Here is a 57671-nt window from a genome sequence, read left to right as displayed (position 1 = left end):
CTTTTGTCTTTTATCTTTTGTCTTTTGTCTTAATGACTTAAACAATGATTCAACAAAAAACAATCTACCTGCCCCGTTACCAAAGGGGCTTTCACCTCATCACCTCCGTCATCGAACGCGAACTTGGCGAACTGCCGGCAACAGGCATAGTCCATCTCTTGTTGCAACACACCTCGGCAGCGCTTACCCTGAACGAAAATGCCGACCCCGATGTCAGGCACGATCTTCAGCACTTCATTCATCAGCTGATTCCCGAAAACCATCCGCTGTACACCCATGTACTCGAAGGAAGCGACGACATGCCGGCCCACATCAAATCGTCCTTATTTGGAGTGAGCCTAAGCATTCCGGTCACCAATCACCAACTGAACCTGGGAACCTGGCAGGGAATCTATTTGTGTGAATTCAGAAACCACGGTGGCAGCCGGAAAATTGTTGCAAGCATCTACAGTTGATACACCACACCGACTGGCATTTTATCACAGGCATGACAAGTGTTGGTTTGAAGCTTCGGATATTTTTATATTTTTGAATCTTTCGACTAATCATAAAGAACCATCATGTCAAGAAATTTACTGCTTGGAGTCGAGGCGATAGGCCAGGGAGCTGTCGATGCAGGCATATCAGGAGTATATGCCTATCCCGGCACCCCGTCGACCGAGATTACCGAATACATACAAAACAACAGTACGGCCATCGAACGCGACATTCACCGTCGCTGGTCGGCCAATGAAAAAACAGCCATGGAATCGGCACTCGGCATGTCGTATGCCGGAAAACGTGCCCTGGTATGCATGAAGCATGTGGGCCTCAACGTGGCTGCCGATGCCTTTATCAACTCAGCCGTTACCGGCATCAACGGAGGGCTTGTACTGGTGGTGGCCGACGACCCTTCGATGCATTCATCTCAAAACGAACAGGACTCCCGCTTCTACGGTAAGTTTGCCATGATCCCCATGCTCGAACCATCGAACCAGCAGGAAGCCTATGAAATGACACAATACGCCTTTGAGCTGTCAGAACTGACCCGCGAGCCTGTATTGTTGCGCATTACCACCCGTCTGGCCCACTCACGAGCCGGAATTGTAACCCGGAATCCACGGGAGGAAAACCAGCTTAAAATGCCGGCCGATCCGCGTCAGTTTGTACTTTTGCCTGCCATCGCCCGCAAACGCTACCAAATGCTGCTGTCGATTCAGAACGAGCTAGCCCGCTTGTCTGAAGAATCGCCTTACAACCAGCTGTACGAAGGAAGAGACAAATCGCTGGGAATAATTTGCAGTGGCATTGCCTACAATTATTTAATCGAGAATTACCCCGGCAACAGCTGTCCGTACATGCACCTGAAAGTGGGCCAGTATCCCATCCCGGCCGCTAAAATCAAAGCCATAGAAAAAGAATGCGACGAGCTCCTGGTAATTGAAGAAGGCTATCCTTTAATTGAAGAACAACTCAGCGACTTCTTCGGAAAAGGAACCCGTATCAGGGGCCGGCTCGACGGAACCCTGCCACGCGACGGAGAACTGAATCCCGACCTGGTATCCGCTGCACTTCAGCTTGAAAAAAACGAAGTGGCCAAAGCATCCGACAAGATTGCTCCGCGGCCACCGGCCCTGTGCACCGGTTGCGGACACCAGGACCTCTACGCCGCCATGAACGAAGTACTGGCCGACCATGGCGACGGCCATGTGTTTTCCGACATCGGCTGTTACACGCTGGGTGCCCTGCCTCCCTACGAAACCATCAACAGTTGTGTCGACATGGGCGCATCGATTACCATGGCCAAGGGAGCTGCCGACGCAGGCCTCTTCCCTTCTCTGGCTGTAATCGGCGACTCTACCTTCACCCACTCGGGCATGACCGGCCTGCTCGACGCCGTAAACGAAAACAGCAACATCGTCGTCATTATCTCCGACAACGATTCCGTATCGATGACCGGCGGACAGGAATCGTCGGCCTCAGGAAAAATTGAAGCCATTTGTAAAGGAATCGGGGTCGAAGCAGAACACATACGCACCGTGGTGCCGCATAAAAAGAACCATGAGGAAATGGTGAAAATGATACGCGAAGAAATTGCCTACACCGGCGTTTCGGTCATTGTGCCCCGTCGTGAATGCATACAAAAAGTAATGCGCGACAAACGAAATCTACGAAAGCATACAAAAAACAATTGCAGGTGATTAAACAGGCAAGGCATTATTCATCGCTCAACCTTTCACCAATGATTTTTTGTCTTTTGTCTTTTATCTTTTATCTATTGTCTTATTGACTTTTTGACTTAATGACTTTTTGTCTTTTGTCTTTTATCTTTTATCTATTGTCTTATTGACTTTTTGACTTAATGACTTTTTGTCTTTTGTCTTTTATCTTTTATCTATTGTCTTATTGACTTTTTGACTTTTGACTATGAAAACAGACATCATATTAGCCGGAGTAGGCGGACAAGGGATTCTTTCGATTGCGGCAGTACTGGGAGCCGCGGCCCTCGAAAACGACTATTTCCTGAAACAGGCCGAGACACATGGCATGAGCCAGCGCGGAGGGGCGGTTGTTTCCCACCTTCGCATTGCCGATCATCCCATAGCCAGCGATTTAATTCCTCAGGGCAAAGCCGACATCATTCTTTCGGTCGAACCCATGGAATCGCTCCGCTACCTGCCCTTTCTGCATGAGAAAGGCTATGTGGTAAGCAATACCACGCCTTTTGTGAACATTCCCAACTACCCCGACATCGACAAGCTGCTCGAAGAAATCAGTCAACAGGCCTATTCCGTTTCCATCGATGCCGATAAAACGGCCAGGGAAATTGGCAATGGCAAGGCCTCCAACATGGTCATGCTTGGAGCCGCTTCTCCTTTTATCGACATCCCTTCGGATAAAATAGAAAGCGGCATCCGGCAGATTTTCCAAAGAAAAGGCGAAGCGGTGGTGGAGTTAAACCTGCAGGCCTATCATGCCGGTCGTAATTTTTCACTGGCTCAATAGCAATACAGCAACTCACTTCATTAAATAGTCCCCTGATAACGATCTTACTTATCAGGGGATTTCTTTTTTTTCATCATCACCATTTTACCACTTACATGCCAATTCTTACCGTTCACTCAATTTTTCCGGCCATCTGCTAAATAATATTGGACATTAAGGTATTTTTTTCAGATCTTGCAGAAAAATGTTCATGCAATTAGTTTTTGTTGTAAATTGAATCCCGAAAACGCCCAAAATGAATGGGTAACGCAGCTGGTTTATTGGACAGTATTTTTTATTTGTTTTGAACAAGGTCAGAAAACCAGATGTTATTTAGGGTATTTACAGGGTCTTTTTTCCAATTGCGATAATAAATCAAATGTTCAATATTAAAAAACTATTATGAGAAAGTTTTACTTACTAACCCTTACGGCAGTGCTTAGCTGCCTGTTAGGAATCCCCTCAATGGCCCAGATCAGTGCCGGAGACCTTGAGGTACTCAACACCCTCTACCTTGAAACAGGGGGAGTTGACGGAAAATGGAACACCAGCTGGTCATGGGATCCCAACGAAGAATCAGTGATTGTTGACGGATCATACAGTCTGCCAGGTGTTAAATTAAATGCCCTCGGCTTTGTTACCGAAATTGATGTATCGGGCTTTGGCCTGCAGGGCGCCTTGCCCAGTAATTTTACACCACCCGATGGCGTGGATGCGCTCACCAAACTAAAAGTGATCAACATCAGCAACAATCCGGGTTTATCCGGCTTCATCTCAGCCGACTTTATGAAGTACCTCGACAATGTAGAGGTGCTCAACATTTCCAATGTAAAAGTTGAAGGAGGTCTTCCCGATAATATCAACGTACTTGAGAAAGTCACTTCGATTAACATCTCGAGTACCGGGATCAATGAGCTGCCAACAACAATTGGAGATCTTCCCAACCTGACTTCACTCAATTTATCGTCGAACGGCATTACAAGTCTCCCTGCTTCGATTTACAATTTATCAAAACTAAGCTACCTTTCACTGGCTTACAACAAATTGTCGGAACTTCCGGCAGCTGCCAGCACTTCGACCACAACAGCCATGATCGACATCCGGGGTAACGCACTTGATTTTTGCGACATCGAAACATTTAAACAAGGATTTACCAACGCGGTGGTTCTGGCAGCTCCACAGTCATTGAGCCTGCCAAAAGTGGTGGCCCACAGTTCATCGATTGGCGAAACGGTAAGCTTCGAAGCCAATGTTTGTGGAGAAGGCAACAGTTACCAGTGGTACAAAGCCGACACAAAAATTGAAGGAGCCACTGCTGCACAGTTGGTTTTGAACAACATTAGCAAAGCCGATGCCGGCATTTACCGTTGCGTTGTTAGCAACAGCAATGCCATCGGACTGACCATCGAGTCGGATAAAAACGTACTGGTCGTACTCGAAGACTGGGCGCCCGATGTAACACTCACCCAGGTATATGAAGATGTAGCAAAATCTTTTTCACTCTTTAATTCCTTTTCCTCCGAGCAGCTCTCCAGACTTGCTTCAGTATGGGAAAAGAATGGAAGCATAGCACTGACTATAGAGACCCAGGCTGAAAACGGCATCGCTACGGTGATGGACCAAAATGCATTGTATATAAGGTACATGCCCGATCCGGACTTTTTCGGCAACGATGAATTTGTATACAAATTAACATCGGGTGACGAAGTCAATACAGGAAAAGTCAGCTTCAATGTTGCAGCAATGAACGACAAGCCTGTTCTGACGCTGCTGGATCAAAACGATGCGCCGCTAAGCAACCCTGTTTTCAATGTAAAATATGGCGAAACGGTAAGCTTCAAAGCCGTAATGGACGATTCAAAAGATAAGGACCTGGCTTCAGCACTTGAATTCAAAAAAGTAGCGGCCAGTATGGGCGGCGAAATCACTTATGACCCCGCTACACAGTTAGCCACCTACCAGCCAAAACAAAACGTGAACAATACCGAAATTGTGGTACTGATGAGCAGTGAAACAGGAAGCAATCCGCTCAACTCATCACAAACAATTGTACGTTTCAACATCGAAGAAGTCATACAAAACACCGCACCGGTAGCAAACGACTTTAGCACAGAAGTGGAAAGCGGTCAGGTGATTCGTTTCAATATTCCTGCCAGTGATCAGGAAAGTGCGCGCTCAGCCCTGCAGGTTAAAATTACCGCTGCACCTTCCAATGCTGCTTATTTTGGATGGTCGGGCGGTGTATTCACCTACAAACCACGTACTGATTTCACTGGTAGTGAAAGCTTTAAATTCACAGTGACGGATGATAAAGGTGCTGTATCGAACGAAGCAACGGTAAGCATTAATGTAACCGTACCGCCTGTAATTGAACTGCCGGCGGGACAACTTAGCAGCTACCTCGATTTCAGGTCAGTCAGATACTACAATTACTACAACACCTACGTTTATTACTACCGCTATGCTCGCTGGTATTACCGGGGAAGAACTTATCAATACATGGGAAATACCACCCAGCCAAGCAATGTAGGATATGCAATCATTGCAAAACGTTATGCCAATTCTTATATTACCGTACAATATAATCCATCGGTGATCAGTGCTGTCAGATTGTACAATGGATCCATCAGGGTTAACTACAACTACAACTTTTTGTACAATTTAGCACGGAGCTTTGGAAATGGTTATAATGTGGTCAGCTATCTCGACCGCTATGCCGGTAATTTCCCCATTCAGGTAAGCCATCGCGATGCTTCAACCGGACGTGTAATTGCCACACAAAGCTTAACACTCGATGCCAATGGAGGTTATACCTACTACTATAATCAAATGCGCTACGGTGGCAACCGCGTCTACTACTACTATGGTAACGAAGAGCTGAATAATCCGCAGGAAGATCTCCTGGCCATGGAGGTCGATGCCTTCGACACCCGGTTTAAATCGGGCTTCCTCGAAGATCCTACTCCACCCGAAATTCCCGACAGCATCATGGTTGAACCTACCGACAGTACCATCGTGGAGGAAACCGATCCCTTCGATAACGGAGGAGTAGCCATTGCTGTTTCGCGCGATACAGTCACAGTAAACTACGGAGAAGTTACAGCACTATCCTTCCTGGCCACCAGTACTTCAGGGCAGGTCAACATGGAAGTAGTCAATCAACCGGGCAAAGGAACCCTTTCGGATTTTGCTTTCAGCAAGTTTGAGAATGAAATCAAAACGACCTATGCCGGCAATTATGAAGCATCAGCCAATGCGGAAGCGGTCGATTCGATCGTTTACAAAGCCTTCAATGATCAGGACACGGTTACCCAAACCAAGGTAATTATGATCAGGAAGGTGAAGTCGCCGCCAACCCTGGCTGCCATTGCCGACCAGAGCATTAACGAGGACACTGAACTGAACATCGATCTGGGCATCGAAGACCTCGATACACCGTTCGACCAGCTGAGCATTGTGACCAATGTAACAGCCAGCAACAACAATTTTGATGTGAGCGTTTTGGATGGAAATCTGAAAATTGTTCCACCGGCCAATTTCAATGGTGATGCACTCGTTGAGGTCAACGTAATTGATCCCGATGAACAACAGGCTAGTGCCAGCTTTACTCTTAGCATCAATCCGGTAAACGATGCGCCGGTGATCAATGTCGATTCAAGCTATACCATCGATTACAATCAGGCCTTCAGCCTCGTTGTATCTGCATCGGACACCGATGGAGACGAGCTTACTTTCACGGCCCTCAATGTACCAGCCTGGTTAAGCTTCGATGCAGCCGGAAGTCTGGCCGGTATTCTTTCGGGAACACCGCTGGCTACCGATGCCGGTACTTACACCCTTACGCTGGAAGCCAGCGATGGTACGACCACTGCTGAACAAAACTTCAGCATTACAGTCAATGGCCCCGATGTGGATACACCCCCGGCATTAACATCACCGCTGCTTCCTGTTGAATTGGACAAAGCCGAAAGCACGAAAACCATCGACATCAGCACTGCCTTTACCGACATCGACGGCGATGAAATCAGCCTGTCAGTTACTTCCAACACCAACGAAAACTGGCTCAGCGCCCAGGTGACCGATGGTTCGCTCGTACTCAATGTAGTCGATGCCAACTACACCGGAACCGCTGCGCTCACCATTACAGCCGAATCGAACGGACTCACAACCACGGCACTGCTTTCGGTTTTCACTACCGACAATGCACCGGTGGTGGCAGGAAGCCTCGACAACCTTGATTTGTGGAAAAACTCAGAGGATATCAGCATTTCACTCGAAGGATTGGTTACCGATCCCGACGGGGATGCCATCACCTATTCTGTTGCATCCAACTCGTTGCCTTCAATGGTAAGTGCCACAGTCGAAGGCAGCACCTTAACACTCAGCTTTGCTGAAAACAAAGGTGGTTCGGCAGCCATATTCATTGCCGGTTCTGCCTTTGGAAAATCGGCCGAAGCAGGTTTCATTGTCAATGTGAAGGATGCTGCACCCCTGCTAAATACTTCGGTCGATGCCCAGGTAATGTATAAAAACGATTCCATCCTGGTAGTTGATCTCGAAAATGTATTTACCGACAGCGACGACCCACAGGTGACTGTTTCCCTGCTTGAGCTTTCAAAGGCAGGAATCATCGATGTAAGCATCATCGAAAATACAGCCTTCATCACACCTGTTGGAACAGAATACGGTACGGTTGAAGTGACCATCCAGGGTAAAACCAACGACAAGGCCGTAAGCCACACCTTCACGGTTGAAGTGAAAGACATGGCGCCGAAGGTCAATGTTCCGCTCGAAGATCAGATCATTCCTAAAAACAGCAATGCCGTTGAAATTGATATTTCCACCTTGTTTATCGATGAAGATGATCCGACTGTTATAGCTTCACTGCTTTCGCTTTCTGATGATACAAAAGCCACAGTGAGCCTTTCGGGAAATACGCTGATAGTAACTCCTGTTGCAGGCATGACCGGCGATTTCGACATTACCCTGCGGGGTACTTCGGCGGGTAAAACCATCGACTATACCTTCACCGTTACACTCGAAAACAAAGCGCCGGTAGTAAATGAAGGCCCTGCCGATCAGCAGGTATTCAAAAACAGCGATGCACTGAGCTTCGATTTGAGCAATCTGTTCAGCGACGAGGATGATGACGACCTGGTAATTTCGCTGGGCACCGTATCAAACGACGACCTGATTGATGCCAGCCTGAACGGCAACACACTCAACATCAGCGTTGCTGCAGGCCTCTCCGGATCAAGTGAAATTACCATTCTGGGTGTTTCCGGCGGAGATAACATCAGCTACACCTTTACGGTAGAGGTACAAGACCGTGCACCGGAACTGATTTCGGATATCCCTGCCGTGCAGGTGAACGAAGACGATGCACCGTTTACCATCACCCTGAGCGATTACTTTAGCGATCCCGATGGAGATGCCCTTAGTTATGAAGTGACTTCAAACACCAATACCGGCCTGATCGTCACCAGCGTTAGCGGAGGTACACTTACACTCACCTTTACCGCCGACACTTATGGTGTTGCCGAACTGGAGATCACTGCCAACGCAGCAGGTCAATCGGTTAAAACAACGGTTTCGGTCGATGTGAAACAAAAAGTGGGTATCGATGAAGCCACTTTTGGAAAACAACTGAGCATCTACCCCAACCCGGTTGTCGATCAGCTCAATATTCGCTGGAAAGGTACTAGCGAAATAAGCAATGTACATTTCATTGTTACCGACCTGGCAGGACGTTCTGTATTGAAATTTCATGTTGATTATCTGACTCCCGGACAAGTAACAAGCATCCCAATGAACGAAGTTTCATCGGGCGTTTACTTCCTTAAAGTGAGTTCGGCTCAATATGGCTATAACACACAAATTGTTAAATAAATAAGACCCCACAGGTCAGGCACCAATTGCCTGACCTGTTTTTCTACCACTAAAAAGTTTTACAGATGACTAAAAACAAAAGTTTTAGCACCCGGCTAAGAACGTTCATTGCCCTTTTTTTAGTGCTTGGCCTTTGGTCGTGTGGGCTCAAAGAGCTGACCGATTTCGATAACGTGCAGGTAAAGGGTGCTCCTGAAATGGTATTACCCCTTGCTTATGGCAACGTTGAAATGCAAAGCGTAATTAACCTGATGGGCGAAGATTCGCTCATTGGAAAAAACACAGACAACGATTTGGTCGTTTCCTATTCAGAGAACGACATCTTCAAATATGCAGTGAAAGACCTGATCGAATTTGAGTCGAGCCTCGACCTGGGTAGTTTTGACTTCGACCTGGAAGGAGTTACCCTCGACTTCGATTTTTCACACGCCATTACCCTGGGCGATTTGCTCGAGGAAATGAGCGGTGACATACAGGAACTGAAGGATGCCGACGGAAAAGAACAAAGCTTCCCGGCCTACACCTATGAACCTTCAACTCCAACAGAATTTGAGGTGGAAGCCAGCGACGAATTTGAATCGGTGACTTTCAGTGGCGGTCAGCTTCGTATCGAATTCACCAATGAACTCCCTGTATTTGGTGTATTCATGAGGGCTGAGCTATACGACATTGCCAATAATAATGTAATTTCTGCCCTCGACTTCGGATTTGCCGAACGCTATCCGGGATACGATATTTACTATAGTGAAGATTACTTCGACGGAGAAAAATTTGGCTTACCTGGTAGCATTGCTACTGCCAACGGATCGCCCGGCTCGGCCACCGAAATTCATACCATCGATCTGGCCGGCCTTACCATGAGCAACCAGCTGGGCGTTCGCCTGTCGTACTTCTACACCGATGGCTCGGGAGGAATCCAGCCCGTTATTAATTTTGAAGACGGACTCTCATTCAGCATGCAGCTGATCGATGCCGAAATTGAATCGGGTCGCTTTAAAGTGCCTGAACAAACCATCGAGGGAGAACAGCAAAAACTCGACAATATTAAAATAAGCGACGACATCAACCTGCACAAGGCCACCCTGAACAGTGGCACACTCAATGTAAGCATGAACAAAACCCTTCCTATTACTGGAAACATTGTTCTCGATTTCCCTTCCATTACAAGAAATGGAAACGTATTGAGTGCATCCAACAACTTCAGCGCAGCTGATCAAAGCAACTTTTCCATCGACCTGGCCAATACCGAAATTGATTTCTCAGAAAATGCCGGCAACATATTTAATACCCTGTTCTACGGCTACAGTGTAGTGGTGAACCCCACCGACGACTATGTCGACTTTGGGGCCAATGAATCGTTCAATTTCAGCATTTCGATCAGTAACCTCGATATCAAGTCGGCCGAAGGCGATTTTGGACAAATGGAAGTAGCACTCGATGAAGATGAATTCAACCTGTCGCTTGATTTCTTCGACTTGCTGGACGGTAACCTTACCCTTTTAAATCCAACCATCAAACTGATTATCGAAAATACGCTGAGCGTGCCAGTCGAAGCTTCACTGGATCTTACCGGCTACAATGGCGATGCAAGTGCTGCACTGGGTGCACCTGCCTTCATTGTTCCCTACCCGGACTATCCTGCTCAAACAAGTATCACAGGCGAAGTGGTGTTCGACAACAGTAACTCCAACATCGTTGACTTTTTTGCCTTGCCTCCCACCGATAAAATTACCTACGGCGGTCAGATACTGATGAACCCCGATGGACCTCCGTCAAACGACAATCTGAATTATGTGGACATGAACGGAGAGATTGGATTCAGTCTCGAGGTGGAAATCCCCCTGCAGTTCACTACCGAGTCGATTGCCGTTACCGACACGCTGTCTTTCGATGGAGGAACACTCGACATGGTTAAAAGCGGAGAATTATTGCTGCATGCCGAAAACGGTCTTCCCTTTGGTGTCGATCTGCAATTGAGCTTTGTCGATTCACTCACCTACGAAACCAAAGGTGCAGTGGTACAAACCATGCTGCTCGAAGCGGCTCAGGTTGATGCCGAAGGAAATGTAACTGCACCCTCATCGAGCAACAGCTCCATCAACCTTTCTGCAGCCAATATACCTGCCTACCGCGATGCATCAGCAATCATCTTTACTGCTACCATCGCATCGCCCGGTGATGGTAGTCAACCGGCTAAACTCAATTCAACCAACGAGATTTATCTGAATGTAGGATTAAAAGCCGGAATTGATCTCGGTGGAATATCTGGCAATAAGGAATAAAAACATGAATAAGATGAAGAAAAATAACATAAACTACTTACTCCTTGCCTTTGTACTGCTCTTTTCGATCATTGCAAAGGGCCAGGACAACAACATGTTTTACCACATGGAAAACATGCCGCAGGCCTACGATCTGAACCCTGCCAACCTGCATGATGGTTCCAAAATCATATTTTCGTTACCCGGTTTAACCCGCTACAATGTGGGGATTAACAGCACCTTCTCCATCGACAAGGTAGCCAGCAAACAGGGAAATGATCTGCTGATTGATCTGGATAAATTTTACAACAACATCCCCGATCAGAATTTTCTCAGTCAGAGTTTCAGCATGCCCCTGCTGAATTTCCAACTCAGAACCAACGACCAGGTATTCAGCTTTTCGGTTAACGAACGGGAATTGCTACGCATGGGTTTTGAAAAAAACCTGATAGGTTTTCTCAACAGCGGAAATGCCGCCTATGTTGGATCGACCTTTAGCACCAACCTTGATATGAATATGCTTCATTACCGGGAATACAATCTGGGCTATACCCGAAAAGTCATTGATAACTTAACAGCGGGAATTCGCATCAAACTACTTACAGGTTTTGCAGCAGTAAATACCGGTGTTTCAAAATTTTCAATTACCACCGACTCGAATATGGAGTACATCGAGATCGCTACCGAAGGAGATTACAACATCAGCATCCCAATGGTAGCGCCGCAAACAAATGGTAATTTATTCGACGTTGTCAGTACCGAAGGCGAACTCGATCCCATTGGCTATGCGCTCAACTTTTCAAATATGGGGGTCGGTATCGATCTGGGAGTCAATTACCAGCTCACGCCCGAAATTGAACTATCGGCCAGTGTGCTCGATCTCGGAACCATCGGTTGGAAGAGCAACCTTACGCACCTTACCCATGGCGGAAGCTTTAAATGGGAAGGCCTTGATTTCTCCAACTCAATCGATGAGAACGATCCCAACTATGTACCCTTCGATGAACAAATCACCAAGCTGGAGGAAGACATCACCAACAGCCTGAACATGAAAGCCACCGCCGATGAGTTTTCAACGACCTTGCCAACGCGCATTTATGTCGGCGGTCAGTACAAGGTAAACGAAATGTTTACGGCCGGCCTGGTCGACCAGCTCATGCTGTACGATGGCATACTCACCAACGCGGTCACCCTTTCGGGAAATGCGCTGTTTCTGAATGCAATCAGTGTGTCAGCCAGCTATTCCATCATCGGCAACTCCTATACCAATTTGGGACTGGGTGCTGCCTTTAAGGCCGGACCGGTACAGTTTTTCATCGCTACCGACAACCTGCTGGCCATTACCAGTCCGCTTTCAGCCCAACACATGAACGCAAGCTTTGGCTTTAACTTCATGCTTGGTCAGAAATAAATAAACGGAAGTACATAAAAAAAGGCCTGCATACAGCTTGCAGGCCTTTTTTATGGGATGAAATAGTCAAAATTGTTAAATGAAAGTAGGAAGCGCCGAACATTACTGACTACCATTTGTTAAACTGCTGTGTTAATTATTTGAGCCAACTGCTTAACATTTATAAATAAAACAGGCCTTTTATTTTCATTTTTAAAAAATATTGCCATATTTGCACGAAATAATTAAGAAACATGATCAGCAGCATTTACATATCATTCATTAACCTACTAGGCATTCTAATTCTCGTTCAACAACGATGAGAGTGGTATGGATATGTAAAAGCATAAAAATATTGTAAGGCCATTCTCAGACACAGGGAATGGCTTTTTTAATGTAGATAAATTAAGTAGAACATGCCGTAACAACGGCCCAAAAGACGAAATCATGAGCGACAGGTTGTACATTTTCGACACCACATTGCGCGACGGAGAACAGGTTCCCGGTTGCCAGTTAAACACTATTGAAAAAATAGAAGTGGCAAAAGCACTCGAGGAACTAGGCGTTGACGTAATCGAAGCCGGTTTCCCCATATCGAGTCCGGGCGATTTCAATTCGGTCGTCGAAATATCCAAGGCAGTTACCTGGCCAACCATTTGTGCATTAACGCGTGCAGTTGAGAAAGACATTGATGTGGCGGCCGATGCACTTAAATATGCAAAAAAAGGCAGAATCCATACCGGAATTGGTACCTCACCCTATCACATCAAATACAAACTCAACTCCAACCAGGACGAGATTGTTGAAAGGGCTGTAGCGGCTGTAAAATATGCCAGGCGCTATGTCGAAGACGTTGAGTTTTACGCCGAAGATGCCGGCCGTACCGACAATGTTTACCTTGCCAGAGTAGTTGAAGCGGTAATTAAAGCCGGAGCCACTGTGGTAAATATTCCCGATACTACCGGTTACACCATGCCCCACGAGTTTGGTGAAAAAATCAGGTTTCTGATGGAAAATGTGAAGGGAGTGCACAAGGCCATCCTCTCAACCCATTGCCACAACGACCTGGGAATGGCAACCGCCAACTCGGTAAGCGGCATTCTGAATGGTGCCCGCCAGGTGGAAGTGACCATCAACGGAATTGGCGAACGCGCCGGAAATACCTCGCTCGAAGAAGTGGTAATGACTTTTAAAAGCCGTGAAAAAGAACTGGGTATTGAAACCAACATCAACACCAAGCACATTTACAAAACAAGCCGGCTGGTATCGAGCCTGATGAACATGCCCGTGCAACCCAACAAAGCCATTGTCGGCCGCAATGCCTTTGCCCACTCATCGGGGATTCATCAGGATGGTGTGTTGAAAAACCGCGAAAATTACGAAATCATCGATCCCAACGATGTAGGCATCAACGAATCATCGATTTTGCTTACTGCCCGCAGCGGACGTGCAGCGCTCAAACACCACCTGAGCAATCTCGGCCTCAATTTATCAAAAGAAAAACTCGAAGAAGTGTACGAGGAATTTTTGAAACTGGCCGATAAGAAAAAAGACATCAAGGAAGACGACCTGCTTATGCTGGCTGGTGAGGTCCGTCACGAAAACGACCGCATCAAACTGGATTATCTGCAGGTGATTTCGGGTAAATCGCTGGAACCCATGGCCAGTGTACGCCTGCTTATTGCCGGTGAAAAATTCAGTGCCTCATCAACAGGCAACGGCCCCGTTGATGCAGCCATCAATGCAGTGAAACAAATCATTACCCGCGAAGTTTCGCTCGAGGAATTTCTGATACAGGCCATCAACAAAGGAAGTGATGATTTTGGTAAAGTGCACATGACCATCAAACACGGCGAACGGAACTACAATGGTTTTGGAGCCCATACCGACATCATTACCGCTTCGGTGGAAGCCTTTATCGATGCCATCAATAAAATCACCACAGTGAAATAAATAAAAAAGAAACATACGAATGAAAACATTATTCGATAAAGTGTGGGATGCCCACGTAGTAAAGAAAGTTGAAGGCGGCCCGAGTGTATTGTACATCGACCGTCACTTTATTCATGAAGTAACAAGCCCGGTCGCTTTTCTGGGTTTAAAAAACAGGGGTTTGAAAGTGGCACGTCCCGATCAAACCACGGCCACCCCCGACCACAATGTACCAACCACCAACCAACACCTTTCAATAGTAGATGAACTCTCGCGTAATCAGGTTGAAAAGCTGAGAAGAAATTGCGAAGAACATGGCATCACCCATCACGGTCTGGGTAGCGAAGGTCACGGCGTAGTGCACATTATCGGTCCTGAACAGGGACTCACCCAGCCGGGCATGACCATCGTTTGTGGCGACAGCCACACATCAACCCACGGTGCTTTTGGAGCCGTTGCCTTTGGTATCGGAACCAGCGAGGTCGAAATGGTACTGGCCAGTCAGTGCATCATGCAACCCAAACCCAGGAAAATGCGCATTACCGTCGACGGTGAGCTCAAAGCAGGGGTAACAGCCAAGGACATCGTACTCTACATCATTTCAAAAATTTCAACCAGCGGCGGAACCGGCCATTTTGTTGAATTTGCCGGATCGGCCATCAGCAGTCTGAGCATGGAAGGCCGTATGACCGTTTGCAACATGAGTATCGAATGCGGCGCCCGCGGTGGCTTAATTGCCCCCGACCAAACTACTTTCGACTATGTGAAAGGCCGCCAGTTTGCGCCCAAAGGTGACGAATGGGAAAAAAAGCTCGCTGAATGGAAGGAACTGAAAACCGACGATGGTGCCGTTTTCGACACCGAATACACCTTCGATGCAGCCGACATTGAGCCCATGATCACCTATGGCACCAATCCCGGCATGGGCATTAAAATCAGTGAAAACATCCCAACCAGCGAAGGACTCACAGGCAACGACAAGGTCAGCTTCAAAAAGTCGCTCGAATACATGGGCTTTACCGAAGGAGAAGCCATTGCCGGAAAGCCGGTCGATTATGTTTTCCTTGGCAGCTGCACCAATGGCCGTATCGAAGATTTCAGAACCTTTGCCGCCTTTGTAAAAGGCAAAAAGAAAGCCGACAATGTAACTGCCTGGCTGGTTCCCGGATCAGTGGCTGTTGAAAAACAGGTTCGCGCCGAAGGACTCGACAAGATTCTTGAAGAAGCAGGTTTCGAATTGCGCCAGCCCGGATGTTCAGCCTGTCTGGCCATGAACCCCGATAAAATTCCGGCAGGAAAATATGCAGTTTCGACCACCAACCGGAACTTTGAAGGACGCCAGGGCCCCAAGGCACGTACCCTGCTTGCCTCTCCGCTGGTAGCAGCAGCCTGCGCCATAACAGGAACGGTTACCAACCCGAATAATTTATAAATTATTATTGACTATTTATTATTTCTCGCTAAAAGCAGTATAATGCCTGATTAAAGTGATTGATTTAAATAGCTAATGATTTCTAAATGAAATAAGTTGAATAAACAGGAACTGAATATAAGAACTTACCAATTTGCCCGCCGATGCATAAAACTGGCAATATCACTTCCTTCTGACAAACTGGGAAGACATATTGAAGGGCAACTCATCAGATGTTCTACATCTGTTCCTGCGAACTACCGTGCAGCTTTAGTTGCACAATCTAAAGCAGCTTTTATAGCTAAATTATCGATAGTAATCGAAGGGCTATGTGGCTTAAATTGGTAATTGATGAAGGATTATTGCCAAAAGAAAAAGTTGAGCCACTATTGAAAGAGGCAAAAGAATTGACAGCCATTTTTATTAGTTCACGAAAAACCTTGAACACCGGCTCAAATAATAAATCATAATTAATAAATAATAAATAATAAATTAAAGTCATGCCAATAGATAAATTTACCACACTGAAAAGTACAGCCGTACCATTACCCATCGAGAACGTCGACACCGACCAGATCATCCCTGCCCGTTTCTTAAAAGCCGTTGAACGCAAGGGCTTTGGCGAAAACCTGTTTCGCGACTGGCGCTACCTCGATGGCGACACTCCCAATCCCGATTTTGTAATGAACCAGAACCAATACACCGGTTCAATTCTTGTGGGAGGAAAAAATTTTGGTAGCGGATCGAGCCGCGAACATGCAGCCTGGGCCATTTACGATGCAGGTTTCAAAGTAGTGGTATCGAGCTTTTTTGCCGATATCTTTAAAGGAAACGCATTGAACAACGGTCTTTTGCCTGTTCAGGTCTCACCCGAATATTTGGAAGAAATTTTCGAAACCATCGAAAAAGACAACAAGGCAAGCTTCACCGTTAACCTTGAAGAGCAAACTTTCACCAACAATTCGACGGGTTCGGTGTTTACTTTCGAAATAAACGCCTACAAAAAGGAATGTTTGCTCAATGGCTACGACGACATCGACTACCTGGTCAACATGAAAGATGAAATCGAAGCTTTTGAGAATGCCCGTTAAAAACGCTTCATCGTATTAGAGCGTAAAACACGCACAACTTGCCGGGGGCTCATTCCCGCCCCTGGCACAAGGCTAATAAATAAGGGAAGAGAAGGGAAGAAATGATGGACAACAAGCTGATAACAATCATGGACACCACCCTGCGCGATGGAGAACAAACCACCGGGGTGTCATTCAATTCAATGGAGAAACTAAGCATGGCACAAGTGCTGCTTAACGATTTGCGGGTCGACCGCATCGAGGTGGCATCAGCCAGGGTTTCCGAAGGCGAATTTAAAGGAGTACAGCGAATTACTGAATGGGCCCGCAAAAATGGACACATTGAAAAAATTGAAGTACTGGGCTTTGTCGACAACGGCGTTTCAATTGACTGGATTGTAGATTCAGGTGCCAGGGTACTCAATTTATTGCTGAAAGGATCTTACAAACATGTAACCGAACAGTTGCGTAAAACCCCCGAGGAACACCTGAAGGATGCCATCAGCAACATTGAACTGGCAACACAGAAGGGACTGAAAGTCAATGTTTATCTCGAAGACTGGTCGAATGGAATGCGCAACTCAAAAGATTATGTGCATTTTATGATTAAGGGACTTCAACACAGTGCCATTGAACGTTTTATGCTGCCCGACACCCTGGGCATACTCAATCCCGATGAAGCCTATGATTTTTGTAAGGAAATAATCGATGCTTATCCCGGGCTGAATTTCGACTTTCATGCCCACAACGATTACGACCTGGCCATTGCCAATGTTTACAATGCCCTCAAAGCAGGAATCCGCTGCGTACACACCACCATCAACGGTTTGGGCGAAAGGGCAGGCAACGCTCCCCTTTCGAGTGTAATCGCCACCATCAAAGATCATTTGCAGCTGACAACCAATGTTCAGGAGCATAAACTCAATACGGTAAGTAAACTGGTTGAAACCTTTTCGGGTGTGCGCATTCCAACCAACAAACCACTCATTGGTGAATTCGTTTTCACCCAGTGCAGCGGAGTTCATGCCGATGGCGACAATAAAAATGATCTCTACTTCAACGAGCTGCTCCCCGAACGCTTTGGACGTAAAAGAAAATATGCCCTGGGCAAAACATCGGGCAAGGCCAATATCAAGAAAAATCTTGAAGACCTGGGAATCAAACTCGATGCCGAATCGCTGAAGAAAGTAACGCAGCGGGTCATCGAACTGGGCGACAAAAAAGCTTCGGTAAGCGCCGAAGAGCTGCCTTACATCGTTTCCGACGTACTGCGCAATCAGTCGGTGGCCGAGGTTGTCACCATCGAGAACTTCACGGTGTCGATGGCCTACGGACTTAAACCGGTTTCGTCGCTGGCCATACGTTACAACAACAAGGTGTATGAAGAAACCGGCACCGGCGACGGTCAGTACGATGCCTTTATGAACGCGCTAAAAAAGATTTACAGGAAACTAAAAAAGCCCTTCCCGAAACTGATCGACTATGCGGTGACCATTCCCCCCGGCGGAAAAACCGATGCCCTGGTCGAAACGGTTATTATTTGGGAACTCGACCGGGAGTTCAGAACCCGCGGGCTTGATCCCGACCAAACCAATGCGGCCATCATTGCCACCATTAAAATGCTGAACCTGCTGGAAATGATGAAATAATGCCCGCAGCTGATTTTTAATGATTGCCGAAGCAAACAGCTCAACATAAAAAACGGCTGGCCGGATTAGCAAGCCGGTCAGCCGTTCTTGTTAAATTTAGTTTTACTTATTTCTTTAAAGCAAAGGTATACCCCAGATTAAGTCCGCCATAATGCAGATTATCTCCGTATGCATATTTCAATCCAAGATCAAAACCGCCGAAACTGAAATCGAGTGCCACACCACTTAACCAGGCACTTCTATCTACATTAATATCAATTAAATTATTGAGGGTATAATCCTCATCCACTTCAGGCATATCATTTTTCAAACTTACATACAATGAGCCTTCCGAGAGAAAAGCATAATTAGCTGAATGATACGATGTAAAAAGAGAAAGATCCAGCAGCCCAAGCTTCCTGGTGGCGAACAGTTCAAAATTATAGGCCGCTGTTTGATAAGTGAGCCCCGTCAGCTGATTGTCGATATTCAGCATTTCGTTTTCCACAGTCATTACATCGTTTAGCAAGGCATCGCTAATGCCGAAACCCAGATTCATTGAATGGTAAGCTGCGGCAACTGACAGTGAATAATTCCTGTCGCTTAAAAAAGGAAGCCAGTAAGCTACATCGTGCTTAATACCAAGCGCATAATTCATATCCTTTTCTATCGTAAAGTTTTCGTTCAACGAACCCGCAAGCGATTTGTACACGCCGGGAAGAATACCGAATGAAAATTCTGTTCCATAGCCCAAACCCAAACTGAGCCCGGGCAATAAGGCCGGGGCAGCGCCCATACCCAATCCAAGCCCTTCCATCACCGGAATAGTAAAACCAATCCGCTCACCACTAAATACATCATAAATGGGACGGCCGTCTTCATCAATGAAGAAGAACTGAAGTTCACCACCCGCTGAGCTGTTGAAGATATTCACGCCCTCGTTATAAAACGAAACATCATTGCCGACAATATCAAAATTTGGAGATGAAGAAAACCTTCCTCCCAATAGAGAAGGCACAATTGCTGCCCCACTCTTAAGTTGAAAAGCTACTTCCCACTGGTTTAAAACCGCACCTGAAAAATTCATGCCGCTTAAGTGAGCAATGCTCTGATTGCCTGTAAAATCACGTGTTGTAAAATAAAGGTATTCATTGAGTTTAACAGCCACTTCGTCCAGTTGATTTAAATATTTTGTTTGTGCAGCTACTACTTGTACTCCCAACAAGAATACTGCAAGTGCATAGATTGCTTTTCTCATATAGTTATTTTTTTTACTGTCAAAGGTGAAAAACACAACCTGGCTGGAGAAAAACTTGCTCCAGTGTGTCATTGTCCTTCGTCAAAAATGTGCTTAAAGTTTTTTTGTCAAAAAAAGATTACCCGTTTTACCACTTCCCGTGGTGAACTGTAGTTGCATTTTCTCAAAATCGGAATGCACTACCGTGAAGGTGTAGCCAAAAACCTCGGCAAAGTTGGTTTTTACCACTACCTTCCCGTCATCCTCTGCTTTTACAGTATACGATCCATAGTACTTTCCACCCTGCATCTGCCCCAGGTAATCACTTTCATCGGGGCTCATCAAACTGCCCGGCTCGATGTACATCTTATCCACTTTCTGAAAGGTAAAAACATCATCAACAAAATATTTGAAATCATCATCGTCGGTGAGGGGATTATCGTTGTGATCTAAAATCTTCTCTACGACCCATGACTTTGTCGGAATTTCATTAACCGGGTTTTCATCAATGTCATCAAGGCATAAATGCAAATGAACAGGTGGTGTATTAACCTCTATACTAAAGAAATAAACATCGTCATAATACTTACTTTTTACACGAAAACTTCCTAATATTCCTCCATCGATTACACTTTCTTCTTCACCAATGAATTCATGATCCTTATAGGTGCCGGTTGCAGCCGGAGTGCCCCAATTCGACCACCCGTCATTTCTCCTCAAATCAAAAACAAACTCAAGTTCGCTATAACCAATGTAAGCTGCATCATCAACTGCCTCAATGCTTTCATTATATTCATCACCCAAGCCTTCTATTTCAGTTTTTCCTTTTTCATGAGTATGATCTGTAAATGTTGATACGGTTCTTACAACAATTTTTCCGTCGGTATAAGTGTTGTTTGAATTTTTCAAAAAATCTTCCTGATTTTGGAAAACACCAACGACAAACTCATTGTTTTCCAATTCCATTTCTACTATCTCATTTACATAATCATAACAGGAGTAGAACAAACCCGAAATCATTAATACCAATATTCCTAACCCTAGTTTTCGTTTCATAAATCATATTTTTGAATTGACGAATAGAATATCTTTTAAGACTTTTTTGTCTTTTTACTTAACACCAACGACATAAAGAAAGTTTTGTTAACTTGAAAAAAATTAATCGTAAAGACTTTCATCATTGTACTAACAGCAGCTTTGCTTACTTTTATCAACTGTAGTTAAACCAAATCATTAGAAAATGAAGAAGCAGCTTGTTTTATTGGCCCTGGTATTTCTTGTTAGTATGGGCGGAATTGCTCAAAACAAATCATTTACCCTCGACGAGGTAATTCCCGGCGGTAAAAACTATCGTAATTTCATCCCTGATAACCTTTCGCAACTCCAATGGGCGGGTTCCGGAAATGTTTACACTTATGTAGAAAACGATGCGCTCATTGCTGTGAATGCACGAAATGGTAAAGAAAGCACTGTGCTTCATCTCGATGAGTTAAATGCGCTCTGCGAAACAACGCGCTCTTCCTTTCCACAATATGAATGGACCCAGGACCAACTGCTTTGCCTTCATTTAAAGGGGAAAAAAGTATTCATCGATGCAAAAAAGAAAAGCATCGCAAGAAGCATTTTCTTTCCTCCTGAAGCCGCGGATATCGATTTGGCCGCCAATGGAGAATATTTGGCTTACACTTTGGAGAACAACCTGTACATTGCAACTCCCGGTCTGGCGCGTGTTGCCGTTACCAACGATGTCGATAGAGACATAGTAAATGGTCAGACCTACCACCGCAACGAGTTTGGAATTTCAAAAGGCACATTCTGGTCGCCGGCTGCCAACTATCTTGCCTTTGCACGAAAGGACGAGCGCAAGGTTGGAGCTTATCCGCTGGTGAACATCGAAAGCCGTGAAGCTACCGTTGAAAACATCAAATACCCCATGGCCGGCATGGAAAGCGAGGAAGTAACCATCGGGGTATACAGTCCCTCGAAGGGAAGCGTGGTTTATTTGCAAACCGGTCAGCCAGCCGACCAGTACCTGACCAACCTGGCCTGGTCGCCCGACGAAGGTACAATTTATCTGGCGGTGCTGAATCGTGAGCAAAACCACATGCAACTGAATGCATACGAGGCAGAGACCGGCAAATTCATTGCGACTCTTTTCGATGAAAAAAGTACAAAATATGTCGAACCGCTCCATCCTCCCGTATTTGTTCCCGGTCAGGCCGATCGTTTTGTTTGGCAAAGCCAGCGCGACGGTCACCTGCACCTTTACCTGTACAATACACAGGGAGCGCTGCTAAAGCAACTCACCAGTGGTGCATGGGATGTAAGCGATTTTCAGGGTTTTACCTCCGATGGCAACTTCCTGTTTTATACCTCAACAGAGAAGAGCCCCATTGAAAGACACAGCTACCGTTTGAACCTGAATACCGGCGAAAAGCTTTGCCTCACTCCGGCTGAAGGAACGCACAGCACCTTGCCATCGCACGATGGGAGCTACCTTATTGACCAATACAGCTCACTGGAGGTACCTCGAAAAATCGAGCTTTTAACCATCAACGGCATGAAGTCACGCAATCTGCTCACCGCGGCCAATCCATACAGCGATTATGCCCTGGGAGAAACCAGTATTTTTACCATCAAGGCAGCCGACGACAGCACTGATTTATACTGCCGGATGATTACCCCACCCGCTTTTGATGCCTCAAAACAATACCCGGTGGTCGTTTATGTTTACGGTGGTCCGCATGCCCAGCTGGTGCACAAGCAATGGATGGGCGGTGCGCGCATGTGGCAGCATTACATGGCCCAGAAAGGCTACATCACATTTACGGTCGACAACCGTGGTTCGGCCGGACGTGGCCGTGATTTCGAACAAATCATTCACCGCAACCTGGGTAAGGCCGAAATGGCCGACCAGATGCGGGGCATCGACTACCTGAAAAGCCTTCCCTATGTTGATGAAAACCGCATAGGCCTGCATGGCTGGAGTTACGGGGGGTTCATGTGCATTTCGCTCATGACCCATCATCCCGGTACCTTTAAAGCCGGAGTTGCAGGTGGACCGGTTATCGACTGGAAATATTATGAAATCATGTACGGTGAACGCTACATGGACACACCGCAGGAAAATCCCGAAGGCTATGAAAACAGCAACCTGGCCAACAAGGCCAACCGCCTGCAGGACCGCCTGTTGATCATTCATGGTGCCATCGATCCGGTGGTGGTGTGGCAACACAGTCTGCAGTTTCTGCGTCAAAGTGTAAAAGCCGGTACCCAGCCCGATTATTTTGTATATCCGCGTCATGAACACAATGTGAGAGGAAGCGACCGCGTTCATCTGATGGACAAGGTGAGCCGCTATTTCGATGATTTTCTATAAGCAGAAGAAGGCAGTTGAAAGCAATAGAAAGCTGTTGAAGACAATTGAAAGCGGTTGGAGGCAGTTGGAGGCAGTTGTTTTCTACATTATTCAGAAATAATTTTTTCTGTGTTAATAAATGAAAGGGAAACAGGCTTTCTTTTTCTATTTCACTTGATATTTATTAAAATTGCACTCGTTTTAATTACAAATTAAAAGTTGTTGTTAATTATTCAATACAGATTATCAATCAAAACAGACAATAAAAATGGGCAAAACACTAAAAATAGCCGTATTGCCAGGTGACGGGATTGGTCCCGAAATAATTGAACAGGCATTGAAAGTGACCAAAGCAGTATGTGAGAAATTCGTTCATGAACTTCAATATAAAACAGCGCTCACCGGAGCAATAGCCATCGACGAGCTGGGCGACCCCTACCCCGAGGCAACCCATCAGCTTTGCATGGAAAGCGACGCCGTGCTTTTTGGAGCCATTGGTCATCCAAAATTCGACAACGATCCCACGGCGAAAGTACGCCCTGAGCAGGGTTTATTGCGTATGCGCAAACAGCTTGGTTTGTATGCCAACCTTCGTCCCGTTGAAACTTTTGAGTCACTGCTGCACAAATCACCGCTCCGAAAAGATCTGGTTGAAGGAGCTGATTTTATGTGTATCCGCGAGCTAACCGGTGGCATCTACTTCGGCGAAAAAGGACGCTCGGATGACGGGAATACCGCCTTCGACAATTGTGTTTACACACGGCCCGAGATTGAACGCATTCTGAAACTGGGTTTCGAGTATGCCATGAAACGCAATAAAAAACTGACCATCGTTGACAAGGCCAACGTATTGGAAACATCACGACTATGGCGTCAGATTGGTCAGGAAATGGCACCGCTGTACCCCGCGGTCGAAACCGAATTCATGTTTGTCGACAATGCAGCCATGAGAATCATTCAATGGCCCAAAAGCTTCGATGTGATGGTTACCGAAAACATGTTCGGCGACATTCTTACCGATGAAGCTTCGGTAATTACCGGCTCGCTCGGACTGTTGCCTTCAGCATCAATTGGTGTACACACCAGCGTGTTCGAACCCATCCATGGTTCCTATCCGCAGGCTGCCGGCAAAGACATTGCCAACCCGATTGCAACCGTACTTTCGGCTGCCATGATGTTCGAATATGCTTTCGATCTGAAAGAAGAAGGAGCACTGATTCGTGAGACCGTTAATGCCTCATTGGCCGAAGGAATTGTAACTGAAGACATTGCCGAAGGAAAAGCATATAAAACATCCGAAGTAGGCGATTGGCTGTACAATTACATTAAAAAGAAATAGTTTAAATAACAATCGCATTGTACCGCAAATTGTAGCTTTCACAGTTTGCGGTTTTTTTTTAATCCACAATTCATTTTACTTTAACTGTTTTACAGTATATTTATTTGCATTAAATAAACCCTTTAACCAAGCTATGAAATCCGACTTTCTAAAACAAAAAATGGATCAGACCAAGGATATGGCGCTGAACCGCATCCTGATAGTTCTGCTTTTTTTTATGGCCTTTGGCATCACAGTTTCCTTGTTAAGAGTACCCCAAACCGGTTTCAAATTTATTTACGGAGTACAGATTTTTTTGGCCCTGGTAATGGTCTTTCTGTATTTTCGGCGCAATCGCTTAAGCACGCTGCTAAAGGGGAGTATTTTTCTGATTGCCCTTTACGGAATGGGACTTAGCTCCTTGCTTTCATTTGGCTTGTACGGTTTTGGATATGCCTATTTTATTCCGGCTTCGGCCATCGCCTACCTTTACTTTAAGCACCGCATCGGATGGATTATTACTGCCTCCAGTCTGCTGATTCTCGTACTGACAGCAGTACTGTTTCATACCGAAATTCTATTCTTCCGTCCCGAAAATCCATTCTACATGGAATCTATCCCAATGTGGATGAATATGATCATAACGGTGCTGCTGATCGCCATTGTGATTACCATGTTCTGGAATAACCTGTACAGCCTTCTCAACAATACTTTTCTGCATATCTACCATCAGCAGAACGACATGAAAAAGATGAACGACGAGTTGATTGAAGCACGCGACAAAGCCTTGCAATCTGACCGGATGAAATCGTCTTTCTTACAAAATATCAGCCACGAAATCAGAACACCGCTCAACATCATTATTGGCTTTTCCGACATGATGGCCCAAACCAACGATCCGGATGAACATGCCGAATTCAATAAGGTCATTCGATCGAACAGCAACACCATGCTAAAAATTGTAAACGACATTGTTGACTTCTCCAAAATTGAAACCAATAATTTCAGCATCAACAAAACCAGCTTTAATGTGAAAGAGGCGCTTACTCAGCTTGAAAAGAACCTGATTATCGATGGTGACAAAAACATTCAGCTTGAAATCGGGAAACTCCCCATTGAACTTCACAACGACAAGGAAAGGTTTCAACAAATTATTGGCAATTTACTGGACAATGCCATTCGCTTTACTTCAGAAGGTAGTGTTCGGCTTCAATGTATCAAAAATGCCGGGCTGGTGCATTTCCGCATCAGCGATTCAGGAATTGGTATTAAGGAAGAAGAGCACCAAAAGATATTTGAACGTTTTTACCGGGTCGATCACTTTTCCGGCGGAGCAGGCTTGGGACTAAGTCTCAGTCAATCAATAGCCAGCTTCATGGGAGGAAAGGTCGAACTACTCAGCTCAGCCCCCGGTCAGGGATCTGTCTTTGAATTTTCTCTGCCATATGACAATTAAAATTGATCAATTCAAGGCTTGAATTGTTTATAATGTTTTGGAATCAATTCATTCAAACATGAAAAGCACGCTGATTATTTTTCTCTTTCTGTTACTTAGCGTTTTAACTTATCTGGGTTTTTACAATGCCTTTTATTCTCCAAAGATAAATACCGGAATAGATGGCGGTGAAATTATTGTTTATCAAACATCTAAGGGCCAGTATCACCTGACGGACTCACTCATGAAAATTGTTTTCAACGAAGTTTACGAAGTGAATAACATCGTTGTTAATAAAGGATTTAGTAAATTTTATAGTACACCTGATTATCGTGACAAACAGACCATCGGCTTTGATGCCGGTTGCATTGTTGAACCCGCCGACAGTTTAAAACTTTCGGCCATCGATGAAACATTCTCGATTACCAAGATAGAAAAAACACACTATCTGCTTAGTGAATTTCCGCTAAAAGGAAGAATGTCGATACTGATAGGTGCCCGGAAAGTATACCCGCAGCTTGATAAATATTGCAAAGAAAACGGCTATCGCATGGATGTACCCGTTTTTGAAATTTATGATCGGAAAGCTCAAAAAATCACCTATCGGAGAACACTGGTTAAAAATATTCAATGAGGATTAGAAATTTGAAGCAATAACTTACCTTTATCCCTCAGTTCTTACTTAATTTTTTTTAATTTCGGATTCAATGTTCAGGGAGAGGATTTTAAACCTGTTTTTTTTGCTTTTTGCTGTTAACATTGTTTTAGCAGCAAATCGCAACATCGAATTTGATCATTATACACCCGATGACGGGTTGCCCAATGGTTATATACAAACCTTTTTGCACGACAGCAGAGGCTTCATGTGGATTGGAACCATCAACGGGCTAAGCCGCTTTGATGGAATAAGCTTTCGAAATTACTACCACAATCCCAACGACAGTTTATCACTCACATCGAGTACCATCAATCAGCTAATTGAAGACAAAGATGGCAATATCTGGATTTTAAACAACAGGGGTTTGTGTCGCTACAACAGGGACCATGACAACTTTATTCGTATAAAAATTAAGTTCGACAGCATTCAGTATGATGAACTCTATCTGACAAGCGGACACATCGACAGCAAGCATCAACTATGGATGGCGGTGGCCAATTTGGGCATTATGCAACTCAACTTAAACGATTTTGATTTAACAGCCCGACAGGGAAATGTCAGGCTGTATCAACTTAGTGAACCCGATGTAGAACCAATTTACAAGAACAATATATACGCAATTGCTGAGGACCAGAACAAGCAAATCTGGTTGGCAAGTTTCAGCAAATACATGTTTTACTATGATCCAAAAAGTGGCAGCTTTAAAGCTCAGTCGACTGAACACCCCGATGAAGCTTTATTTAGCAACAATCGGAAAAACCTGCTCATCGACCGCGACGGTGACTTTCACATTGCCATCGAGCAGGTGGGGCTGCTAAAATGGAATCCCTCTGTAAACCAGGCCCAATTGTACAAGGACACCAACGATGGCAGGGGTATCGCCGGAGAAGTCCCCTTTGCCCTCTGTGAAGACCATGAAGGCAAGATCTGGATTGGTGACCGAAATGCCATGGGGATCAGCATATTAGACAAAACAAGCGAGAGCTTTCAGTACGTCAGGTACGGAAAATACAATCCCTACTCACTCAACACGAACAAAATCAATACGGTATACGAAGACCGGGACAAGAATATATGGGTAGGCACCATTACAGGGCTTGATAAGTTTAGTCCCGGAAAAAGCAAATTCCAACGTTATTACAATGATCCTGAATCTTCGGTGTCACTCAGTCACAACAACACCCTGTGTTTTGAAGAAAGCAGCGATGGTAATATTTGGATAGGAACCGATGGCGGAGGCCTGAATTATTTTGACCGCAATAAAAATACCTTCACCGTATTTGAGCATGACAAGAACGATGCATCATCAATCAGCAGTAATTCGATTATTTCACTGTGCGAAGATCATGAAGGTACACTTTGGATTGCGACCTTCAACGGTGGACTGTCGAGGCTGAAAAACGGAAAATTTACTGCCTTTTTACCCGACAACCATGATCCCTACTCCATTTCGAACAGAAACATATGGTACGTTTTTGAAGACAGCAAAAGAAATTTATGGGTAGGAACACTTAACAGCGGGCTTCACCTCTACGACAGACAAACGGGGCGTTTTCACCATTACACCCATAGCGAGGATGATCCCGCCTCCTTGTGCAACAATGCCATTATACAAATCTACGAAAGCAGTCAGCAAAAGCTATACATTACCACCTACGGAGGCGTTAGCATACTTGACCTCAACGCAAGCGATTTTTCTTCACCGCCTGCTCGGCTCGAATTTGAAAACCTTTACCACAACAACAGCAACAATAGCCTGAGCAACAACGAGATTTACTGTGCATACGAGGACAGCAACGGCATCATCTGGTTTGGAACCATTTATACCGGGCTCGACCGCTACGATCCGAAAACAAAGCAATTCACCAACTACAATACCAGTCATGGTCTTCCAGGAAATTCGATTAGTGCCATCCTTGGTGATCATCAAAATAATCTTTGGCTGGCAAGCGATAATGGCTTATGCCGGTTCGACCCTGAAACTGGTGAAACAGTGAATTTTGATCTCAAAGATGGCTTACAGAACAAATCATTAAAAAGCTGGGCCATAAAAACCCGTGATGGAGCGATGTTCTTTGGCGGTCCCAACGGCTTCAATTCATTCTATCCTAAAGATTTTGATGAAAACAAGCACGAGCAACTTCCCCCTGTTTATATTACCGGTTTTCGAATATTCAATCAAACGGTAAATATCGGGCAAAAGATAAACAACAGAATCATCCTTGAGAAAGCAATCAACGAATCCAATTCTCTAACGCTCAGCCACAAAGAGAACTATTTCACTTTCGAATTCCGTTCACTCGACTTTGTTTCGCCCAAAAAAACAGCTTACGCCTATAAAATGGAAGGTTTCGACAAGGACTGGGTATATATAGGCAACCGACACGAAGCCAGTTATACCAATCTCGATCCCGGATCATACACCTTCACAGTGCTTGCTTCAAAAGATGGGGTGCAATGGAAAGAAGAAGGTCACTCCCTTCACATCGACATTCTCCCTCCCTGGTGGGACACCTTGTGGTTTAAACTTTTACTGGCATTCCTTCTTACATCGCTTGTCGGTTCGATTATCTGGTACCGTATCCACAGATTCAGACAACGACAAAAAAAGCTGGAAACAATGATTGCAGAGAAAACCAGTGAGCTCCAAATGAAGAATCAGGAATTGCAGCAACTCAATGCAACCAAGGACAAGTTTTTTTCCATCATTGCCCACGACATCCGTTCGCCCTTTCACGCCATTTTAGGTTTAAGTGACATTGTGATTCAAAACTTCAAGGAATGGTCCGACGAGCAATTACTCAAACACATCGAGCACATTCATCAATCGGCAAACAAGCTGAATCAGTTACTTGAAAATTTATTACAATGGTCGCGGTCACAACAGGGGCGAATCAGCTTCAACCCCGAACGCATCGTTCTTGCTGAAGTACTGGATGAAACAATCAAATTGCTGAGTGAAAATGCCAAAGCCAAGCAAATAGAATTGAATTACCACATCGATAACGAACGCCTTGTTGTAGATGCCGACCGGCACATGCTGAACACCATTTTACGCAATCTGGTAAGCAATGCCATTAAGTTCACCCACAAAGATGGTCACGTTAGCATCAGTGCAAAACTCAACAGTCATGAGCTTGTCAATATAGAAGTCAACGACGACGGAATAGGAATCAGTGAAAATGTAAGACAGAAGCTACTGAACATCGAAACCAGCCGTTCGACTCCCGGCACCAACAATGAAACCGGCAGCGGGCTGGGTCTTATTCTGGCAAAGGAGTTCGTTTCAAAACACGGAGGCACGATGGGCATCATTAGCAACCTGGGCAACGGAAGCACTTTTTACTTTACACTCCCCGTCAAACAGCACTAAGGGTAACAGCGCCAGGAAACCCTTGTGCCCGTCCCAATCGCAATGCAGCCTCCGGGGGAAGTTCAGAAGTCCTAAGCCCTAAGTTTATCCTGTTGAATAAGCGAACCCATTATCAATTACCCATTTTCCTCTTTCCTCTTCCTCAATGACTCAATGACTTTCTGACTTTTTTCTGACTTTCTTATCTTAATTTCTGATCCTTTATTTCTGATCCTTGTGCCGCCCTATTCTACCCTGATTACTTCTTTTAAACGAATGTCTTCACTCGAAGCACCTATTTGAATTTCAAATTCTCCGGGTTCCACCAGGTAGCGGCGGTAAAAAGCATCGTAATAGCGCAAATCGTCGGCCACCTTCAGCGTAAAGCTGATTTCCCTGCTTGCTCCGCTGGCCAGTGCCACCCTTTCGAAGCGGCGCAACTGCTTCCGTGGCATGCCCTTATCCGATTCACGGTCGGCCACATACAGTTGTACCACTTCTTCTCCATCATATTCCCCGGTATTCTTCACCTTTACTGTTACAATGAGCTCATCGCTGTCACAAACCATTTTCTTATCCACTTTCATTCCAGTGTATTCAAAGGTGGTGTAACTCAGTCCATGACCAAAGGGATAAAGTGCCTTGCCCTGATAATAACGATACGTGAAGCCTTTGCCGGCCTGCATGTTGTAATCTCTGAAATCGGCCAGTTCATTGGTCGATTGATAAAAAGTAACAGGCAAACGGCCAGCCGGATTGTAGTCGCCAAAGAGCACTTCGGCCACGGCATCACCCCCCCGTTGTCCGGGATACCAGCTCATCAGCAAGGCATCCAGTTCCTGTTCGGCCCCGTCGAATGCAATGGCACTGCCGGCCATCAGCACCATCACCACAGGCCTTCCTGTTTGTTCCAGGGCCCTGAGTGTTTTCAGCTGTACTGCGGGCAATTCAATTTTGGTACGATCGCCACCGTTGAAACCGTCAATCCCAACACGATCGCGCATTTCCTCTCCTTCCCATTCGGCATCGAGGCCGCCCACAAAGATGATCACATCGGCTGCTTTGGCTTCGTCCAATACTTTTTGATCAACGATGAATTCTTCGGACTTCTTTTCCTTTTCGTCTTCGATTTTCTTCCACACCAACATGGCACCGGCATCCTGCCCGCTTTCGAAATATTCGATGGTAATCGGGTATTTTTTCCCCTTTTCAAAAGTAAATTTTCCCATGCTGGGTGCCATGGCATGTTCGGTCCACTCATCAACAATGGTTTTTCCGTCGAGGAAAAGGCGACAGCCGTCGTCTGAGATCAAACCAATTTCGTATTCACCATTTCCCGGAGCCAGCAACTCACCGGTCCAGCGAATCGAGAAATTATCCTTGCCGAGCGCCTCTTCAGGTGTTAAAATACCCTGCGCCACTTCGGTCGCCGTTGGTGAATCCTCCTGCCACATCATTCTGATTTGTTGGTCGGTACGCACCAGCACCGGCTCCCCCTGCATGGCTGTGCCGCGATAATAAGCGCCGGTGAGCCCCTGCTCCTGTTCGCCCTCAGCATTTTGAGCCGACAAATTCGATGCAGGTACTGTTTCATATTTTTCCATGCCTCCATCGTAAGCAACCAGCGGGCAGACCTCTTCATAAACCAGTTCCACATTCCCGGGCAAAGCTTTACGGATGCCTTCGAGCACGGTAACCGGGTTCGAAGCATCGCCATGATAATTGGCACGCAGCGCAACAATGCTGTTGGCATTGGGTCCAAAAACAGCCACTTTTTTCAGTTGCTCACGCTCAAGCGGCAGGATGCCATTGTTCTTCAGCAGGGTCATCGACTTTTGCGCCATTGCCAACGCCAGCTCATCGTGAGCTTTTGAATTGTTCACTTCATAAGCTATCTGAGCAAAAGGCACCATCTCTTCGGGATCGAACATGCCGAGCTTCATGCGTGCCAGCATTAGTCGGTACACTGCCAGGTCGATTTCTCCCTCGTCGATCAGGCCTTCGTTCACTGCCTCGAGCAACCACTGCTGATACACACGTCCACAGTTCAGATCGCAGCCCCGCCTGACACCAATGGCTGCTGCTTCCTGAGGCGTATTCACTATTTTATGGTAGGCATAAATATCGCGAATGGCACCACAGTCGCTAACCACATAACCTTCGAAACCCCATTGTTTACGAAGAATATCTTCGAGCAACAACCAGCTGGCCGAAGCCGATTCGCCGTCAACACGGTTGTAAGCTCCCATTACCGAATAAGCTTTGGCCTCAACCACCAGATCGTAGAAAGCCGGCAAATAGGTTTCCCACAAATCGCGGGCATTGGGCACCGCATTGAACGAATGCCGATCGGGTTCAGGACCATTGTGTACCGCAAAATGTTTGGCGGTTGCCACCAGTTTCAGGTATTTGGGGTCGTCGCCCTGCAGGCCTTTTACAAATTCGACCCCCATGCGCCCGCTCAGGTAAGGATCTTCGCCATAGGTTTCGTGACCGCGGCCCCAGCGGGGATCCCTGAATATATTGATATTGGGCGACCAAAAGGTCAGCCCCTTATAGCGTCCGAAATCGTTGTTTCGCAAGGCTTCGTGATGCTTGGCCCGGGCCTCATCACTGATCACTTCGGCCACACCGGCCATCATTTGAGTGTCGAAGGTAGCGGCCATCCCGATGGCCTGTGGAAATACGGTAGCCACCCCTGCCCTGGCCACCCCGTGCAAACATTCGTTCCACCATTCATATTCGTTTACATCCAGGCGGGGTATGGCTTCCGAAGCATTGCCTATCTGGGAAATCTTTTCTTCAAGGGTCATTCTTTCAACTAAATCGTATGCACGGGTTTCGAATGAGAGCGAAGTATCGCGGTACTTTTCTGTTACCTCCTGTGCTTTAATTGTTTGAACGACCGGCACAAGCATTGCCAGTATGAACAGCCACTTAAGATCATTCTTCATGGTGAAATCGTTGTTTTGTTAGTATTAGCAAGGCTCAAAATAGGCAATATCGTCAGATAATAAAAGGGTAGAAAGTGCTTTCGTGCAGAAAAATCAAATGCTTCAATTTTTTTCAGAACCCAAAGCTGCTATTTTTGTTTCTTTGAAAGAGGAGAAACAATATGGAACACATTCCCACACAGGTATTACAGCACAAAAACGAAGACACATTTTTTGCCTTTCGCACGATGGAAGAAAACCATCTCGCGTCGTTGGGAAAAGCCAACCCGCCTCACCGTCATGATTTCTACACCATCCTGCTGGTCAAAAATGCCTGTGGATCGCATTTCATCGATTATGAAGAACACAAGATGAAACCGCGGGTCGTGTTTTTTGTAGCTCCCGGACAGGTTCATCAGGTGCTTGTAAACAACGAACATCCCGAAGGAGACATACTTATGTTCAGCGATGAGTTCCTTTCGCGTAACTACATTAGTTCTGAATTTATCGCCAACCTTGGCATGTTTTCGTGCGGTACTACAACCCCACCCTTGTACATCGATGAGGAGCTGTTTGCAAAACTTAGTTCCATTTCTTTGGAAATCAATAAAGCATTCCATGACGAATCGCCTTTTAAATACGACATCATTGCAGCGCATCTGAAACTCTTCCTGATTGAATGCAACCGCGTTGCTGTGCCTCCTCAGAATAACAACAATCCTCAAAGCCTGCAATCGGGACGCCCCATCATCAAAAATTTCAGGGAATTGCTGAACCAGCACTATGTGCAATGGCACAAAGTGAGTGAATTTGCCGAAGCCATGAACATTAGTCCCGACTACCTGAACAACGTCGTTAAGTCGAACATTGGTAAAACGGCCAAGGAACTGATCAACCAGCGCATCGTGCTTGAAGCAAAACGACTGGGCCTGCATACCAGCCTTTCAACAAAGGAAATTGCCTACCAGCTGGGCTACGACGATCCTTCGCATTTCAGTAAGTTTTTTAAAAAGGAAACCAACCAATCCTTCTCTGAATTCAGAACCCAACTGGAACGAAAATTAATATCTGCTTAAAGCCATTTGTTATTTAAGACCTTTTTGTCCGTTTTATACATCATCACCCCTGATTTTTACATTGACCGGCCCCCGGTTGGCCCTTACCTTTGTATCATCAATTTAAAAATCAGCTTATGAACACAACAATACATCCATCAGATAGCAGAGGACATGCCAATCACGGCTGGCTGGATACACATCATACTTTTAGTTTTGCCAATTATTACAATCCTGAAAGAATCCATTTTGGTCATCTTCGTGTTTTGAACGACGATATCATTGCACCCGGAACAGGATTTGGGAAACATCCGCACGACAACATGGAGATTATCTCAATTCCCATCGAAGGACAGCTAATGCACGAGGACAGTATGGGACACAAGCAGGTAATTGCCGAAAACGAAGTACAGGTGATGAGTGCCGGAACAGGCATTTTTCATTCCGAATACAATGCTTCGCAGGAACATCCTGCCAATTTTCTTCAGATTTGGATTCTGCCTGAAAAGAAAAACATTGAGCCGGTGTACAAGCAGATGTTTTTCAAACCCGAAGAAGCCAACAACCAGTGGCAGGTATTGGTCGACAGCGACAAGGGTCCCTTACGCATCAACCAGCACGCCAAAATTTCGAGAATAAAGCTGGGCGAAGGAAACAAAGCCAGCTATCAACTCAACGAAAAATCGCATGGCAGCTACCTTTTCCTCATCGAAGGGAAAATTAAGGTAGCAAATAATGAGTTGAGTCGTCGTGACGGCATTGGCATACAAAATACAACACAATTTGAACTTTTAGCATTAGAAAACAGTAGTATAATCAATATTGAAGTTTAACCCGTAAAAAATAAAAATTATGCGTAGAATAGTAAGTTTATCGACACTTTTACTTTTAGTAACATTCATGGTAAATGCACAAACACTGAAGGTAGATACCTCAGCATCGAGTTTGAAATGGAATGGTAAAAAAGTTACCGGTGAGCACTACGGTGCCATCGATCTGAAAAGCGGATCACTCACCCTGAAGAACGATGCAATTACTGAAGGCAACTTTGTAATCGACATGAATAGTATGACCAATGAAGACCTTTCGGGTGAAACCCGTGAAAACCTGCTGGGTCACCTGAAGTCAGACGATTTCTTTTCGGTAGCCACTCACCCTGAAGCAACGCTTAAGATTAAGAGCAGCACAAAATTCACCAATGGAAAAGCGAGTGTTAAAGGCGACCTGACCATTAAGGGAATTACCCACCCGATTGAGTTCGAAGCACATAAAAACGGCAACATTTATACTGCCAAAATCGAGGTTGACCGTACCCTGTACAATGTACGCTACGGCTCGAACAAGTTTTTCGACAACCTGGGAGACAAGGCCATTTATGACATCTTTACACTTGATGTGAAGCTGCATACAAAATAAGAAACAACACCTACACCCAAATACCTTATTACGTGAAACCCGGTTATTCCGGGTTTTTTTATTGACCTTAACGGGTCACTTTCCTGCTAAAAATCAGGAAAAATATTTCTTCTCACAGCTTGCTTAGCGCTGGATTTTATGTAGTTTTATGCACCTTAAACCAAACTAAAAGTGCAGCGATTCCTGTTTTTTTTGTATTTCATTTTTTTGATTCCTGCCAGCTTTGGACAGGAGCCTGAAAAAATAATGGTTGATGGCACATCCAGCCATATCAATCTCCAAACTTTTTCTGAAAACTTATATCGTGAACATCAAATCCGTTTAATTGGAAAATCAACCTGGTTAGAAAAAGTGTACTTACCCGAAATCACTGAAGAAGTACCATTAATCAACATGTTGCAGGTTGTTCTTGAGGACCATCGTTTAATGCTAAAGCTTTTTCAAAACAACCTGGTCATCGTGCCGGCCGATTTGGATTCGCCCGATACCCTGCTATCCCGCGAAAGTTATCAACCTATTGGCAATCGGCTAAACAAGGGACGTTACAGTCATGCTATTCTTAGCGGGCAGGTCATCGACGGAGCAAGCGGACTTCCCATTCCGGGAGCCCAGGTAATGGTAAAAGCCTTGTCGCTGGCCGTCAGTACCAATAACCAGGGTCGTTATGTCATCAGACTGCCTGCCGGTCCTCATCAGCTAAACTATTCTTTTATTGGCTTACACGATGAACAACGGAAAATCATTATTTACAACGACGGAAAACTAGATATTGAGTTGTACGAAAAATCAATAGCCCTTGACGAGATCAACATCGGAGTTGATAAACCCGACAACAACTATCGTTCGCCTTCGATGGGAATAGCCAGTCTGGCTGGAAAAACCATCAAAAAGCTATCGGTATTAATGGGAGAGCCCGATGTTATGAAAGGCATGCTGATGCTTCCTGGCGTACAAAGTGTAGGTGAAAATGCTGCCGGCTTTAATGTACGGGGAGGTACCAGTGATCAAAATCTGATTCTGCTTAACGAAACGCCACTGTTTAATCCTGCCCATTTATTCGGGCTCTTTTCGATGCTTGATGCCGGACTGATAAAAAATGTCAACCTATATAAATCCTCATTGCCTGCACGCTATGGCAGCAGACTTTCGTCGGTGATGCAAATCAACCTTGAAGAAGGAGCCAGGGATCAGCAAAAAACCAATGGCGGCATCGGACTGATCAGCAGCCGCCTTTCGACCCAGGGGCCTCTTGGTAAAAAAGCAAGTTATCTGGCAGGAGGAAGAAGCACTTATTCCGACTGGATATTGCGCCGGCTACCAGAATACGAACTCCGGCAAAGCGCTGCTTCGTTTTACGATGTACATGCCAAAATCGACTATAACCACGATCAAAACAACCGCGTTGGTGCCATGCTGTACCACAGCAACGATTACTTCGATTATTATCAACATGCACGTTACGAATATGGCAATTTGTTGGCTTCAGCCCGCTGGAATCATCTGTACACCCAAAATCAGTCAGGCATGCTGTCTGCAACGTATAGCCGTTATCATTCGCAACTAATCGACCAAAGCAATCTGCTTGAAAGCTACCAGCTAAATACCGGCATCTCGCAGCAACAACTGGCCTATCATCATGCCATTTCAAGCTTTGCAAGGCACCATCTCAATGCCGGCCTAAGTGCCACTCATTATCTTTCGGAGCCTGGAACTTCGATCCCTCATGGCGAATCATCACTTGCCAGGGCTGTTGAAATAAGCCACGAATCATCGTTCGAACTCTCGGCTTATGCCGAAGACGAATATGAGCTGAATCCTTCACTGAGCCTCGTTGCAGGAGCCCGATACAGTGTTTTTATGCTGATGGGACCCGATAAAATTAATTACTATCGTAGCGGCTGGCCCCGTAATTCAACAACACTTACCCACACAGAAACGCATTCAAAAGGTGAAATTTCAGCATTCTATCATGGCTTAGACCCCCGCATATCCTTGCGTTATGCTTTTCAGAACGCCAGTTCATTGAAGGCCGCTTTTACCCGTACCCGGCAATATCTTCGTCAACTGAGTAACAGTGCCAGCATCACACCTGCCGACTACTGGAAAACGGCTGACACTTATCTTAAACCGCTCACTGCCAACCAGTATTCATTAGGCTACTTCAGGAATTTCAACAACAACAAGATCGAAAGCTCCGTCGAAATTTACTATAAGAACATCGATCAGCTCAACGATTTCAAAGATGGAGCCCTTATTCTGCTTAATCCCGATATTGAACAGGTATTGTTAAGTGGGAAGGGACGTGCCTATGGTCTTGAATTCCTGTTAAAAAAAACCACGGGAAAAATCAGTGGCTGGCTCAGCTATACCTGGTCGCGATCGCTCATCAGGATGCAAAGCTCCTTTGCTGAAGAACAAATCAACCGGGGCGAATGGTACCCTTCAAACTATGATAAGCCACACGATTTGAGCCTGGTACTCAACTATCAGTTATCGCGACGCTTTACATTTGCATCGAATTTTACCTACAGTACAGGTCGTCCGGCTACCTTTCCCGAAGAAAAATACCAAATCGGCAACATCGACGTGGTGACTTATTCCGACCGGAATCAGTATCGTTTACCCGACTATCACCGGCTCGATATGTCACTCACCTATGAAGGCAGTTTAAAGCGTAAACAATTCTGGCGAAGCAGTTGGACATTTTCGGTTTACAACGTGTATGGCCGAAAAAATCCTTTCTCTGTTTTTTATGAAAAACAAAATCCTTCTCCAAAGAACAACTATCAGCGCTATGCACTTTATCAGTTTTCAATCATAGGCATACCCATACCTTCATTCACCTATAATTTCTGGTTTTAAAAATGAAGAAGAAACAACTCAAATATCTGCTGTTAATGACAAGTTTGACACTACTGTTTCAAGCCTGCGAAACAGCGTTTATACCCACGCTCGACGAGCGTGCCCCCTCGTTGGTGGTGAACGGAACCATCTCACACGAGCCGGCTTATGTGTCACTGGAGCTCCGGCGCGCCGTTCCATACAATCGGAATGAAGAAATGGAGGCGGAAGAAAATGCTGAAGTCGTACTTTTTGATGGAAGTGGAAAGCACTGGATCATGCAGGAATACAAGAATGGCTTTTACCAAACAAGCGAGTTGGTCGAACCCGTTCCGGGAGAAGCCTACTGGGTAAGCATTATTACTTCCGACGGTTTACAATATCAGTCGAAACCCGACACCATTCCAGAGCCAGTTGCCATCCGCAATATCGAACTCCGCGACTCGGTTCACAACATGGTGCTATACGATGATGCCGGCCAGCCCTACATCGATCCGGTAAAGGGATGTTATATAAGTGCCCAACCCGAGCATCATCCGCCCGGGCACGGAGGCTATTTGTATCAATGGAAAGCGCTGAGTAATTATTTTATACTTTCAGAAAGTATGCAAACGATGTATCGTTATTATTGCTGGGATCAGATTTATACCAATAGTTTCTACCTGTACAATAAGCAGGAAGGCAGACAAACTACACTTCCAACCAGCGATGAGCTTTACTTTATGAGCTACCAGTTTTTAAGTCCGCACCCCCTCGATTCGAACCGCTTCGCCGGAGTGGTAAGCTTTGTAAACACAGCCAGTTTTTATTTCCACATGCGACAATATACACTCACTTCGACCGGACAAGAATATTGGGAAAGTATCATGCAACAAAGCGAAGCCACCGGAAAGCTGTTCGATCCGGTTGAAGCCCGGATAAAAACGAACATTCGCTGTATCAGCGATTCGACCGTACATGCTTATGGTGCCTTTCTAGCTGCACCTTTTCATGATCAGCTGCTGGCTGTTACCCTCAGCGAAAACCGTTTGAATAAGTATTATGAAATTGATATATTCCCCCAGACAACAACCGACGAAAACTGTTTATTGGAAGAGAAAACACCTTTTTGGATTGAAGTACAATGAAACAAGCCACTGTAATCATAAGTATTCTTTTAACGCTGTTACTGCTGCTTGAACAACAGGCGACCGGAAAACAAAACGATTTACTGTTGCAAACCAACAAAGTGATATATGTTTCCGGTGAATTGCTGGAGCTCAAATGCACGCCTTTAAAGCCTGAGCTGATGAACAACGAAGTTTTGTTCATCGATGTGTGCGGTGAAGGATACACACTGGAAAAATCCATCTTAAGTAAAAATGGAGCAAGTTGGAAAGGAAAGATCATGCTCAACGACTCCATACAAAGCGGAATTTATTTACTCCGGGCATATACCGGAACTTCCGATGGCCGTTTGTCCATCACAAGCTTGCCACTTACTGTCATCAATCGCTTCGGGAAACAGGAAGTGAACCGTCAACGCGCACAAACAGGCCTTCCGTTTAATCCCTTTTATACAGTCAGCAATCAGGGAACAGCCCTTCGCTTACAGGCACCGGCAGGAAAGATCCCCGCAGGCGATACCCTTAGCCTGACAATTAAACATTCCGGAGAGCAATTAACCAGCTGCCTTTCGCTTTCAGTATTTAAAACCGATATCGAAAAAGCAAAGAATGAGAATCCGCCTTTTGTTCCAAATGAATTTGTGCCTGGCAAACAAAGAATCTATGATCGCCTTTATCTGGCCGGAAACGTTAGAGACAGTTTAAAACAGGCACTGTCCGGTGAACTCCTTTGGCTTTCCTTCCCCGACAGTATTCCCGACATCGACTATACCTACAGCGACAGTTCGGGGTATTTCCGTTTCGACATCAACCATCTAACGGGCGCGCAAACAGCCATTGTTCAGCTGGCCGACAAAACAAAAAAAGCCAATATTACCTATGAAGACAGCCATCTGCCTCCACCCGCAAAAATCCCGCTCTATCTAAGTGCTGAAACCATGAAAAGTGAACTGATTCGCCTTGCTCCGCTTCGCGCACAGATTCACCTGACTTATCGCTCTCAAACAACTGTCAACAAACAAAACAACAGCGATCACGCCTGTTTATTGCCCTTTTACGGACGGGCACAAAAGAACTTCGATCCTTCGATTTATATTCAACTCGACAGCTTTGAAGAAATAGCCCATGAGCTTTTGGTAAATGTACGCTACAAGGTACGAAGACAGAAAACAAACATAGAACTTTGGAACCCTTATCAAAAAAAGCTTTTCGAAAACCCCATGATTTTGGTTGACGGAGTGCCGGTTGAAGCTGGAAGTATCAACCAGCTCAGTTCAACATCGATCGGGACCATCGACCTCCAGCCACAAGATCGCAGCTATGGTGAGCTGCACATTAATGGTTTGATGGCAATTCACACCCGAAGTGGCGAGTTTCCGCTCACCATGCTTCCGGCCAATGCGCTGAACATCGATCTGCAGGCTTATGCCATTGAACAGAATGCAACACCTGATCAACCCTTTTTCAGCGATGTTTTGTTTTGGGAGCCCACGCTGAAACTACACGGTGAAAGCACCATCATTGAAGTAGTCAGCAGCCTTGAAACCGGCTGCTATCAAGCGATTGTTCAAGGCATCGACAACCAGGGTGTACTGCAACGCGCCACATGTTTCTTTAACATTGAATAAAACCTGCTCATGAAAACTTCAGCCTATGCCTTTATACTGTTGCTAACGCTCTTTGCACATTCCTGTTTCAAATTAGAAGCACAAACGCCGGAAGCGATCAAGGTAAGAGGAATTGCATATGAACCAAGCTATCACTACAAGGGTTCACCTTATTTATTCAACCATTGGACCCGGGGCACACTTAAACATTGTAACGGCAGTAGTTCCGACACCCTTCAGCTGAAATTCAATCTGCTTAACAACGAGGTAATCTTTTATCACCACCAACACCAACGCATGTATCAGGTTGACCGGAATGCCATCTCAGGCTTTACACTTTACCCCGATACAAAAACTACCAGGAATTTTATAATTTATAAGGGATGGTCATCGGGTTTTAATTTAAGCCCGGGAAATTATGTTGAAGTAATCTACCACGGAAAAATGATCCTGCTGGGGAGCTATGGAGCCATCATTCAAAAAGCCGGGCATGTGGCCGATCTGAATGAACTGCGACAGGATTACTATTATTTTTTGCTGATTGATCACCAGCCCACTGAGATCAAACTAAAACTACGCAGCCTTTATCGGCTTTTCCCGCATATGAAAAATGAAATACGCAGAGCGGCTTCCAACATGCGCTTTCAAAAAAAGAATCCGGAAAAAATGGCCCAAATGCTACAATGGATCGATGAGCAAAGTAGCACACCATGAATATTTGATTCATGTTTTATCTGAATTCATTCCAAATATCTTTTAAAATAAGCATTGCCGGGGAATATTCGAATGCAATGGTTAATTGTTTTGAAACCACACCCAACAAAGTTTTGAAGCACACAAAATAGCGAAACACAGGCCCTTTGTGCCATTGAAATCCTTATCTGACGTAAGCTACAGAACTTTCATACCTTGGTCGGGTGCGCTTCATTATTTATATTTGTTGACCTTGAAACCAAAATATAAATTAACATAATTAGTGAACTATGAGAACGTTCAAAATTATTGTACTGGCAAAACAGGTTCCCGATACACGGAATGTGGGAAAAGATGCCATGAAAGCCGATGGCACGGTAAATCGTGCTGCGCTTCCTGCCATTTTCAACCCCGAAGATCTGAATGCACTTGAACAGGCATTGTGGGTAAAAGACCAGTTTCCAGGATCAACTGTCACCGTTTTAACCATGGGACCAGGTCGTGCCGCCGATATTATTCGTGAAGGAATGTTTCGTGGAGCCGACGATGGCATACTGCTTACCGACAGGGCTTTTGCAGGGTCAGACACCCTGGCTACGTCCTATGCACTTTCGAGAGCCATTGCCAAAATGGGAACCATCGACCTGATCGTATGTGGCCGGCAGGCCATCGATGGAGATACCGCCCAGGTTGGACCGCAGGTAGCCGAAAAGTTAAAACTGCCACAGATTACCTATGTAGAAGAAATTAAAGAAGTGAAAGAACAAAGCATTACCCTGAAACGGCGTCTCGACAATGGCGTTGAAGTGGTAAAGTCTCCCCTTCCGGCTGTAATTACCGTAACCGGATCGGCACCTGCATGCAGGGCACGCAATGCCATGCTGATTATGAAATACAAGCATGCCAAAACGGTTAGCGAACGTCAGGATGACAATGAAGATTATCTGAGCCTTTACAACGAACGTCCTTACCTGAACATTAACGAGTGGACCGTGAACGAAGTAGAGGCAGATGCTGCACAGCTTGGACTTTCGGGCTCACCCACCAAGGTGAAAACCATTCAAAATGTAATACTACAGGCCAAAGCAGCCAAAACAATAGATGCTACCGATGCAGACATCAACCTGCTGATGAAGGAATTGATTGATAGTCATACCATAGGATAAACTGAACCAACGATGAATAACATATTTGTATATTGTGAAATAGAAGACGGGGTGATTGCCACTGTCAGTTTTGAGTTACTGACCAAGGGGCGTCAACTGGCCGATGAACTGGGATGTCAACTCGAAGCCCTGGTAATAGGCAGTGATTTAGCCGGTATCGAAAAAGAACTGTATCCCTATGGTGTCGATGTGGTGCATGTTGCCGACGACAAACGTCTGGCCCCCTACACCACCCTTCCGCACACTTCTATAATAGTAAATTTATTTAAAAAGGAGCAACCACAAATAGCCCTGATGGGCGCTACTCCTGTGGGCCGTGACCTGGGACCCAGGGTTTCATCGGCACTCTTTAGCGGACTAACAGCCGACTGCACCAGCCTCGAAATAGGCGAACATGAGGACAAAAAAGCTGGCAAGAAATACGAAAAGCTGCTTTACCAGATCAGACCTGCTTTTGGAGGAAACATCATTGCAACCATCATCAATCCTGAGTGCCGGCCACAAATGGCCACCGTGCGCGAAGGGGTAATGAAAAGTGAGATCCGATCGGCTGCCTACAAAGGCAAACTGAACAAACTCGATGTTGAAAAGATGGTTCAACCCGAAGACTTTGTCATCGAGTTCATCGAACGCCACATCGAAAAGAAAAAAGTGAACCTGAGCGCCGCTCCGGTAATTGTTGCCGGTGGTTACGGAATAGGCAGCAAGGAAAATTTCAACGCCCTGTATGAACTCGCCGAAGTGCTGGGTGGCGAAGTGGCTGCTTCGCGCGCTGCGGTCGATGCCGGATTTACCGATCATGAACGTCAGGTAGGTCAAACAGGTGTTACCGTTCGTCCCAAATTGTACATTGCCTGTGGTATCTCAGGCCAGATACAACACCGTGCAGGCATGGAAGATTCGGCACAAATCATTGCCATCAACAATGATGAACATGCCCCGATTAACGCCATTGCCGATTACGTTATTACCGGCGACGTAATGGATGTGATACCGAAGATGATTAAATATTACAAAGCAAACAGCAAGTAAAACAGTCAATGGTTTTCCCAAACAAAAAAGGGAAGCAAAAGAAAAAAGTCATTAAGTCGTTCGTAATAAGAAAAAGGATCAACAGCAGCTTGCACAAAAACAGGCGATCCTCCTTTCTGAATTATAAAATAAAGTAGCTTAATGACCTGCCGCTTTCGAAACGAACGGGACGACTCAATGACTTTTCCTAATGACTTAAATTTTAACATTATGGCTAATTTTTATACCGATAATAAAGCCCTGAAATTTCATCTGCAACACCCGCTGATGGAAAAAATAGTGGCATTGAAAGAAAATAACTTTACCGAAAGCGGAAAGTTCGACTATGCCCCCTTCGATTTTGAAGATGCCATGGACAGCTATGACAAGGTGCTGGAGGTAATTGGCGAAATTTGTGCCGACATTGTGGCACCCAATGCCGAAAGCATAGATACCGAAGGACCGCAGGTGATCGAAGGTCATGTGAAATATGCACGCGGAACACAGGAAAATCTCGATGCACTGATTAAAGCAGGACTGATGGGCATTACCCTGCCCCGAAAGTATGGCGGACTGAATTTTTCTATTGTTCCCTACATTATGGCAGCCGACCTGGTGTCGCGGGCCGATGCCGGCTTTGTGAATATCTGGGGACTGCAGGACTGTGCCGAGACCATCCACGAATTTGCCGACGATGAGCAGAAAGCAAAATACCTGCCCCGCGTTTGCAAGGGTGAAACCATGGCCATGGACCTCACCGAGCCCGATGCCGGTTCCGACCTTCAGGCTGTTGAACTCAAAGCAGTTTACAATGAAGAAAAAGGCCTTTGGCTGCTCAATGGTGTCAAACGTTTCATCACCAATGGCGACGGCGACATTTCGCTGGTACTGGCCCGTTCGGAAGAAGGCACCCACGACGGACGCGGGCTTTCCATGTTCATCTACGATAAAAATGATGGTGGAGTAAGCGTACGTCGTATTGAGCACAAAATGGGCATCATCGGATCACCAACCTGTGAGCTGGTATTTAAGGACGCACCAGCCGAACTGGTAGGCCAGCGCCGCATGGGACTTATCAAATACGTGATGGCCCTGATGAATGGTGCCCGCCTGGGTATTGCCGCCCAGTCGGTAGGACTTTCAGAAGCTGCCTATCAGGAAGCCCTAGCTTATGCCCGCGAAAGAGAACAATTTGGCAAGCCCATCATTCAGTTTCCTGCCGTATACGAAATGATTACCGTCATGAAGGCGAAACTTGATGCTTCGCGCACCTTACTCTACGAAACAGCCCGTTTTGTCGACGTGTACAAAGCTTATTACCATCTCTCACAGGAGCGCACACTCGACAAGGAGGAACGCAACGAGATGAAGCAATATCAACGCCTGGCCGACATTTTTACGCCGCTGGCCAAAGGCCTTTCATCGGAATACGCCAACCAGAATGCCTACGATGCCGTACAGGTACACGGAGGATCGGGTTTTATGAAAGACTATCCGGTTGAACGAATTTACCGCGATGCACGTATCACTTCCATCTACGAAGGCACAACCCAGTTGCAGGTGGTGGCAGCCATCCGCGGGGTTACTACCGGAGGCTATCTCGAACAGATTCGCGCCTACGAGAAAGAAACACTGAAACCCGAATTGGAGAAATACCGTCGCCTGCTCATTGGGCTCACCGAAGAATATGCCGAAGCAGTTGAAAAGGTGGTTTCGACCAAGGACAACGAATACATCGATTTCCATGCCCGCCGGCTGGTCGAAATGGCTGGTCACATCATTATGAGTTACCTGCTTTTAATTGATGCTAACCGCGACAACGATTTCATGAAATCGGCACGGGCCTTTAATAAAATCACCCGACAACTGGTGCATGGTCATGGTGAGTTTATCCGCGGTTCGGGTGTGAGCGATCCGGCTTCTTACAAATTTGAACTCGATTAATCAAACCAAACGAAACCGGTAAAAGAAGTGCTTGCTGGATTCAGCAAGCACTTCTTTTTTTTGAATCATGGTTCATAAAAACACCTGCTTTCATGACAAACTTTAGCTGCTGAGCTCACTAAAATTCTTACCTTTAATGCATGATTAAGCTTTAAAAAATCCATACCATGGCCGCAATTACGAAGTCTTCGATTCGGAATGCATTCATACTGCTATTTTTGGCCGGAGCACTTGCTGTGAAGATGATTTTTTTTAATCCTCCAGCCTACAACAATGAACTGGCCAGGCTTTCAGGCGATCTGAATGAACGTTGCCCGATAATGGTCGATGAATATACCCGCCTTGACAACACCAGCGTGCAACCTTCCGGAATTCTCGAATACCATCTTACCCTGCTCAACACCGTTTACGACTCCATCGTCACCGATAGTTTAAAAACCTTGATAAGGCCCATCCTTGAGAATAACTACCTGACCCATCCCGACCTGAAATTTTATCGTGACAAGCAGATTACCCTGGCCTATAATTTTAAAGACAAAACAGGCAATGAAGTGATCAGTTTCATCATCGATCCTGACTCTTTACTGCAAATGGAAACAATCGATTAATAATACAGCATACCTTGCTGTTGAAAGTGCATGCTTAAAATGCGCTTACTATTCCTTCACTAATTAAATAGTAGAATGTATTTTTTTCAATTTTTACCTTTCTTCAATGACAAAAATTCTAATTTTGCAGCATGATTACAATTGTGGCAGTAATACTGGGAACTTTTGTGCTGGGGGCTTTGATTCTGCTGATCAAAGTGAATCGGGAGAAAGCTGCCGAAGACCGAGCAAATGAAGTGGCATCGACACCGGCCTCCGATTGTTGCGGGGCACACGAGGTGTGTGAATTCGATCAGATAAAAATGGACGACAGCATTATTGAATATTACAATGATGAGGAACTCGACCAATACAAAAACATCGATCAGAAAGAATACTCCGACGCTGTGATCGATGAATTCAGAGAAGTGCTTTATACTTTACAAACCCACGAAATTCGTTACTGGCTGTTAAGTATTGAACGAAGAAAAATCAGTCTTCCTTCCATTTTACAGGAAGAAGCCCGGATGCTGATGGCAGAGGGATAAAAAAAGCCGTTCAGCTGTATTGAAACAACTAAACGGCACTTCTAAGACCACAACAAAATTTACTTAACGGTGCATCAATTTAAAATTCCAGCCCCAGGCTTTCTTTAGCCAATGCCCCACTACCGGCATGGGAATAAACAGATCGCGCTTGTTTTTCCGGTAAACGAAGCCGGCACCATCGCCGGTATCCATGATACACAGAATATTCAAATGCTTTTGATAGCCCTTCCGTTTGTGCTTGTTCTTAATGGCCTGATCGATGTTATAGGCTGCATTTCGTCCCATAATTACCGCCATGTGTCCTTGTTTGGCTTTCCACTCGGGACCATTCATTGCAGCCACATCGCCAATGGCATAAATCGAATCAAAACCTTCTACCCTGCTAAAATCGTCGGTTTTGATAAATCCTGCTTCATTGAGCGGCAGTCGGGTCGACTTTAGGAAATCGAGACCATTGCTTGCCGCGATAAACATGGTAAGATCGCTTTCAATAAAATCACCTCCCTCGATGTGGATGCCATTGGCTTCGAAACCCGTAATTTTTTTCCCTGTTTTCCTGGCGATGTTTTCCTTTTTCAACATCACATCCAGCATTTTGTAACCACTTTCGCCCATTCGTTTCCCGGGCTCGGCCATGGGCGCAAAAAAGGTAAACTGAAAACGATCGTAAAGTTTTTTGCGCTTAAGTGCCGTAATCATATTAAACATGATCTCAAAGGCCGGTCCTCCGCGTACACCGCTCTTATCGTTTGGATTCCCCCCAAAGCCAATGGCAATTTTACCGCTGCCCTTCTCAATCAACTCATCGAAACGCTTTTTCATGCTTAAAGCCTGTTCGGGATCACTGCAAATTGAATAGGTATGTTCGAGCCCCTTGTGCTTCATTTTACCCGCCCCCATCGCCAGCACCAAATAGTCGTAGCTAACGCTTTGATTGTTCAGAATAAGTACCTTTGCGTCCTCGTCAAGGCCGGTCATTCGGTCAATAATAAGGTGAAAGCCATGACGGGCCGCCATCTTATTCAAATCGATGGTCGATTCTTTAAATGGTATTTTACCTACGGGGATCCAAATGGAAATCGGATAAATAAAGAAGTAGTCACGGTCAGAAATCAGGGTCACTTTGTGCTTCTTTTTCCGGAGTTGAATGGCTGCCTCTACGCCGGCAAAGCCTCCTCCAACAATCACTGTATGTTTCGAATTCATTTTATACTTTTTCAGTTGAAAGTGCAAAGATGTTTTTTTCACTCAGCCTTTTCTGTGATTAAGTTCACACAAACAAGACCCTCAAGGCCGAAAAGTCATATATTGTAAAATATTGTTCGACTTTTACTGAACATATAATGCATTATCACTGTTTATTTATAAACTTTAAAAATCTGCGAAATGAATACAACAATACTTTTTTTTCTGCTTCAGTTTTCACTTTTTGGTTTTCCGGATGAAGCACTTACCGGAGCAAGCGTGTACCTTGAGAAAGCTGCCAACAGTGAGGTGGTAAGCATGGTAAAAATTGGTTTAAACGGAGAATTTGAATTTGCTGATCTCGATCCGGGTAATTATTACATAGCCATCGATGTGCCCGAACATACCGTGCGACAGCTTGATAAAAAGAAAAAAGAAAAATTTGACAGCGACATTGTTACTGCCTTCAACCACGAAGAGCAGGCTTATCTGTGGCAACGTCCCGATGGTTTTGTAAAACTGAATGCCAAAAGCACCAAAAACCTGGCAGAAAACATGCTGCCCCGTTTTGAGATCGTTCAAACGTTTACGAAACCCGAAGGTGAAAATCCTGGTGAAACCTACGAACATCTTACTTCAAGTTTTGAAGATCAGACACCGGCAGGAAAAGTTTATGTATTACAGTTTACGGTAATCAAACAATACGGAACCTTTTCGGGGGGTTTAAATTCAATTACTCAAAAAGAGTTTCACCGACTGACCATAGGAAAAAAAGAAATATCACTTGAAGATCAGGGTATCGTAAAAGTATTGCGCCGCTCGGACAACTAAGGAAACTAAACAGAGATACGCTTAAATTCGCTTTAACACATTAGAAAGCAAACCCATAACTCACCGATGGTATAATGGGAAATAAGCCACCTACGGTAAGCTTTCTATTTGTTTCGCTACCTGCTTCATTGTTATCAACCATTTTAGGGTAAACCATGAACGGATTAATGCGGTTATACGTGTTATACAATCCAAAAGTCCAGGTGCGTACTCCCTTTTTCTTTTGTTTCGATGTGCTGTACGAAAGATCAAGCCGATGATAAGCCGGCGTACGATAATTATTCCGCTCGGCATAATTTTCGACTAATTGAGTGTGCCCATTAATGTTGATAACATACCAATTGTAATTCAGCGTGATATAATAGCCCGAAGTATATACCCACGAAGCGGTAATTTCCTTGTTCGTATCAATTTTATAGTTTGATACGACCGAAAGGTTGTGCCTACGGTCGTGGCTGAACGGGAAAACTTTTCCGTTATTGATCGCGTCAAACCGACGGACCGATTTTGAAAGCGTATAGGCTATGGAAGCAGGGCCAAAACCCCTTATGTGAACTCCAAAAACAATTAGCATTAGACGCGACTGAATAGTTACCAGAACTTATATGATAAACCAATACTTATTGTATGCCCAAAGCCATATTCAGTTCTATTCCATGTTTGAGGCAATTGATCATCACTTCCGATAAGGTGACAAATTCCCAACCCTATTTTTTGGGACAGAAGTATAGATTCTGTGATTTCAAACCTTACTCCGAAACCAATATATTGTTCAACCCAGATGAAAGGTCCAAAATACTCTTCTACCTTATGGTATAAAATATCTTCCCTTGTATAGGGTTCTTCAGCCTTAGGATCGTACATAACTGAAAAATACATTCGATTAAAAGTTTCTGAATAGGATAATTGCAGGTCATAGAAAACATAAAGTACAGACCAAACATATTGGTGAAAATAAGTTTGAAGTCCTAGATGATGCAAAGGTTCAGTAGCATACTGCCTTTTATAGAACATTTTTTGTTGATCATCAGGATGGGACCACATGTTAATATTGTAGCGTATTCCTGCACCAATTTCACTTCGTCCAATATCCTTTATGAAAGTAAGAGCACAATTTCTTCCTGAAAAAGTTGAATTATAAGCAAGTGAAAGTTGTTGTGCCTTACTTTTATAAAAACAAAATACGATTAATAGAATAATGACAATTTTCCAGAGGCCTTTCATAGTAACTAATAATTTGTTCTCCACAATCGGGCTGTCGAATGGGAACTAGAATACCAAATAGCCCAGGAATTATATAAGGTCTCCAAATCTATCCAACTATCCATAATATCCTCGGGTTTAAAACCATACCAGTCACTATCGTAATGCATATTGCCATAATAATACAATTTAGTACCATTATATTCAGGTTCACCAAGTGGTTTTTCACTTCTAAACCAATCACGCTCATAAGTATTCCAGAATATACCATGATCATCGAGCGGAGTCGTATAATCTGCAGCGGCTAAATGATACCATGTTGTTAAATCTTCTCCAATATCATCTTTATCGACTACTGCAATTTCTCGTTCAATTGAACGAGTTAACTTTCTTTCCGGCCCATGATCTTCTCCATCTGGCCATATATGAAGACACTGCACCCAATATTCCGAATTTCCACTCCCTTCAAAACGATAATCCAAATTGTATTCATGAATATCAATCCCGAATTGATAACTCGCAGATTTCAAAATCGGATCATGGAGTTCATTTTCGTCAATTCGATAAGAGCTTGGAACATTCATTAATTCTTCACTTGCATTGTCAACAATAAAAATCGGATGGGTTGTTTTCATTGCAATTTCTTCATTAATAAGGAACTCCTGCAATTCTCCATTCTCATTATAGATCCAGCAAACAATATAATCTTCTAAATGAGCAACCTTAGCCAATTCACTATTTACCTCTACACCGGGACTAATTATCGCTTGTTTGGTAAAATCTGCAACATCAATATTAGGCGCATAAAAGGCTGGAATATACTTTTCAACAACTCCACTTTTATATGGATTTCTTGATACGTGGGTTAAATCAATTGTTTTTAATTTATGCTTTAAATCCATTATTTTCATATTCCCCGACTTCAGATTAGATATTGAAACAAAATCATTCAGACTCATTGTCGCACTAAGATTTTCTTTGGCTTTTGAAATAATTAGTTCATTCCAATCACCTGTCTTCAAAATCTCACGTGAAATAAGGCTAAGCTCATACAGCGATCTATTGATCCTTTCATCATCATCGTCTTCATAAACCTCCAAATAGTGTTCTACATCATAGGGATTCTGAATAAAAGGGATATTATCTAAAATGTTAGTTTCACTATATTTAGTATGCCCCATAACTATTGACTGCTCTGCATCATTGCAAGAGAATAGTATTAAAAGAATAATTAATACAGATAAACGATTTGCGTTCATTTTATTCTACATTTGCGAACAGGGAGATACAGCTCCCAATCCATGTTAATATTTATATTAATTTGTGAATTTTAGGCAGCATGATCTTCGGGTTGTGTTGCCTTTCTTTTACATTACTGCTATCCCAATTCGTTTCACTTCTGAAATAGCTTAGTAATGTTAGTCTGCCAGCAATAAAAGACAATTACCGATTGATTCTTTCAGACATTCTCCATAGGCAACATAATTTTATGATGTATGCAATGATGAATTGAAAAACTTTTCGATGGTGTGCGACTTTGCGCTTTGGAATACCGGGGGATATTCATTGGCTTTAATTCAGTTACAGTTTAACTTGCCCAAATCTAAAAAAAAAACAACACGAAGCAATTGATGTGTTCAATTATTGTTTATTTAAATTAATTCTATGCAGACCATACGATGGTTTTAATGAAATAATAATCAGGAAGGCTTCTACCTGTTAATTCCGAAAAAGGCAAAAAGGTTACCCTCAAAAGAGAAAAAAATGAAAAAAAAAGGAAAAAGTCACTAGTCACTAAGTCATTGGTAAGAAAGACCAAGAAGTAAATGCACGACTGGACGACGGTATGAATGCACGACTAAACGACTACACGACTTTAAACTTACCCGAAAATGGATCTGAGAACGTATTATACTTCTTTTTATCCATAGTCTATTATCTAAAATCTTCATTACCATTGAACAACTTAGCTGAAATGCGTTTAAATCCACACCAATACGCCTCGCGGTGTATTTTTGACGTATCAACTGGCGTCACAGTAAAAAAGTAAGCAAAAAACGCTTTTTTGGCGCTTACAACATCGCAGGTTAGCTGAAAGCGTTCAAAAGCAGGAAAATATTTTTCTCTAAGTGATAAAAAGGGTGAAACACCTTACAGTTTCTCCCCCCATACATATTTCCAGCTAACAGAGGGTAGGATAGGAAACATACTCTTTTGCTTCAATGTTGGTACTCCAGTTTTTCGATCGCCATAGTAATAATAAACAGTATATGGATTTTGACGATTGTAGGCATTGATTACACCAAGACTAAGACTTCTTACCCCATGCTTTTTTTGTTTTCTGAACCGAACGCTTAAATCCAAACGGTGGTAAGGAGGATACTGATAATTATTTTTTCTTCCATATACGTATACATTATAAACGTCATATCCTGAATCCTCGTAATAACTATCGAGTTCCATGCTATAAGAATTATTGGAAAAAAGATCCAAACCTTTTCCTCTTGCTGCACCCAGGGTTTGAAAAATTCCTGAAGCATAATTCCAGGTAGCTGAAATATCAACTTTTTTATTGAATCGGTAGTTAGTTGTTATCTCAAAATCATGACGACGTTCATATTTTGCTGGAAAGGGATTACCTTCATTCAGGTTTTCAAATAAGCGATCGTTCTTTGTCCAGGTATATCCCACCCAGGTCGTTAACTTATCTGATGTTTTTTCAGCATAAATCTCAAATCCTGCAACCCTTCCTTTACCACCGGTCTCTGTCACATCCTGCCATTCATCTCCAACAGTAAAGATATTTCCACCTTTTTGAAAATCTATAAGTTGGTTAAGTGACTTGTAGAAAGCATCTATATTCCACTTCAATCCTATTGCTTCTTGTTCAAAGAAAAGTCCAAGGCTTAGCTGATCCGATTTTGACGGAAGAACTATACCACCCACTGGCACCCAAATATCAGAGGGCATTCCACCTGCATTGTCCGATGAAAGCATGTGGGTAAACTGCTCCATTCTGGCATAAGACGTTTTAACGGATGCTTGTTTTATGAATTGATATACCGCAGAGAACCTCGGTTGCAAAGAGGTAAAATACTCATGATCGAGTATATATACCACACCGTGGACTCCTGCATTTAAACTGAACTTTTCTAATTGTAGCTGATATTCTCCGTACGATGCTAACTCGGTAGCAGCTATCTTTTTCATGCCATTTGTATGTTGATAGGCAGCAGGATATCCAACCTTCGAATAGTATTCATTGAGAAAAACAGTGCTGTCAATTTTGTATTCGCTCATGGAGGAAAAAGGCTGGTACTGATGAAAAGTTGTTGCCGCACCAAAACGTACCAACGATTTAGTGCCAGCATCCCAGTTAAAATCAGCTTTAAGCAGGTAGTCCCTAACTTTTGAGAAGAATTCCGACTTCTGATATTGAGCCATTTCTTTTGAAACGTATTCAACCTGATTCAGTTCACCGTACTGATGATAGTTATAAATCATCCCTGCCATGGTTAGATTGACAAAAAGAGTTGGTTTGAAAACATGGTTCCACCGTATGCTGCCAACCTTACTCCCCCAGCCTATACCATCTTCAAGTTTATATTGGTATCGGTAATCAAAACTTTCATCATCGGAGAAATTCATTTTGGAATCATAAACATCTTTTCCGCGGTAAAAACCAACATAGATCCGATCTTTGTCTGACACAATATGATTTACTTTTACATTCAGATCGTAAAATTTATAAGAAAGTCTCCCTTCTTTGTCAAAAAGTGAAAAATAGGTAAATGGTTTTAAAAACCAGTTCAGGTTCGACTGCCTGTAGGATACTGAAAAAGAAGTCTTGTCTTGTATAAGTGGTCCATTATACGCAAATTTTGAAACCAGTGTACCAATCTGAGCTTCCCATCGATGTTCTTTCATGTTGCCATCCCTGGTACGAATATCGACTACGGAAGATAGTCTTCCTCCGTAACGTGCCGGAAATCCGGCCTTATAAACCTTCAGACTTTTAATGGCACTTTCATCAAAGATAGATGTAAAACCGCCCAGATGACCTGTGTAGTACATAGGAACATCGTCCAAAAGAATCAAATTGCCATCGGGGTTCCCACCCCTAACCAACAGGGAAGCACTGCCTTCGCTGGCCGGACTGATACCGGGCATGGTTTGGAGCGATTTAATCACATCCACTTCGCCGGCAAGCGAAGGGAGCATCTCCATCAAAGCTGAAGACATGGTCACCAGACCAGTCTCTGACCTGACATGAGAATTACTGCCAGTTACCGTCAATTCATTTAACTGATAACCCGGTTCCAGATAAATGTTCAAAACCGTATCTTTTTGTATAATTACTTCTTTTTCAAAAGATACATATCCAATGAAAGAACACTTCACTGTGGTAACTCCTTGCCTTACACGCAGATTAAAATACCCGTATTCGTTGCTGCTTGTACCTGAAGCTGTATTCCTATCAATTACATTCGCCCCGATTAAAGATTCCTTTGTTTGGGCATCGTACACATGACCTGAAAGATGAATCTGACTAAACGAAGGAGCAGAGATGATTAGCATCAAAATTGCAATTGAGAATGTTTTAATATATTTCATGGTTGCCAGGGTCGAACGGGTTTATTGAACAACATATTTATGCCACCAGTATTCTTTGCCTTCCTCGGCAATAATATAATTTTTCACACTGTATCCTCCGAAAATCCCATATCCATTCTGAATATTGGAATAGACATCCACCTCGGTGTTTTGCGCACCAAAACTCCCAATTAATGGATTGTAGTTTTGTTCCGTGGAGGCTTGTCTTTGCTTTCGTGCGCTTTGCATGTAATTAAACAATTCAAGAGACAAACTCCTAAAACAAAGCAAGTTATCTCCACTATACATTGTTAAATTATTACCACCCATACCACCGCTCCCATCACTTTGAATATCTGTATATATTATTTTATGAGAATCACTAAATGATCGATCACTAAAAATAAGAGATGGCGGTGCATCCATTGCAGGTATCACATTCTCAACTACAATAACCGGATCGGTACAATAAAATGGTCGTGTCTGGTAAAACTTCAGTAAAGTGTCGAGTCTTATTTGCATGGTTTCGTCAATAACAGCCTGATTTGAATTTATCATATTTTCATATTCTCTTAAAGGTATGTATTCTGAATCTTCTGGAGTGGTTCCAATTATTGCATATAATTCAAGAAGTAGATGAAAACTCATGTGAAAGAAATTGTCAACCCCGGCATTATCATTAATCGTAAACGATAAAGTGTGCATTGGTGACCCGTAAACAGATGTTTTGTCTGGTGTAGCAAAAAACTTAAGATCAAAACCTTCAGCTTTAGCAGGATAGGGAATATTAGTTTGTGCAGTAATGGTATCATGTCCGTCAATTACAACCATTAATCTGTACGATTGTCCTGCTTCGGGTTTTTCTCTTAGCGCACGATACCAGCCATTCCCGGCATAAAACAGCTCAGCAACTTGTTCTCCTGTTTGGGCATTTTCAATTTCCACCTTGGCATTTTCAACAACAGGTATTTCTTCCTTCAGGGGCTCCACAAGTTTGCTTAAGTGACAAGAAAAAATACTGTCGGGCATAATAAGGGAATTCACAACAATTTCGTTTTTCTTGTAATGGGAATCAAAGAAAATTTCACTTGAACAAGAAAAACAAAGCATCAAGGTGAAAACCACCATCCAATTTAAAGGAAGATGCAGGCTAGCATCTTCCTTTGATATTTTTACCTTAAATTTCATTAGCTTCTATCGTAAATAAAAGTTGTATTTCCAATCCCCCGACTACCTCCAACAAAATGAATTTCATCAAACCAAGGTTCAACAAGTATTGCAGTGTTACGCCCATCGTAATGATCCTCATCAACTTTCACCTCCCAGGTCCATGTTTTTTCATACACTTCAACGGATGTAAGGTCACTATAACCAAATGGTTCAATTGAATACCAGGGCAAATATACACGGGAATCAGTAGCAAACCTCACGTCATAGCTTAAGGACTTCCCCGTTAAACTTTCGATATGAAGCAAGGTTTTATAGGGCTTCCAACCTACCAGCCACTTCTTTATTTCTCCTTTTAAAGTAAAATCCATGCGATAGGCGTTCACATTACTTTCGCCCATGTAAGGTATTCTGTAGATTGAATATTGCATAAAAACCCTTCTGTCACTCAAAGTGGCAAGCTCCCATATATCAATAAGCGGATTAGAATTATTAACACAACCCAATCGGCAAAAACGATCACCTGTGGGATAAACTCCATTCATGCCGACCGGCCCACATTTTAGCTTGCATTCATCTTCAAATGACATTATTTTAACTGGTTTTTCACTTTTAACTTCATAAATTCCATCATCCTTTAAAATGTGGGGGATGTTGGTAATAACAAATTCCTTGTTCTCATTTGCTATCGCGCCAAAAAATGCAAAAGGTACTGTTTTGGTAATTGTACTATCGTTATCAAAAAAAACCAGTGAAGAATTTGATTTAACTATCTTTTCGTACGCTTCCCTTGTTTCTGCCTGATCAAGTTTTTCATATAGGTTATACACAGCTGTGTTATAAGATGTAAAACCCAAACTCTCCTCCCATGCAATACGTTCATTAACAGGTAAGGCCAATACACTATCAACAAGAGACAGATAATTGTCCGCTAAATGAAGCACACCATTATCAGCGAAAACAGCTGGTGATTTAGAATATTGTTTAGTTTCTTCAATCGAGAAGGGCTCCTCAGTGCAACTAAAAAGTAATAAAAATAATCCTGAAATAATTATTAAATTTTTCATTTTAATTAGATTTGCGAAATGGGAGATACAGCTCCCAATCCATGTTAATACTTGTATTAATATTGTGAATTTTAGGCAGCATGATCTTCGGATTGTGTTGCCTTTCTTCTACATAACTGCTATCCCAATTCGTTTCACTTCTGAAATAGCTTAGTAATATAGTCTGCCAGCAATAAAAGACAATAACCGTTTGATTATTTCAGACTTTCTCCATAGGCAAAACGATTTAATGATGTATGCAATGATGAATTGAATTACAATTCGATGATGTGCGACTTTGCGCTTTGGAATACCGGGGGATATTCATTCGTCTGAATTTATAATTTTCAATGGCGACTAATGGAACTCGCATCCGCCAGTTAGCGTATCAAGCTCGTTTCATTGGCTTTAATTTAGTTACAGTTCAACTTGGTCAAATCTAAAAAAAAACAATACGAAGCAATTGATAATTTCAATTATTGTTTATTTGAATTTATTCTATGCAGACAATGCGATGGTTTTAATTAAATAATAATCAGCAATCCTTCTACCTGTTAATTCCGAAAAAGGCAAAAAGGTTACCCTCAAAAATGAAAAAAATGAAAAAAAAAGAAAAAGTCACTGGTCACTAAGTCATTAGAAAGACTAAGAAGTAAATGCACGACTGGACGACAGTATGAATGCACGACTTTAATCTTACCCGAAAATGGATCTGAGAACATATTTTACATCCTTCTTATTTGTCATTCCCTGAAATAGGTTGACCGTTTTAAAACAGAAATAATTATGATTAAAACGGGAAAAAAAGTCAGACATTTACGTAAGTTTTCGGAAGA

Annotated in this window: 39 protein-coding genes; 29 read left to right on the top strand and 10 right to left on the bottom strand. The window is 44.1% G+C overall.

Annotated features, from left to right (window positions below; translation table 11 throughout):
- Positions 1–44: 44 nt before the first annotated feature.
- From FHS86_RS17565 to FHS86_RS17515, 11 genes are all read left to right on the top strand, one after another.
- On the top strand, positions 45–455 hold the full coding sequence (locus tag FHS86_RS17565) for a secondary thiamine-phosphate synthase enzyme YjbQ (protein ID WP_429416852.1): 411 nt from the start codon (positions 45–47) through the stop codon (positions 453–455).
- A gap of 105 nt (positions 456–560) precedes the next feature.
- Positions 561–2180 carry a thiamine pyrophosphate-dependent enzyme gene (locus FHS86_RS17560; RefSeq protein ID WP_429416849.1) on the top strand — a complete coding sequence of 540 codons (1620 nt, stop codon included), beginning with the start codon at positions 561–563 and terminating at the stop codon, positions 2178–2180.
- A 226-nt stretch (positions 2181–2406) separates the two neighbouring features.
- Positions 2407–2985: an indolepyruvate oxidoreductase subunit beta gene (locus tag FHS86_RS17555; RefSeq protein WP_429416846.1), complete on the top strand. Its 579-nt coding sequence runs from the start codon at positions 2407–2409 to the stop codon at positions 2983–2985.
- Positions 2986–3366: 381 nt separating this feature from the next.
- A complete protein-coding gene (locus tag FHS86_RS17550; protein WP_429416843.1) occupies positions 3367–8853 on the top strand; it encodes an Ig-like domain-containing protein in 5487 nt (1828 codons plus the stop codon).
- A gap of 65 nt (positions 8854–8918) precedes the next feature.
- Complete coding sequence (locus FHS86_RS17545) at positions 8919–11135, top strand: translocation/assembly module TamB domain-containing protein (protein ID WP_429416840.1); 2217 nt, start codon at positions 8919–8921, stop codon at positions 11133–11135.
- 13 nt (positions 11136–11148) lie between these two features.
- Positions 11149–12525, top strand: a complete 1377-nt coding sequence (locus FHS86_RS17540; RefSeq protein WP_429416838.1) for a DUF5723 family protein — start codon at positions 11149–11151, stop codon at positions 12523–12525.
- A 426-nt stretch (positions 12526–12951) separates the two neighbouring features.
- On the top strand, positions 12952–14457 hold the full coding sequence (locus tag FHS86_RS17535) for a 2-isopropylmalate synthase (protein ID WP_429416836.1): 1506 nt from the start codon (positions 12952–12954) through the stop codon (positions 14455–14457).
- Positions 14458–14476: 19 nt separating this feature from the next.
- Positions 14477–15868, top strand: coding sequence for a 3-isopropylmalate dehydratase large subunit (gene leuC / locus FHS86_RS17530; RefSeq protein WP_429416833.1), 1392 nt, complete (start codon positions 14477–14479; stop codon positions 15866–15868).
- A gap of 96 nt (positions 15869–15964) precedes the next feature.
- Complete coding sequence (locus FHS86_RS17525) at positions 15965–16195, top strand: four helix bundle protein (protein WP_429416830.1); 231 nt, start codon at positions 15965–15967, stop codon at positions 16193–16195.
- Positions 16196–16347: 152 nt separating this feature from the next.
- Complete coding sequence (gene leuD, locus FHS86_RS17520) at positions 16348–16938, top strand: 3-isopropylmalate dehydratase small subunit (protein WP_429416827.1); 591 nt, start codon at positions 16348–16350, stop codon at positions 16936–16938.
- Positions 16939–17039: 101 nt separating this feature from the next.
- Positions 17040–18566 (top strand): alpha-isopropylmalate synthase regulatory domain-containing protein, encoded by a 1527-nt coding sequence (locus FHS86_RS17515; RefSeq protein WP_429416824.1) that lies wholly within the window; start codon positions 17040–17042, stop codon positions 18564–18566.
- 106 nt (positions 18567–18672) lie between these two features.
- Here FHS86_RS17515 and FHS86_RS17510 read toward each other — a convergent pair whose 3' ends face one another.
- Together FHS86_RS17510 and FHS86_RS17505 are read right to left on the bottom strand one after the other, a co-directional pair.
- Positions 18673–19803 carry a DUF6588 family protein gene (locus FHS86_RS17510; RefSeq protein WP_429416822.1) on the bottom strand — a complete coding sequence of 377 codons (1131 nt, stop codon included), beginning with the start codon at positions 19801–19803 and terminating at the stop codon, positions 18673–18675.
- A gap of 93 nt (positions 19804–19896) precedes the next feature.
- Positions 19897–20838, bottom strand: coding sequence for a hypothetical protein (locus FHS86_RS17505; protein ID WP_429416820.1), 942 nt, complete (start codon positions 20836–20838; stop codon positions 19897–19899).
- Between the two features lie 184 nt (positions 20839–21022).
- On the opposite strand from FHS86_RS17505, the gene FHS86_RS17500 reads away from it, so the two are divergent.
- The 5 genes from FHS86_RS17500 (at position 21023) to FHS86_RS17480 (ending at position 29924) form a co-directional block, all read left to right on the top strand.
- Positions 21023–23161 carry a S9 family peptidase gene (locus tag FHS86_RS17500; RefSeq protein ID WP_429416817.1) on the top strand — a complete coding sequence of 713 codons (2139 nt, stop codon included), beginning with the start codon at positions 21023–21025 and terminating at the stop codon, positions 23159–23161.
- A gap of 247 nt (positions 23162–23408) precedes the next feature.
- Positions 23409–24479, top strand: a complete 1071-nt coding sequence (leuB, locus tag FHS86_RS17495; RefSeq protein WP_429416814.1) for a 3-isopropylmalate dehydrogenase — start codon at positions 23409–23411, stop codon at positions 24477–24479.
- A gap of 160 nt (positions 24480–24639) precedes the next feature.
- Complete coding sequence (locus FHS86_RS17490) at positions 24640–25914, top strand: sensor histidine kinase (RefSeq protein WP_429416812.1); 1275 nt, start codon at positions 24640–24642, stop codon at positions 25912–25914.
- Between the two features lie 58 nt (positions 25915–25972).
- Positions 25973–26527: a hypothetical protein gene (locus FHS86_RS17485; RefSeq protein WP_429416809.1), complete on the top strand. Its 555-nt coding sequence runs from the start codon at positions 25973–25975 to the stop codon at positions 26525–26527.
- Positions 26528–26633: 106 nt separating this feature from the next.
- On the top strand, positions 26634–29924 hold the full coding sequence (locus tag FHS86_RS17480) for a ligand-binding sensor domain-containing protein (RefSeq protein WP_429416806.1): 3291 nt from the start codon (positions 26634–26636) through the stop codon (positions 29922–29924).
- A 224-nt stretch (positions 29925–30148) separates the two neighbouring features.
- Here FHS86_RS17480 and FHS86_RS17475 read toward each other — a convergent pair whose 3' ends face one another.
- Entirely contained in the window at positions 30149–32857 is a 2709-nt protein-coding gene (locus FHS86_RS17475) for a glycoside hydrolase family 3 protein (protein ID WP_429416803.1), read from the bottom strand.
- Between the two features lie 161 nt (positions 32858–33018).
- Here FHS86_RS17475 and FHS86_RS17470 point away from each other — a divergent pair, with 161 nt between their 5' ends.
- From FHS86_RS17470 to FHS86_RS17415, 12 genes are all read left to right on the top strand, one after another.
- Positions 33019–33912 carry a helix-turn-helix domain-containing protein gene (locus FHS86_RS17470; RefSeq protein WP_429416800.1) on the top strand — a complete coding sequence of 298 codons (894 nt, stop codon included), beginning with the start codon at positions 33019–33021 and terminating at the stop codon, positions 33910–33912.
- A gap of 116 nt (positions 33913–34028) precedes the next feature.
- Complete coding sequence (locus FHS86_RS17465; protein WP_429416797.1) at positions 34029–34724, top strand: pirin family protein; 696 nt, start codon at positions 34029–34031, stop codon at positions 34722–34724.
- A 19-nt stretch (positions 34725–34743) separates the two neighbouring features.
- On the top strand, positions 34744–35307 hold the full coding sequence (locus FHS86_RS17460; RefSeq protein ID WP_429416794.1) for a YceI family protein: 564 nt from the start codon (positions 34744–34746) through the stop codon (positions 35305–35307).
- A gap of 171 nt (positions 35308–35478) precedes the next feature.
- Complete coding sequence (locus FHS86_RS17455; protein WP_429416791.1) at positions 35479–38169, top strand: TonB-dependent receptor; 2691 nt, start codon at positions 35479–35481, stop codon at positions 38167–38169.
- A 2-nt stretch (positions 38170–38171) separates the two neighbouring features.
- Positions 38172–39275 carry a DUF4249 family protein gene (locus FHS86_RS17450; protein ID WP_429416788.1) on the top strand — a complete coding sequence of 368 codons (1104 nt, stop codon included), beginning with the start codon at positions 38172–38174 and terminating at the stop codon, positions 39273–39275.
- Positions 39272–40882, top strand: coding sequence for a hypothetical protein (locus FHS86_RS17445; RefSeq protein WP_429416785.1), 1611 nt, complete (start codon positions 39272–39274; stop codon positions 40880–40882). The genes FHS86_RS17450 and FHS86_RS17445 overlap by 4 nt, the downstream gene beginning before the upstream one ends.
- Positions 40883–40891: 9 nt before the next feature.
- Positions 40892–41575 (top strand): hypothetical protein, encoded by a 684-nt coding sequence (locus FHS86_RS17440; RefSeq protein WP_429416782.1) that lies wholly within the window; start codon positions 40892–40894, stop codon positions 41573–41575.
- A 269-nt stretch (positions 41576–41844) separates the two neighbouring features.
- Positions 41845–42720 (top strand): electron transfer flavoprotein subunit beta/FixA family protein, encoded by an 876-nt coding sequence (locus tag FHS86_RS17435; RefSeq protein ID WP_429416780.1) that lies wholly within the window; start codon positions 41845–41847, stop codon positions 42718–42720.
- Between the two features lie 12 nt (positions 42721–42732).
- Complete coding sequence (locus FHS86_RS17430; RefSeq protein ID WP_429416777.1) at positions 42733–43752, top strand: electron transfer flavoprotein subunit alpha/FixB family protein; 1020 nt, start codon at positions 42733–42735, stop codon at positions 43750–43752.
- A 210-nt stretch (positions 43753–43962) separates the two neighbouring features.
- The gene (locus FHS86_RS17425; protein ID WP_429416775.1) at positions 43963–45675 is read left to right on the top strand and encodes an acyl-CoA dehydrogenase family protein; all 1713 of its coding nucleotides are present in this window, start codon (positions 43963–43965) and stop codon (positions 45673–45675) included.
- A gap of 167 nt (positions 45676–45842) precedes the next feature.
- The gene (locus FHS86_RS17420; protein WP_429416772.1) at positions 45843–46283 is read left to right on the top strand and encodes a hypothetical protein; all 441 of its coding nucleotides are present in this window, start codon (positions 45843–45845) and stop codon (positions 46281–46283) included.
- 131 nt (positions 46284–46414) lie between these two features.
- Complete coding sequence (locus FHS86_RS17415) at positions 46415–46810, top strand: hypothetical protein (protein WP_429416769.1); 396 nt, start codon at positions 46415–46417, stop codon at positions 46808–46810.
- 63 nt (positions 46811–46873) lie between these two features.
- On the opposite strand, the gene FHS86_RS17410 is transcribed toward FHS86_RS17415, so the two are convergent.
- Positions 46874–48016: an NAD(P)/FAD-dependent oxidoreductase gene (locus FHS86_RS17410; protein ID WP_429416767.1), complete on the bottom strand. Its 1143-nt coding sequence runs from the start codon at positions 48014–48016 to the stop codon at positions 46874–46876.
- Positions 48017–48196: 180 nt separating this feature from the next.
- Between FHS86_RS17410 and FHS86_RS17405 the strand changes: the two genes are divergently transcribed.
- Complete coding sequence (locus FHS86_RS17405; RefSeq protein WP_429416765.1) at positions 48197–48826, top strand: hypothetical protein; 630 nt, start codon at positions 48197–48199, stop codon at positions 48824–48826.
- Between the two features lie 40 nt (positions 48827–48866).
- On the opposite strand, the gene FHS86_RS17400 is transcribed toward FHS86_RS17405, so the two are convergent.
- The 6 genes from FHS86_RS17400 to FHS86_RS17375 all read right to left on the bottom strand — a co-directional run bounded on the left by FHS86_RS17400 (position 48867) and on the right by FHS86_RS17375 (position 56856).
- A complete protein-coding gene (locus FHS86_RS17400; protein WP_429416762.1) occupies positions 48867–49400 on the bottom strand; it encodes a hypothetical protein in 534 nt (177 codons plus the stop codon).
- Positions 49401–49417: 17 nt separating this feature from the next.
- Positions 49418–50050 (bottom strand): hypothetical protein, encoded by a 633-nt coding sequence (locus tag FHS86_RS17395; protein WP_429416759.1) that lies wholly within the window; start codon positions 50048–50050, stop codon positions 49418–49420.
- Between the two features lie 5 nt (positions 50051–50055).
- Positions 50056–51288, bottom strand: a complete 1233-nt coding sequence (locus tag FHS86_RS17390; protein ID WP_429416756.1) for a hypothetical protein — start codon at positions 51286–51288, stop codon at positions 50056–50058.
- Positions 51289–52180: 892 nt separating this feature from the next.
- Entirely contained in the window at positions 52181–54643 is a 2463-nt protein-coding gene (locus tag FHS86_RS17385) for a TonB-dependent receptor (RefSeq protein WP_429416753.1), read from the bottom strand.
- Between the two features lie 21 nt (positions 54644–54664).
- The gene (locus tag FHS86_RS17380) at positions 54665–55810 is read right to left on the bottom strand and encodes a DUF4249 family protein (RefSeq protein ID WP_429416750.1); all 1146 of its coding nucleotides are present in this window, start codon (positions 55808–55810) and stop codon (positions 54665–54667) included.
- A complete protein-coding gene (locus FHS86_RS17375) occupies positions 55810–56856 on the bottom strand; it encodes a hypothetical protein (protein WP_429416748.1) in 1047 nt (348 codons plus the stop codon). Before FHS86_RS17375 ends, FHS86_RS17380 begins: the two co-directional genes overlap by 1 nt.
- Positions 56857–57671 lie beyond the last annotated feature (815 nt).

It is taken from the genome of Roseimarinus sediminis (assembly GCF_050433125.1).
Taxonomy (GTDB): domain Bacteria; phylum Bacteroidota; class Bacteroidia; order Bacteroidales; family Prolixibacteraceae; genus Roseimarinus; species Roseimarinus sediminis.
Note: the sequence above shows the minus strand (reverse complement) of the source record. Positions and strands in the feature narration are given on the sequence as shown.

Bases quoted from the DNA above. Each gene is read 5' to 3' on its own strand.
- FHS86_RS17460 (WP_429416794.1), top strand. From the start codon at position 34,744: ATGCGTAGAATAGTAAGTTTATCGACACTTTTACTTTTAGTAACATTC.
- FHS86_RS17415 (WP_429416769.1), top strand. From the start codon at position 46,415: ATGATTACAATTGTGGCAGTAATACTGGGAACTTTTGTGCTGGGGGCT.
- FHS86_RS17515 (WP_429416824.1), top strand. From the start codon at position 17,040: ATGATGGACAACAAGCTGATAACAATCATGGACACCACCCTGCGCGAT.
- FHS86_RS17410 (WP_429416767.1), bottom strand. From the start codon at position 48,016: ATGAATTCGAAACATACAGTGATTGTTGGAGGAGGCTTTGCCGGCGTA.
- FHS86_RS17540 (WP_429416838.1), top strand. From the start codon at position 11,149: ATGAAGAAAAATAACATAAACTACTTACTCCTTGCCTTTGTACTGCTC.
- FHS86_RS17405 (WP_429416765.1), top strand. From the start codon at position 48,197: ATGAATACAACAATACTTTTTTTTCTGCTTCAGTTTTCACTTTTTGGT.
- FHS86_RS17465 (WP_429416797.1), top strand. From the start codon at position 34,029: ATGAACACAACAATACATCCATCAGATAGCAGAGGACATGCCAATCAC.
- FHS86_RS17380 (WP_429416750.1), bottom strand. From the start codon at position 55,810: ATGAAATTTAAGGTAAAAATATCAAAGGAAGATGCTAGCCTGCATCTT.
- FHS86_RS17470 (WP_429416800.1), top strand. From the start codon at position 33,019: ATGGAACACATTCCCACACAGGTATTACAGCACAAAAACGAAGACACA.
- FHS86_RS17445 (WP_429416785.1), top strand. From the start codon at position 39,272: ATGAAACAAGCCACTGTAATCATAAGTATTCTTTTAACGCTGTTACTG.
- FHS86_RS17375 (WP_429416748.1), bottom strand. From the start codon at position 56,856: ATGAAAAATTTAATAATTATTTCAGGATTATTTTTATTACTTTTTAGT.
- FHS86_RS17400 (WP_429416762.1), bottom strand. From the start codon at position 49,400: ATGCTAATTGTTTTTGGAGTTCACATAAGGGGTTTTGGCCCTGCTTCC.
- FHS86_RS17390 (WP_429416756.1), bottom strand. From the start codon at position 51,288: ATGAACGCAAATCGTTTATCTGTATTAATTATTCTTTTAATACTATTC.
- FHS86_RS17450 (WP_429416788.1), top strand. From the start codon at position 38,172: ATGAAGAAGAAACAACTCAAATATCTGCTGTTAATGACAAGTTTGACA.
- FHS86_RS17435 (WP_429416780.1), top strand. From the start codon at position 41,845: ATGAGAACGTTCAAAATTATTGTACTGGCAAAACAGGTTCCCGATACA.
- FHS86_RS17430 (WP_429416777.1), top strand. From the start codon at position 42,733: ATGAATAACATATTTGTATATTGTGAAATAGAAGACGGGGTGATTGCC.
- FHS86_RS17425 (WP_429416775.1), top strand. From the start codon at position 43,963: ATGGCTAATTTTTATACCGATAATAAAGCCCTGAAATTTCATCTGCAA.
- FHS86_RS17490 (WP_429416812.1), top strand. From the start codon at position 24,640: ATGGATCAGACCAAGGATATGGCGCTGAACCGCATCCTGATAGTTCTG.
- FHS86_RS17545 (WP_429416840.1), top strand. From the start codon at position 8,919: ATGACTAAAAACAAAAGTTTTAGCACCCGGCTAAGAACGTTCATTGCC.
- FHS86_RS17555 (WP_429416846.1), top strand. From the start codon at position 2,407: ATGAAAACAGACATCATATTAGCCGGAGTAGGCGGACAAGGGATTCTT.
- FHS86_RS17535 (WP_429416836.1), top strand. From the start codon at position 12,952: ATGAGCGACAGGTTGTACATTTTCGACACCACATTGCGCGACGGAGAA.
- leuD (WP_429416827.1), top strand. From the start codon at position 16,348: ATGCCAATAGATAAATTTACCACACTGAAAAGTACAGCCGTACCATTA.
- FHS86_RS17440 (WP_429416782.1), top strand. From the start codon at position 40,892: ATGAAAACTTCAGCCTATGCCTTTATACTGTTGCTAACGCTCTTTGCA.
- FHS86_RS17485 (WP_429416809.1), top strand. From the start codon at position 25,973: ATGAAAAGCACGCTGATTATTTTTCTCTTTCTGTTACTTAGCGTTTTA.
- FHS86_RS17550 (WP_429416843.1), top strand. From the start codon at position 3,367: ATGAGAAAGTTTTACTTACTAACCCTTACGGCAGTGCTTAGCTGCCTG.
- FHS86_RS17420 (WP_429416772.1), top strand. From the start codon at position 45,843: ATGGCCGCAATTACGAAGTCTTCGATTCGGAATGCATTCATACTGCTA.
- FHS86_RS17565 (WP_429416852.1), top strand. From the start codon at position 45: ATGATTCAACAAAAAACAATCTACCTGCCCCGTTACCAAAGGGGCTTT.
- leuB (WP_429416814.1), top strand. From the start codon at position 23,409: ATGGGCAAAACACTAAAAATAGCCGTATTGCCAGGTGACGGGATTGGT.
- FHS86_RS17505 (WP_429416820.1), bottom strand. From the start codon at position 20,838: ATGAAACGAAAACTAGGGTTAGGAATATTGGTATTAATGATTTCGGGT.
- FHS86_RS17560 (WP_429416849.1), top strand. From the start codon at position 561: ATGTCAAGAAATTTACTGCTTGGAGTCGAGGCGATAGGCCAGGGAGCT.
- FHS86_RS17500 (WP_429416817.1), top strand. From the start codon at position 21,023: ATGAAGAAGCAGCTTGTTTTATTGGCCCTGGTATTTCTTGTTAGTATG.
- FHS86_RS17475 (WP_429416803.1), bottom strand. From the start codon at position 32,857: ATGAAGAATGATCTTAAGTGGCTGTTCATACTGGCAATGCTTGTGCCG.
- leuC (WP_429416833.1), top strand. From the start codon at position 14,477: ATGAAAACATTATTCGATAAAGTGTGGGATGCCCACGTAGTAAAGAAA.
- FHS86_RS17395 (WP_429416759.1), bottom strand. From the start codon at position 50,050: ATGAAAGGCCTCTGGAAAATTGTCATTATTCTATTAATCGTATTTTGT.
- FHS86_RS17385 (WP_429416753.1), bottom strand. From the start codon at position 54,643: ATGAAATATATTAAAACATTCTCAATTGCAATTTTGATGCTAATCATC.
- FHS86_RS17510 (WP_429416822.1), bottom strand. From the start codon at position 19,803: ATGAGAAAAGCAATCTATGCACTTGCAGTATTCTTGTTGGGAGTACAA.